The following is a 55,912-nucleotide window of genomic DNA, read 5'->3' on the forward strand; positions in this document are numbered from 1 at the left end:
ACCGAATTCCTATCAGGTTCTGACCGGTTCGGCCGGAGTTCGTGGGCTGTCGCGGGTATTGCAGACAGTATGCAATGCGCTACTTTCGGAAGGCGGTGCTCGCCCGGCACCGCCGCCCGTGAGGAGAACCCCTGTGAGCATCCCGCCCCCTCCGTCCCGCCGCCGGTTCCTGACCAACGCGCTCGGCGCCACGCTCGGCGCCAGCCTGGGAGCGGTTGTGCTGAGCTCGTGCCAGGACACCGGTACGCCGTCCGCCACCCGCTCGTCCGGTCCGTCGTCGCAGCCCAACAACGCCGCGGCGGTGGTCGAACCGCAGGTCACCACCGGCGACCAGGCCCTGCAGCGGCTGCTCGAGGGCAACGCGCGCTTCGTTGCCAACCGCAACGAGGCGATCGACGAGGGCGTCGAGCGCCGGGTTGCCGTGAGCAAGGGTCAGCAGCCGTTCGCGACCGTGATCGGGTGCGTGGACTCGCGGGTGCCGATCGAGCTGGTCTTCGACCGCGGGCTCGGCGACCTGGTCGTCGTACGGAGTGCCGGTGAGGCGCTGGACGACTCGGTGACCGGCAGTCTGGAGTTCGGGGTCGCGGAGCTGCACACGCCGTTGCTGATGGTGCTCGGGCATCAGCGCTGCGGCGCGCTCGACGCGACGATCAAGGCGATGGACAGCCATCGCACCGGCGCGCACCCGGGCGGCATCGAGTACCTGGTCGACACCTTGACCCCGGCGGTCCAGCAGGTCGCTGGACAGCCGGGGGACAGGTTGGACAACGCCGTCCGTGCGAACGTCACCCATGTGCTCGGTGAGCTCCGCAAGTCGCCGGTGCTCGCCCCGCTGGAGAAGTCCGGCAAGGTGAAGCTGGTCGGCGCCTACTACGAGCTCGACACCGGCAAGGTGATCGTGCTCTAGACGATCTGGGTCAGGTGCCCGTCGTCCACGTCGTACATGAAACCGCCGACCAGGACGTCGTCGCCGATCAGTGGGTGCTCGCGGACGGCGGCGACGTCGTGCCGCAGTGCCTCGAGCTGGTCGGGGATGATGTTGATCGTCAGGTAACCGGCCGGCAGGCCGGAGGCCTGCTCGACCTTGGCGCGCATCTGGTCCTCGGTCATCGACGCCATCGCGCAGCGGGTGTGCGGGATGACCATGATGCGGCGGACGCCGAGCAGGTGCACGCCGAGGACCAGGCCGGTCATCGTCAGCTCGGTGACGCGGCCGCCGGCGCTGCGCAGGACCTTGGCGTCACCGGGCTTGAGGCCCAGCAGCTCCAGCGGGGGGATCCGCGAGTCCATGCAGGTGACCACGCCGACACCGGCGTGGGCGATACCGTCGAAGCCGCCGTAGGAGAAGTTCTTGGCGTAGTCCGCGTTGGCCGCGAGCAGGTCCTCGAAACCGGGGACCGGCCCTTCGGCGGCGCTCATCGGGGACCACCCGGAACTACGGTGCCGGCACGCAGGATCGACATGGCGAAAGGCTCCTTTCCACAGGATTCCGGGCGGGGAGGGTCGGCGGGATCGCTGGTCACCTGGACCTGCCAGGTCCGGCCGTCGGTGTGGGCGACGGTGACGGTGTCCAGCTCCTCCGTGACGACGCTGAGCGCGTCCAGTGCAACCTCGCCAGTGAGGTTGCGGACGGCGATCTCGGCGACTTGGCCGCGCTTGGTCCAGGCGGACCGGCCACGCAGCGTTTCCACAACAGTTTCACCGCGGTCAGCGGCGTTCAGGACGGCGACGGCCGACTCGACGGTCAGCTTGCCGTGAAGGGTCCCGGCCGGCAGCACCGCCGCGGTCGGGGAGAAGCGGTGCCCGCTCAGGTGCGACGACTCCCACACCCGGCCCGGCGCCGCCTCGGCCGCACCGGCCACGATCGGCCGGCCGAGGATCGCGCAGCACTCGTCGCGCTTGCCGTTGGTGCAGACCAGCAGCACCGGCTGATCGATCGGGGACAGCTCGGGCAGCGAGGCCCGTACGGCGTCGAGGTCGCCGCGGGCCACGGCGTCGACGTCGAGCGCGTCGAGCCGCGCCGGGTCGTCGACGCGGCCGCCCAGCAGCCAGCAGCGGCCGGGGGCGCAGCTGGCGACGTACACCTGATGCGGGAGCGGTACGCCGTCCGCGTGCTTGCCGGGCCGCCGGATGGTGCCGAAGCGCAGGTCCGCCTTCTTGCACTTGGCGTCGATGCGGGCCCCGAACACGGGGTCGAGGTGACTCTGCGTCGCGACCTTGGCACCCCACGGGCCGGGCTGCTCGACGACGACCCACCCGGCGGCCACGACGGCCGTACCGGGCATCGGCTCGTTCAGTTCCCGGCAGATCGTCGAGCAGAGCCCGGGACGTTCGAGTAAGGGTGCACTCACAACCCTCAACGTTACGCGAGCCCGGCCGGGATCCCCATGACGGCCGTCACCCGTGGACAGTCCGGCGCCGTCCGAGCAGCACGACAGCCAGTACGGCGGCCGCGAACGCACAGACCGCGGCCCCGGCGAAGATCGTGTGCACTTGTGAAATCGCCGCCTCGCGGAGAGCGTCGACGAACGGACGACAGGTGCCCGGACTGGTCGGGCAGAGGTCGTTCGGCGAGGGGATGTCGGCGGCGAGCGCGTAGTACCGGCGCAGGCCGATCGCGGTCAGCGCGGAGACGCCGACGAGCATGCCGACCATGCGGGCGACCACGACCAGCGCGCTGACCAGCCCGTGCGCGTCCTGCGGGGTCGCGGCGAGCATGGCGGTGTTGACCGGGGAGAGCGCGAGGCCGAAGCCGAAACCGCAGGCCAGCAGGACGAGCGTCGCCGGGACGGTGTCGAGGGCGTTGCGGTCCCAGAAGGCCATCAGGGTGAACATCAGGCCGGCGAGCGCGAGGCCGGCGGCGGTGATCAGGCCGAGGCCGTACCGCCGAGTCAGCCAGCCGCCGACGACGGCGCCGACGGGGAGCGCGATCAGGAAGCGCAGCAGGACGAGCGCGGCGGCGAGCTGGCCGCCGCCTTGCGTCGTCCGGGCGAAGACGGGGATGTCGACGAGCGCGGCGATCAGGGCGGCGCCGACGAGGAAGCTGACGACGAGAGAGCCCCAGGCGGCCGGGTGGTGGAGGAGGCCCGCGGGGATGATCGCGCGAGCTGTACGGCGTTGCCAGAGGATGAAAAAGAGAGTGAAGAGAGCGGCTCCTACCAGCAGCCATGGGCCCGCGGGGGAGAGGACTTCTTGTTCTGGGTCTGCCGTCGCGAAGGCCAGTACGACGCCCGCCAGGGCCAGCGCGAGCAGCAGAGCGCCGACGAGGTCGATCTCGGCGAGGGCGCGGAGGTTGGTCTCGCGGAGCAGCAGGGCGAGCCAGGCCAGCAGGAGGACCGCGGTGGCGACGCCGATGGGGGTGAGCAGGCGGGAGTCGCCGGTGAAGGGGACGAAGGGGAGGCCGAGGGTGATGCCGGTGGCCAGGCGTTCGGGGGCGGTGAGGGTGAGTCCGAGGGCGACGCAGGCGAGCAGGCCGACGGCTGCGGAGATCGGTGGGCGTTGGCGGCCGCGGAGGAGGATCGCGAGAACGACGGCGACGATGAGGTTCAGCCAGAAGATCCAGCGCCAGTCAGCGACGGCGAGGACGGCGGCGCCGAGCAGCGGACCGAGGACCGAACCGAGCTCCTGGACCGCGCCGACGACACCGAGCGGGAGGCCGCGTTTGGCGGGCGGCCAGAGGTCGGCGACGAGCGCGAGCGTCGCCGGGACCAGCCCGCCGCCGCCGATTCCTTGCAGAAAGCGCCCGGTGACGACGAGGGAGAGGTCGTACGCCGCCGCGGTGATCAGCGAGCCGACGGCGAAGAGCATCAACGCGCCGACGAGCACCGGCGTCCGGCCGACGACGTCGGTGATGCGGCCGATCAGCGGGAGCACAGCGATGTAGCCGAGCAGGAAGCCGGAGACGATCGGCGCCGCCCGCTGGAGCTGATCGGCCGACAGCCCGACTCCCGACATCATGTCCGGGAGTGCGAGCACCACCACATAGGTGTCCGCTGCTGCAAAGGCAACTGCTACAGAAGCAAGGGTGAGCTTCGTCCGAGCACTTCCCACCGCAGTGGCCTCTGTCACGGCTTGGTGATCTCCACCTGTTCGCCGTACTTGTCGAGGGTGACGTCGTAGCTGCTCGTCGCGCCGTCGTAGAACGGGCCGGTGATCGTCGCCGACACCAGCTGCTTGCTGTCCTTGTCGATCTTGAAGGTGCTCGGGAAGTCCTGGTCGGCCGGTGCCTTCGGGAAGATGCCCTGCAGCGTCTTGCCCTGGACCGCGCCGGTGATCTCGGTGAGAACCTTCGCGCCGTCGCGGGTCTCGCCCTTGACGGCCGGGTCCTTCAGCGTCGGCAGGACCGCCGTGAGGCCCTTGGTCGGGTCGAGCAGGATCGCCGGGTCGGGCGCGCCCAGACCGGCCAGCTGCGACGGCGGGAGCTCGATGAACTTCGGCGTGAACGGCAGCTTGGCGTACACCTTGCCGCCGACCGCGACCACCTCGGCATCGATCGGCGACCCGGCCGCGCGCACGGTGAGCTTGCCCTTGAACGCCGGCGCGTGGGTCGCGACGCCGTCGCCGCTGGCGAGCGTCTGCGCGGTGTCCGGCAGGTCACGCCCGGTCAGCACGACGTGCACGCTGGCCGCCTCGTCGATCGTCTTCTTGGCGTCGGTCAGCAGCGCCACCGCGTCGTCGCCGGACTTGCCGTCGCCGCCGCCGTCCTTCTTGTCACTGCAGCCGGTCAGTGTGAGCACGAGCACCGCACCGACCGCGACCAGTCTCTTCATGGGCTCAGCCTGCCAGGTCCGGGGCGCAGGCGGCGATCGGCTGAGCCACCGGTACGCCGGAACCGTCGCGCCGCGGGTCGACCGGCGGCAGGTCCACCGGGGCGCCGCTGGTGGCGCTGGCCTTGACCGGCGCCGTACCGACGAAGCCGAAGAGCAGCCCGTCCTCACCCTTGAGCAGCCGCTGGCAGCGGACGCCTCCGGTCGCGCGGCCCTTGGCCGGGTACTCGCTGAACGGCGTCACCTTCACCGCGCCGACCTCCGTCCCCGGCAGCGCCGACGAGGAGCCCGCGATCGTGACGACGTGCGCCTCGCGGGCGGCGTCGACCGCGCCGAAGTACACGACCTTCGCGCCCGACGACAGCCGGATGCCGGCCATACCGCCCGCTGTCCGGCCCTGCGGGCGGACCGCCGAGGCGGGGAAGTGCAGCAGCTGGGCGTCGCTGGCGATGAAGCAGAGCTCCTCGTCGCCGGTGGCCAGCTCGACCGCGCCGACGACCTGGTCGCCGTCGGCGAGCCGGATGATCTCCCAGGAGTCGCGGTTGCTCAGGTGGTCGGGCACGATCCGCTTCACGACGCCGGTCGCCGTACCGACCGCGAGGCCGACCGACTCCGGGTCCATCGTGGTCAGCGCGAGCGCGCGCTCGCCGGCCTCGAGCTCGACGAACTCGGCGATCGGCGCGCCACCCTGCAGGTTCGGCGCGCTGGCCGTCGTCGGGACGGCCGGGAGGTCGAGCGACTCCAGCCGGATCAGCCGGCCGGCGCTGGTGACGAGACCGTACTGACCGCGGGCGGTGCTCTTGATCGCGGACACGATCGCGTCGTGCTTGGCCCGGCCGTCGGCCGCACCGAACGGCTCGACGCCGTTCGTCCGGGCCAGCAGCCCGGTCGAGCTCATCAGCACCCAGCACGGGTCGTCGGTGACCTCGAGCGGTACGGCGGCGGTCTTGGCCGCGCCGGACGACTCCAGCAGCACCGTACGCCGCGGCGTCCCGTAGGTCTTCGCGATCTCGGCGAGCTCCTCGGAGACGATCTTCTTGAGCAGTGCCGCGTCGTTGAGGATCGCGGTCAGCTTCTCGATCGTCGCCTCGAGCTCGGCCTTCTCGGTGTCCAGCTCGAGCTTGCTGAACTTGGTCAGCCGCCGCAGCGGCATGTCCAGGATGTAGTTGGTCTGGACCTCGGACAGGTCGTAGATGTCCATCAACCGCGTCCGCGCCGCGGCGGCGTCGTCGCTGGTCCGGATGATCTGGATGACCTCGTCGATGTCGAGGATCGCGACCAGCAGACCGTCGACGATGTGCAGCCGCTCCTCGGCCTTCCGCTTGCGGAACTCGCTGCGCCGCCGGGTGACCGAGTAGCGGTGCTCCAGGTAGACCTCGAGCAGCGAGCGCAGCCCGAGGGTCTGCGGCTGGCCGTCGACCAAGCAGACCGCGTTGATCGAGAACGAGTCCTCGAGCGGGGTCAGCTTGTACAGCTGCTCCAGCAGCGCCTCGGGGACGAAACCGTTCTTGACCTCGATCACCAGGCGGGTGCCGTGGCTGCGGTCGGTGAGGTCCTTGACGTCGGCGATGCCCTGCAGCTTCTTGGCCTGGACCAGCGTCTTGATCTTCTCGATCACCTTCTCCGGGCCGACCGTGTACGGCAGCTCGGTGACCACGATGCCCTTCCGGCGCGGGGTGACGTTCTCGATCCGCGCGGTGGCGCGCATCTTGAAGCTGCCGCGCCCGGCGGCGTACGCGTCCTTGATGCCTTCCAGGCCGACGATCTTGCCGCCGGTGGGCAGGTCCGGGCCGGGGATGAAGCGCATCAGGTCGTCGAGGTCGGCGTCCGGGGTCTTGATCAGGTGCCGCAGGGCCTGGATGACCTCGACCAGGTTGTGCGGGGCCATGTTGGTGGCCATGCCGACGGCGATGCCGGCCGCACCGTTGACCAGCAGGTTCGGGAAGGCGGCGGGCAGGACCGAGGGCTCTTCCTCGCGGCCGTCGTAGTTCGGCTTGAAGTCGACGACGTCCTCGTCGAGACCGTTGGTCATCGCCAGCGCGGACGGCGCCATCCGGCACTCGGTGTACCGCATCGCGGCGGGGCCGTCGTCGAGGGAGCCGAAGTTTCCGTGGCCGTCGATCAGCGGGACCCGCATCGACCACGGCTGCGCCGTCCGGACCAGGGCGTCGTAGATCGCGCCGTCACCGTGCGGGTGGTACTTACCCATCACTTCACCGACGACGCGGGCGCTCTTCACGTGCCCGCGGTCGGGACGGATGTTGTTCTCCGCCATCGAGAACAGGATCCGCCGCTGCACCGGTTTGAGGCCGTCCCGGGCGTCGGGGAGCGCGCGGGAGTAGATCACCGAGTAGGCGTACTCCAGGAAGCTGGTGCGCATCTCGTCGGAGACGTCGACGTCGAGGATGCGCTCCTCGAAGTCCTCGGGTTCGGCGGTGGTGCTGGTACGGCGTGCCATGCGGGTCTGTGCACTCCTCGGTGGTGCCGGCTGTTAGGCGCCAACCCTACGACGCCGTACCGACAACTCCCGCCAACGACCTGCCCCGAGCTGCGGCGACCCGTGCCGCCCGGATCTGCTCCGGGCGGCACGGGCGGACAGCCGATCAGTCCCGGCGGGTGATCAGATCGCCACGCCGGTGATCCGGACGGAGCCGGTCTCGTCGCCGGTGATGCGAACCGAGCCGGTCTCGTCGCCGGTGATCCGGACCGAACCGGTCTCGTCACCGGTGATGCGGACCGAGTCGGCCATGGCGACGGCCGGAGTGGCGAGCAGGCCCGCGGTCAGCAGGGCCCCGGCGATGATGCGCGTGCGCATGGGTGATCCTTCCTGTTGGCCGGTCTGCGCGGCCGGTGGAGGTTCCACCGGCCTGGACCGGTACCGACGATCGTCGGTACGCCGGGGGCCGGTACCGCGGGGTTCTCGTGAGGTTCGAAGAGTTTGTGCCAGGGATCTCCGAGTGTTAGCCGGGCGTGGTCAGGTCTTGGATCCGGACAAAGCGATGCCCTGCACGATCTGGCGCTGGGCGACGACGAACACCAGCAGCATCGGCAGCGCCGCCATCGTGGTGGCCGCCATCAGGCTGGTCCAGTCCGAGGAGTAGGCGCCCTTGAACTGGTTGACGACCAGCGGGACGGTGAAGTTCTCGTCGCTGTTCAGGAAGATCAGCGGCGAGAAGAACGAGTTCCACTGGCCGAGGAAGACGAAGATCCCGAGCGCCACCAGCGGTGTCCGCAGCAGCGGCAGCACGATCGTGGTGAAGATCCGGATCCGGCCGGCCCCGTCGATCGCGGCCGCCTCCTCCAGCTCCAGCGGCAGGCCGCGGATGTACTGGCGGAGCAGGAACACCCCGAACGCGTTGAACAGCGCGGGCGGGACGATCAGGGCCAGGTGGGTGTCGATCCAGTGCAGCTTGCCCATGATCACGTAGAGCGGGATCACGGTCAGCTGGAACGGCACCATCATGGTGGCCAGGAAGACCCCGAACAGGGCCCGGCGGCCGGGGAACCGGATCCGGGCGAAGGAGTAGGCCGCCATCGAGCAGGTGAGCAGCGTCAGCGCCGTCACCAGGGCGGCGATGTAGACGCTGTTGAAGTAGGCCCGGGCGAAGTCGGCGCCCTGCCAGGCGGTGGCGAAGTTCTCCGGCTGCCAGACCTTCGGGAACAGCTTGGGCGGCTGGGCGAAGATCTCGTCCAGCGGTTTCAGCGCCGAGAACAGCATCCACAGGAACGGGACGAACATCACCAGCGACCCGGCGACCAGGATCAGGTGCAGCGGGATCCAGGACGGGCGGAAGCGGCGAGCGGCGTCGTGCGTCGAGAGTCTCATTCGGTGTAGTGCACCCACCTCTTCTGGGCGAGGAGCTGCAGACCGGTCAGGGCCAGCAGGATCAGGAACAGGTAGATCGCGATCGCCGCGGCGAAGCCGAACCGGAACTCCCGGAACGCGACGTTGACGATGTCGTAGACGATCGTGTGGGCTCCGGCCGGCGCCGTGGTGTCGAAGAAGAAGAAGATGTAGTCGAACACCTGGAACGACCCGATGATCGAGGTCACCGACAGGAACAGGATCGTCGGCGACAGCAGCGGCACCGTGATCCGGCGCAGCTTCTGCCACTCCGAGGCGCCGTCGATGTCGGCGGCCTCCATCAGCGCCGGCGAGATGTTCTCCAGGCCGGCCACGAACATCACGATCATGTAGCCCAGCCCCTGCCAGATCGACACCAGGACGATCGCGGGGATGACGGTCTTGGGGTCCTGCAGCCAGTCCGGCGGGTTCGGGATGCCGAGCGACTTCAGCGCGGCGTTCAGCGGGCTGATCTCCGGGTTCAGCAGCCACAGCCAGATCGCGGCCACCGCGACCGACGAGGTGACCTGCGGCGCGAAGAAGAAGACCCGGTAGAACGACTTGAGCTTGTGCGCCTTCTGGATCATGAACGCGAAGAAGAAGCCGGTGAGCATCAGCCCGGGGACCTGCAGGACCGTGAACCACGCGGTGTTCAGCCAGGACTGGCGCAGCTGCGGCGTCTTCCAGACGTCGATGAAGTTCTGCAGCCCGACGAAGGTCCGGGAGCCGAACCCGTCCCAGCTGGAGAACGACAGGATCAGCGCGAAGACCAGCGGCCCGAGCATGAACACGACCAGGCCGATCAGCTGGGGGGTCAGGAACGCGTACCCCCACAGCGCCTCGGCGCGCTGCTTGCGCCGTACGGCGGCAGCGGTCGGCATGCCTCAGCTCCCGTTGTTGATGAACGTGCAGATCTTGTCGGCGAACGTCTTCGCGTTGTCGCCGGCCTTGATCGACTTGTCCATCTCGGTGCCGAGGTTGGCCCCGACCGTGGCCTTGGAGGCGATCGCCGGCGGGATCGCGTAGCCGGCCTTGGCGACGTCGGCGAACCAGCCGCCGTGCTCGGGCAGGTTGCCCTCGGTCACCACGTCGTCGAGGCCGGCGGTCGCCGGTACGGCGTTGCCGCCGCCGGACAGGCGGGCCTTCTGGCCGTCCTTGTTGACGAAGCGGGTGGCGAAGTACATCGCGGCCTCGGGGTCCTTGGCCTTGGCGTTCACACCCATCGCCGCGGTGTAGACGATCGTCGAGGCGACGCTCTTGCCGTCCTCGGACGCGAACGGCGCGATGTCGTAGCCGAACTTGAGCTTCTTCAGGTTCGGCAGGATCCAGCGACCCATCTGGCAGCTGGCCAGCTGCTGGCCGTAGAACAGCGCGTCGACGCCCTGGCCCTTGGGCAGCGTGCCGCTGTAGGTGATCTTCCCGGCCGCGAGCCCCTCCCAGATCCACTCCAGGGTCTCCATCGACTTGGCGTCCTCGTTGAAGACCGCGTTGCGGCCTTCGACGGTCTTGCCGCCGAACGCGGTCATCCAGCTGAACAGCGGGCCGAAGCCGCCCTCCAGCACCATGCCGCGCTTGCCGGTGGCCTTGATCTTGGTCAGGAAGTCGTCGAGGGCGTCGCGGTTCCAGGTGCCGTTCTCGTGCCGCTGGGCCGGGTTCTCGGTGACCCCGGCGGCGGCAGCCATGTCCTTGTTGAACCAGAACACGATCGGGTTGCAGTCGACGACCAGGCCGTACGTGCCGGGGCTGCCGTCGGCGGGCTTGCACCACTCCATCAGGTTCGGGTAGAGCGAGTCGAGCTTGAGCGGGGACTCCGGCTTGGAGGTGAAGTCGGTGAAGTCCATCAGGTTCTTGGACTGGATCAGCCGCTGCATCGCGACGTCCTGGACGTAGAAGACGTCCGGCGCGCTGCCGCCGGCCAGCTGGGTGAGCAGCTTGGCGCCGTAGTCGCCGACGACGACCTGGAAGTCGGCCTTGGTCCCGTACGCCTTCTCGTAGTCCTTCGAGATCTGCCGGAACCGCTCGGCCTCGCCGGGGTTGGCCCACGACGCCCAGGTGACGGTACCGCCCTTGCCGCCGCCGCCCTTGCCGGCGTCGGCCGAGGTGCCGCCGGCGCTGCCGTTCGCGCAGCCGCTCAGCAGCGCGCTCGAGCCGACGCCCGCGACGGCCGCGCCGGCCAGGAAGGTGCGCCGCGAGATCGGTCGTCCGCCGGCGGGGTTGGTGAAGATGGGCATGAGGAACCTCCTGGTGGATGTGGTTGCCTACGGCAACCTCAGCACCTCCTGGCGGGCAGGCCTCGTGCGCGTTTCTTCCTTCACCGGAGGCGGGAGGCTGCTGGTCGGCGACCAGCCGGGAGGGTTCGGTGTTGCCGTGGAAGGGGTCGGGGGCGGTGCTTGCCGACGATCTTGCGGCGACCCGTCACCAGTGTCAATATTAATTCGTAAATTAGTATCAATCTTTTGTTCTGTCATTCTGCCGCCGCCGACGGATGCGAGTGGCGCAGGATGAACGCGGTCGGCGCGAGCGCGGAGCCCGCGGTCAGGACCAGGCAGATCGTGCCGATACCGAGCAGCGTTCCCCAGGGGACCGTGGTCGGAACATCGGTGAGCCCTTCGCTCATCGCGTGCCGGATCAGCGCGCCGACGGTGCCGGTGATGACCGTGCCGAGGGTGAGGGCGACCGCGCCGACCAGCGTCGACTCCCACAGCACCATCCGGCGGATCTGCGCGGGCGTTGCTCCGAGCAGGCGGGACGTGACGAACTCGCGGCCGCGCTGCAGGCTGCCCATCAGGAGCGTGTTGACGATCGCGATCGCGCTGTAGAGCGCGGCCGGGCCGAGCAGCAGGATCAGGCCGAGCTGGTTGCCGTCGCGGACGCCTTGGCCCTGCTCGGCTTCCCAGGTGGTGGCCGGTACGGCGTGCGCGCCCGGGATCGTGTTGAGGGTGTTGATCAGCGCGGCGGTGTCGGTGCCGGGGGTGGGCAGGACGAAGTAGCGGGTCGGGTTCGTGGTCGGGGCGTGGGCCCGGGCGAGGTCCTGGGAGACGAGCATCGAGGCGTTGATCTCGATCGCGGTGCGGACGATCGCGACCACCCTCAGCCGGGCGGCCGCGCCGTCGGTGAACGTCACCGGGATCTCGCTGCCGACCTTGTAGCCCTCGTAGCCGGCCAGCTCCTTGCTAACGGCAACGGTGTTCGGCTGCGAGAGCGCGGTGAGATCACCAGAGAGCGCTTCCAGCCGCCGGGCCCGCGGGGCCACCGTGGTGTCGATGCCTTCGGCGTCCTCGAGATCGGCGGAGTCGCTGCTGACCCGGATCACGGTCAGCGGGATCGCGGCGTCGACCGCGGCCACGCCGGGCGTCGCGAGAACGCGCTCTCTCGCGGACCCGGACCAGGCGCCCTCCTCCGTCGGCGTGACGACGACCGGAGCGAGCAGGGTGTCGCGGATGCTCGCCGTCGAGGCGTCGGCGGCGAAGCTGAGCGTGAGCACCAACGAGCCCGCGATCGCCGAGATGGCGAGGATCGGAGCCGCGAGTGACGCCGTACGGCGGGGAGCCGCGACCACGTTGCTCTGGGCGAGAAGGCCGGAGATGTTGGTCCAGGCGACCAGCGGCATCGCGAGCAGGTGGCCCAGCAGCGGCATGATCAGCGGCGCGAGCAGCGTGAGCGCGACGACCAGCAGCATCGGCGTGAACATCGCGAGCGGAACGACGCCCTCGCCGGTGCCCGGGCGGATCAGCGCGAGCAGGACGATCGAGCCGGCCAGGACCAGCAGGCCGAAGACCACGCGGACCGGACCGATGCGTGGCGGTTCGAGCGCGGCCTCGCGGAGGGCGTCGATCGCGCCGATCCGGCCGGCGCGGCGAGCGGCCGAGCGGGCGCCGAGCATCGCGACGACCAGGCCGATCGACATCGCGATGGCCAGGGCGATCCACGGGCTGGCCGGTTCGAGCTTGACCGGCGCGAGATCGGTGTACGACGCCTTTGCGAGCAGCAGTGGGGTCGCGAGCAGGGCCAGCGCGGCGCCGGTGACGGAGGCGGCGAGCGCGACGACCAGGGCTTCGCCGAGGATCATCCGGCGGATCTGCTTCGGGGTCGCGCCGACGAGCCGGAGCAGGCCGATCTCGCGGCGGCGGGAGGCGACGGCGAAGGCGAACGTGCTGGCGATGACGAAGATCGTGATGAACCCGCTGATCGTCCCGACCATGCTGAGCACGACCTGGAGACCGGAGACGTCCTCGCCGGTCGGGTTGACGTGGACCGTGTGCGGGGCGGTGCCGTCGCCGCCGGGGAGACGGACCGGGATCGTGGTGCCGGGCGGTGCGTCGTACGCGATGGTGGCGGCGGTGGCCGTCGCGGCGAGGCCGAGGAGGAAGACGCCGACGGCCAGGGCGACGAACGAACCGGCGTACAGGGATCGGTGCCGGCTGACCGTTTGACGGCTGAGGAAGAACATCGGGACTCCAGGTCGATCGGGTCGGCGAGCGGGATCAGCGTTCGAGGTCGCTCATGGCGGCGGCGATCTGCTGGGGCGTGCCGCGGTCGAGGGAGCCGGCGACGAGGCCGTCGGACAGGAACAGCACGCGGTCGGCGTACGCGGCGGCGACCGGGTCGTGGGTGACCATGACGACGGTCTGACCGCTGCGGTCGGTTGCTGTGCGCAACAGGTCGAGGACCTGGCGGCTGGTGCTGCTGTCCAGGGCGCCGGTCGGCTCGTCGGCGAAGAAGACCGCCGGCTGGGTGATCAGCGCACGGGCGATCGCGACCCGCTGCTGCTGGCCGCCGGAGAGCTCGGCGGGCCGGCGCTTGGCCTTGTCGGCGAGTCCGACCTGCTGGAGGACGTCGTGCACGTCGGTACGCCGGGGGCGCCGGCCGGTGAGGCGGAGCGGGAGGGCGACGTTGTCGTAGACGGTGAGGCTGGGGAGCAGGTTGTAGGCCTGGAAGACGAACCCCATCTCCTGACGGCGCAGCTTGGTCAGCTCGACCTCGTTGAGGCCGTGCAGCGGGATGCCGTTCAGGACGACCGCGCCGGTGGACGGCTTGTCGAGGCCGGCGGCGCATTGCAGGAGCGTGGACTTGCCGGAGCCGGACGGGCCCATCACGGCGGTGAACGAGCCGCGCTGGAAGTGGTAGGTCACGCCGCGCAGCGCGTCGACCGAGCCGGCCTTGGACTTGTAGGTCTTGGTGATCCCGTCGAGCAGCAGAGCGGGGGGATGGGGGTGGCCCGGAGGCCCTGGCGGCTGAGCCGCCGGGCGGTGCGGGATGGGCGTCTGCTGGGGCGCGATGCTCGTCATGCTTCTAGCGAAGCGTCCGGCTGGGCTTTGTGCGCTGGCCTGTGCACGAGTTCAGAGGTAGCGCGTGAGCTACCGTGCGGCGGCCTGTTCGGGACCTAGGGTTGCCGTGTGGAGGGACCGGAGTCCGCGTGGGCGGCGTTGACGACCAAGCGGTACCTCGTGTCGTCCTGGCCCTGGCGCTCCTACGCCTACCTGCTCAGCTCGATCCCGCTGGGCATCGTCACGATCGCCGTCCTGCTCGTGTCCGTCGGCATCAGCGCGCTGCTCAGCCCGCTCGTGGTCGGCATCCTGCTGCTCACGCTCTTCCCCCTGTACGGCGTACTGATCGGCACGATCGAGCGCGGCCGTGCGCGGCTCGTGCTCCCGCGCGGCATCGCCAGCCCGCACGCGAAGATGCCGCCGAACATGACCCGCCGCGAGCGGCTCAAGTTCCGGCGCCGCGAGCAGGCGTCGCTGCGGGCGCTCGGGTACGGCGTACTGCTCGGCACGTTCGTGTGGCTGTTCAGCGCCGCGTTCGCCGGGCTGAGCGCGGCGACGCTGGTCCTCACGCTGCTGGCGCCGATGATCGCGACCGACGACAGCATGGGGATGGGCCCGTGGATCCTCGACACGACCGGTGAGGGGTTCCTGTTCCTGTTCACCTTCGGGCCGGTGTTCTACGTCGTCTCGTCGTACCTGCTCGGTGTGCTCGCTGCTGTCGAGGCGTCGCTGGCCAAGGCGCTGCTGGGCCCGCGGGAGGAGGAGCTGCGCCGCAACGTCGCTGAGCTGCGCCGCTCCCGGCTGGACCTCGTGGACGCGTTCGAGACCGAGCGGGCGCGGATCGAGCGGCACCTGCACGACGGCGTCCAGCAGCGGTTGGTGGGGCTCACCATGACGCTGGGGCTGGCGGAGCTGGACCTGCCGGAGGGCGAGAGCAAGCGGCTGGTCGTCAAGGCGCATGGGGAGGCCGAGGCTGCGCTGGCTGACCTGCGGGAGGCGGTGCGTGGCATCCACCCGCGCGTGCTCGTCGACCTGGGGCTGGAGGCCGCCGTACGGGAGGTGGCTGACCGGATGCCGATGCCGGTCTCTGTGCAGGTGGCGCTGCCGGAGCGGCTGCCGCCGCCGATCGAGGCGGCGGCGTACTTCGTGGTCAGCGAGGCGCTGGGGAACGTGGCCAAGCACGCTTCAGCAACCAACTGCCACGTCCAGGCGTGGATCAACCGCGACCGCCTGGTGGTGACTGTCACCGACGACGGCCGGGGTGGCGCTGACCCGGCGCAGGGGACCGGGCTGACCGGTCTGGTCACCCGGCTGGACGCTCTGGGCGGCACACTCGACCTGTCCAGCCCACCTGGTGGGCCCACGCGACTACGGATGGAGTGCCCGTGCCGGCTCGTCGACTGAGCATCGTGCTCGCCGAGGACTCGATGCTGCTGCGTGAGGGGCTGGCGAGCATCCTCGACCGGGCCGGGCACGAAGTGCGGGACGCGGTGGGCGACGGGGACGCGCTGGTGGCCGTCGTACGGAAGTCGCCGCCGGACGTGGTGATCACTGACGTGCGGATGCCGCCGGGGCACAGCGACGAGGGCCTGCGGGCGGCTGCGGCGATCCGGGCCGAGCTGCCGGCGATCGGGATCCTGGTGCTGTCGCAGTACGTCGCTGACGCGTACTTGTCGTCGCTGCTGGAGACGACGACGGGTGGGATCGGGTACCTGCTGAAGGACCGCGTCGGGCACGTGACGGAGTTCCTGGCGTCGCTGGACCGGGTCGCCGAGGGCGGGACGGTGGTGGACCCGGAGGTCGTGCGGCAGCTGCTGGCCCGGCGGCGGGACGACGGGCCGCTGGCCGCGCTGACGCCACGGGAGCTGGAGGTGCTCGCGCTGATGGCCGAGGGGCGGGTGAACGCGTCGATCGCCGCGGAGCTGGTGGTGAGCGAGGCGGCGGTGCGCAAGCACGTCGGGAACATCTTCGCCAAGCTGCACCTCGAGGACGGGCTCGACCGGCGGGTTTCGGCGGTGCTGACCTACCTGAGACGACAGGCATGAATTCGCCAGGTTGAGAGAAGATCGAGGTATGGCGAACTGGGCTGACGAGAGCGACATCCGCAAGATCCTGGCCGACTGCCAGACCTGGGCCGTGGTCGGCCTGTCGAACAACACCAGCCGGGCGGCGTACGGCGTGGCGCGGTTCCTGCAGCAGCACGGGAAGCGGATCGTGCCCGTCCACCCGTCGGCGGAGACCGTGCACGGGGAGCAGGGGTACGCGACGCTCGCCGAGATCCCGTTCGCGGTGGACTGCGTGGACGTCTTCGTCCGGTCCGAGCTGGCCGGTGCGGTCGCGGACGAGGCGGTGGGAATCAACGCGCGGGCGGTCTGGTTCCAGCTGGATGTGGAGGACCCGGACGCCTACACCCGGACGACGGCCGCGGGACTGACGATGGTGATGAACCGCTGCCCGGCGATCGAGTGGGGACGCCTGGGCCCGAACTGACCGTTCAGCTCAGCTCAGCGACGAGGGGTTCACATGTTCACGATCGATACGTCGGACGCGTTCGGGGCGCGGATCGCGAAGCAGTTGGCGGGGGAGCAGGTGATCTGGCTGACCACCGTCGGCAAGTCGGGGACGCCGGCGCCGAATCCGGTCTGGTTCCACTGGAACGGGCGGGAGGTGCTGGTCTTCAGCCAGGCGGGCAAGGCGAAGGTACACAACGTCGAGCGGTCGCCGCGGGTGGCGCTGCACTTCAACGCGACGTTCACGGGTGGGGATGTCGGGGTGATCTCCGGGGACGCGCGGGTTGATGCCGGTGGTGCCACGGCTGAGGAGCTCGAGGTGTACAACGCGAAGTACGCCGAGGGGCTCGCGGGGCTGGGGATGAGCACGGAGGACTTCCACCGGGACTATCCGGTGCTGATCCGGATCTCTCCGGAGAAGCTCAGAGGATTCTGACCACGCATCTTTCAGGTACCGGCCACCTGATCGGTGGCTGGTACTCGAGAGATCGGCTGACGTAGCGCCCTTCAAGTACCGGCCACCTGATCGGTGGCCGGTACTTGAGAGGTCTGGTTGCTGCTAGTTGAGGTAGCCCTCGACCGTGTCGGCGGAGCGGGACTGCGCGGTGTCGGGGTCGTCGCCGAACTCGCGCTTGGCGCGGCGCTGGCGGAGCAGGTCCCAGCACTGGTCGAGCTCGACCTCGAGGGCGCGCAGGCGGGCCTTCTCGTCGGCGTCGTCGACCTGGCCGGCGGCGTGCTTGGTGCGCAGGTCGTGCTCCTCGGCCACCAGGCCGTTGATGCGGTGGAGGATGCTGTTGTCGTCGGTCATGAGGAAACCGTACGCCCGTCCGGCAGCGCGGCGCGGGCAAGGAGCTCCGCGGTGACCAGGATGGCGATCGCCTCGGCCGCGATCAGGCCGAGCAGGACCACGAGCTGCAGCGCCGCGGCCGCGGTCGGTGACGCCCCGCCGAGCACCATCCCGACGAAGGCGCCCGGCAGCGTGACCAGCCCGACCGTCCGGGTCTGGTCGAGCGCCGGCAGCAGCGCGTCGCCCGCGGTCGGCCCGGCGACCAGCTTGAACGCGTCCGGTGGCATCAGCCCGATCGAGAGCGCGGCCTCGTACTCGCCGAAGCGCGCGCCGTACTCGTGGAGCAGCCGCCGGCCGGCCAGCGTCGTCGCGTTCATCGCGCCGCCGATGACGATCCCGCCCATCGGCAAGATCGTCTCCGGATTCCGCGGCACCACCCCCGGCAGAATCAGCAGCAGCAACACGACGCACGCGCTGCCGCCGATCGCGACCGCGCAGTACGCGAGCAGACCGGGGACCACGGCGGTCGACTGGAGCCGCCGGGTGCTGGTGATCGTCGCGACCGTCAGCATCACCAGCACGAACGCCAGCGCACCCCAGATCGTCTGCAGCGCGAACCCCACGACCGCGCCGACCAGCGCGAGCTGGAGCACGGCCCGGACCGCCGCGGTGACGATGCCCTTGTCGTGCCGCAGCTGCGCCGACCGCGAGGCCAGGACGGCGATCGCCACCAGCAGCGGCAGGACGACGAAGGCGGCCACTCCCAGGCCGGTGTCGGTGGACATCCGGTCATTCCACCACGAGTCAGGCCGGCTTGAAGTCCGCCTCGTCGTAGGTGTGCTCGCCGCCGGTGCCGGCAGCAACCTTCTCGGCCTCGTCGGTGCGCAGCTCGACGCGCCGGATCTTGCCCGAGATCGTCTTCGGCAGCTCGGCGAACTCCAGCCGCCGGATCCGCTTGTACGGCGCCAGGTGGTCGCGGCAGAACTGCAGGATCTCCCCGGCCAGCTCCCGCGACGGCTCCCGCCCGGCCGCCAGTACGACGTACGCCTTCGGCACCGCCAGCCGCACCGGGTCCGGCGACGGCACGACCGCCGCCTCGGCGACGGCCGGGTGCTCGATCAGCACCGACTCCAGCTCGAACGGCGAGATCCGGTAGTCGCTGGCCTTGAACACGTCGTCCGAGCGTCCGACGTACGTGATGTAGCCGTCCTCGTCCCGGCTGGCGACGTCGCCGGTGTGGTAGAAACCGCCGCGCATCACCTCCTCGGTGAGCGCCGCTGCGTCGCGGTACCCGCGCATCAGCGGGACCGGCGGCGGCGCGAGCTCGATGCAGATCTCGCCGTCGTCACCGACCGCGTCGGTGCTCGGGTCGACCAGGGCGATCGAGTACCCCGGCAACGGCCGGCCCATCGAACCGAGCTTCACCGGCTGGCCCGGCGGGTTGCCGATCTGCGCGGTGGTCTCGGTCTGCCCGTACCCGTCGCGGATGGTGATGTCCCAGGCGTTGCGGACCTGCTCGATCACCTCCGGGTTGAGCGGCTCGCCGGCCGAGATGCACTCCCGGATCGCCACCTCGACCGCGGACAGGTCGGCCTGGATCAGCATCCGCCAGACCGTCGGCGGCGCGCAGAACGTGGTCACGCCGTACGTCTGCAGGACCTGCAGCATCTTCTCGGCGTCGAAGCGCACGTAGTTGTAGAGGAAAACGGTCGCCCCGGCGTTCCAGGGCGCGAAGACGTTGCTCCAGGAGTGCTTCGCCCAGCCGGGCGAGGAGACGTTGAGGTGCACGTCGCCGGGCTGCAGGCCGATCCAGTACATGGTCGACAGGTGACCGACCGGGTAGCTGACCTGGGTGTGCTCGACCAGCTTGGGCTCGCTGGTCGTACCGGAGGTGAAGTAGAGCAGCAGCGAGTCGTCAGCGGCGGTGTCGACCTCGGGCACCGGGCCGTCGTACTGGCGGGTGTCCTCGTAGCTGAGCCAGCCGTCGACCGGCTCCCCGATCGCCACCCGCAGGCAGTGGTCGGCGACGCCGTCGTACCGGGTGGCGTCCGCGCTGGCCGTCACGACGACCCGTACGCCGCCACGCGTGATGCGGTCGGCCAGATCGGCGTCGGTGAGCAGGGTGGTCGCCGGGATCATCACCGCTCCGGCGCGGATGCAGCCGAGCATGACCTCCCACAGCGGCACGGTGTTGCCGAGCACGATCAGCACCCGGTCGCCGAACTGCAGCCCGTGCTCGGTGAGCCAGCCCGCGACCTGCCGCGAGCGCTCGGCCATCTCGGCGTACGTGAGCGAGTTGACCTCGCCGTCCTCCTCGACGATCGTCAGCGCCGCGACCTCGGGCTGCTCGACCGCGAGCGCGTCGAACCAGTCCCGCGCCCAGTTGAACCGGTCGAACTGCGGCCAGCTGAAGTCGCGGTACGCCGTGTCGTAGTCCTCCCGGTGCGCGACCAGGAAGTCGCGGGCGGCGCGGAAGGTCCGGGTGTTGTCCGAGGTGCTCTGTTCCTCGCTCATGGACCGCACTCTTCCCGACGTAGGTGCCCACGGCAATCCAGCCGCGCGGCGTTGGGGACTGGTCAGCTGGTGACAGCAAGGTCCAGGCGGTCGGCCAGTCCTGCTCTGGTGAACGCAGCGAGGAGTTCGTCGCGGCCTTCGGTGAAGTGGGCCCAGCTGTCGTAGTGGACCGGGACCACGCGCTGCGCGTCCAGCAGGCGGGCGGCCTCGGCGGCCTGGGTGCTGTCGAGCACGAGGGGTTCGCCGTCGAACAGGACGGGGATGCGGGGAGCTCCGGCGTAGAGGATCGCCGTGTCGATCGGCGCGAACCTGTCGGTGATCTCCTGGACAGCTGCGAGCGACGCGTTGTCGCCGCTGACGTAGACCGTCGGCAGGCCGTCGCCGGTGAGAACGAACCCGACGACCTGGCCGGTGAACTTCTCGACCTCCTCGCGCGGGCCGGGCCCGTGGATCGCCGGCACACCGGTGACGGTGACCGCGCCGTCGTTCAGCTGGACCGACTCCCAGTCGGCCAGGCCCCTGCTGCCCGTCCCCAGGCGCTCGGCGCCAGCGGGGGTGGTCAGCGTCAGCGGCACCTCGGCGAGGAAGGCGCGCCCGGAGGTGTCGAGGTTGTCGGGGTGCTGGTCGTGCGACAGCAGCACGACATCGATCGGTCCGAGCTCGGCCGGCTGCCCGGTGGACGGGGCGGTCTTGCACAGCTTCCGGTTCCCGCCGCGGTCGTAGTCGCCGGGCTCGTCGAAGGTCGGGTCGGTGAGGAACCGCACCCCGCCGTACTCGAAGACGGCGGTCGGCCCGCCGAGGGCGCGGACGGTGAACTGCTCGGTCATGACTCTTCCTCACGGATCGACGAGTTCTTGCCATGAGAACGGTAGGGGTTCCTCACGGATGACCGCAAGCCGTACCATGAGAGTCATGAGCTCGACCGTCGAGACAGTCCTGCAGTCCGCGCCTGGCGCGGAGCGGTACGTCGCGCTCGACTTCGTCAACAGCGGCTACGCCCTGCCGAACGGTCACTTCGTCGACCTGCTCGGCACCTCGGACGCGACCAACCTCTGGCTGGTCGCGCACGACCTCGCGCCGGACGGTGCCGACCTCCGGGAGATGTGCGCGGCCCAGCTGCGCTCGCTGCGTGAGCAGGTCAGAGCGTTGTTCGCGGCCCGTGTGGACGCGATCCCGGTCCTGCCGTCGGCACTGAGCGCCGTGAACGACGCCCTGCGCAAGGTGCCCACGGCCCCGATGCTGCTCTGGGACGAGAAGTCCGGGCCGTACCGCGAAGCGGCGTACCCGCTCAACGAGGTCCTCGACCACGCGTTGGCGACGATCGCGGCGAACGCGGCAGACCTTTTGGCCGGCCCGGACGGGGAGCACCTGGCCGCCTGCGAATCCCCACCGTGCAACCGGTACCTGCTCCGCCACGGTCGCCGCCAGTGGTGCTCCACCCGCTGCGGCGACCGCGTGCGCGCGGCACGGGCCTACGCCCGCCGTACGGCGAACTGAGCTACAGGTTCAGCGCCAGGACGGCGCCGGTCAGCACCAGGGGTGTCAGGATCAGTCCGCGCCACAGGAAGGACCACCACGAGATGTGGACGCCGGCCGCTTGGCAGCGGTCGCGCCAGAGCAGGGTGGCGAGGGATCCCCAGAGCGTCAGCAGGCAGCCGGTGTTGACGCCGATCAGCAGGAGCATCATCCGGTGGCCCTCGGCCGCGGCGACCGGTTCCATCGCCAGGTACGCCGGGAGGTTGTCGAAGAGGTTGGCACCGGCTGCTGCCGTGCCGGTGAGCCTCAGGTCTGATGCGAGGCCTGACGAGACGGTGCCGGCGATGTCGCCGAGCAGCTGCTCCAGCCCGTGGGCGGTGAGCGCTCCGACGACCAGGAACAGCCCGACGACCGTGACAACTAGTCGCCAGGGGACCAGGGACCAGCTGAGTGCTCCCCGGCGTCTCACGGCGAACAGGATGGTGAGAGCGACCGCTCCGATGCTGGCGGGGATGGCGACCTCGACACCGGAGACGAAGGCCGGTCCGAGCGCCAGGCAGACTCCTGCCGAGCTCCAGAAGAGGACCTTGTCGTCGACCGCTGGAGTCGCCGGTACGGCGTACTCACGCCGCAGGTCCCGGTGGAACAGCGCGGCGAGCACAGCGACGGTGATGAGGATCGCTGCGAGCGCCGGGCGCCAGCTGAGGCCCAGGTAGTCGCCCAGGCTCAGCCCGAGCTGGTCGAGGCGGTGCAGCGCCAGCAGGTTGGTCAGGTTGGACACGGGGAGCAGCAGGGACGCCGTACCGGCCAGCCAGACGGTGGTGAAGGCGAACAGCTTCGGTGGGATGTCCAGCTGCCTGGCCATCGCCAGCACGACCGGAGTGAGCAGCACCGCACAGGTGTCCAGCGACAGCACGATGGTGAGCGCAGTAGCCAGTACGACGACCAGCAGCCACAGCCGCCAGGTCTTGCCGCGCGCCAGGTGCGCCGCCTCGCGCGCTGCGACGTCGAACACCTTGGCGGAGTCGGCCAGCCCAGCGATCACCGTCACCGCGACCAGGAACACCAGCACGGAGGCGATCCGCTCCAGCACTCCCACCGCGTCGTCCAGCCCGAGCAGGCCTGAGCCCAGCACGCTCAGTCCGCCGAGCGCGCTCAGCCACCACATGCGCCAAACCCTATGCGGAGGCTTTCCATCGACCGGAACGGCGTCGTCCGGGGGACTGTGCGGTGAGTACGCTGATCGGGTGACGCCGCCGGAGGAGCCTGACACCGCCGGGCAGACCCTGGCCGGGCTGCCGCTGGCGGGACGACCGCTGTCCGGGCGGCCCGACGGATACCCCGCGGAGCTGGAGGCGGACGTCGTACTGCGCGACGGTGCGACCGCACACCTGCGGCCGATCACTCCGGAGGACGCGGACCTGCTGGTCGAGTTCTACGCGCGGGTGTCGGAGCAGTCGAAGTACTACCGCTTCTTCGCGCCGTACCCGCAGCTGTCCGACCGGGACGTGGCGCGGTTCACTCAGGTCGACTACCACGACCGGCTGGCGCTGATCGTCACCGTCGCCGACCAGATGATCGGCGTCGGCCGCTACGAGCGGACCGGGCGGCGGACGGCGGAGGTCGCGTTCCTGATCGAGGACGCGCACCAGGGCCGCGGGCTCGGGCAGCTGTTCCTGGAGCACCTGGCGCAGGCCGCCCGGGAGAACGGGATCGCCCGGTTCGTCGCCGAGGTGCTGCCGGACAACCGCAAGATGATCACCGTCTTCACCGAGGCCGGCTACACCGTCGCCCGGGAGTTCGAGGACGGCGTGATCATGGTCGAGTTCGACATCGCGCCGACCGACACCTCGTTCGGGGTGATGCAGGCCCGGGAGCAGCGCTCCGAGGCGCTGTCGATCGCGCGGCTGCTGACGCCGACCAGCGTCGCGGTGATCGGCGCCTCCCGGCGCGAGGGCACGATCGGCAACGCGCTGCTGCGCAACCTGCGCGACGGTGGCTTCCCCGGGCGGCTGTACGCCGTCAACACCGACACCAAGGCCGAGGCGATCGACGGCGTCACGGCGTACGGGACGATCCGGGACGTACCGGACACGGTCGATCTCGCGGTGGTCGCGGTGCCGGCCGAGGCGGTGGTCGACGTGGTGCTGGACTGCGCCGCGAAGGGTGTGCGCGGGCTGGTCGTGGTGTCGAGCGGGTTCGCCGAGGTCGGGGCCGAGGGGCGGCGCCGGCAGCGGCGGCTGGTCGGGCTGGCGCGCTCGTACGGGATGCGGGTGATCGGGCCGAACGCGCTGGGCGTGATCAACACCGTGCCGGGGGTGTCGCTCAACGCGACGCTGTCGCCGCTGATGCCGAGCCGGGGGCGGGTGGCGTTCTTCTGCCAGTCGGGTGCGCTGGGGGTCTCGATCCTGGCCGACATGGTCGGGCGGGGGCTCGGGCTGTCGAGTTTCGTTTCCGCAGGCAACCGAGCTGATGTCTCGGGCAACGACCTGATGCAGTACTGGTACTCCGACGAGTCGACCGAGGTCGTGCTGCTGTACCTGGAGTCGCTGGGCAACCCACGCAAGTTCAGCCGGGTCGCGCGGCGGCTGGCGCGGCGCAAGCCGGTGATCGCGCTGAAGTCCGGGCGGGCGACTCAGGGGGTGCCGCTCGGGCACACGGTCCGGCGCAGTCATTTGCCGGCGGCAACGGTCGACTCGCTGTTCCGGCAGAGCGGGCTGATCGGCGTGGACACCACCGGTGAGCTGTTCGACGTCGCGCAGCTGATCGCGCACCAGCCGCTGCCGAAGGGCCGCCGGGTCGCGATCGTGAGCAACTCCGACGCGCTGACACTGCTCGCGCTGGACACGATGGCCGGGTGTGGGCTCGATGTGGCGGGGGAGCCGCACACGCTCAGCGCTGACGCCAGCGCTGCGGACTTCGGTGAGGCGCTGGGTGCGGTCTTCGCTGATGACGAGGTGCACTCCGTTGTGGTGATCTTCACGCCGCCGGTGCAGTCGAACGTTGCCGAGGTCGCGCAGGTGCTGGCGGCGGCCGCCGCTGGGTCGGAGAAGCCGGTGGTGTCGACGTTCCTCGCGTCGCGGAGTGTGCCGGAGCAGCTTCGGGTGCCGGATGAGCACGGGGGAGCGGCTCGGGGGTCGATTCCGTCGTTCCTCAATCCGCAGTACGCCGTGGGGGCGCTGGCGAAGGCGACCCAGTACGCCGAGTGGCGGCGGCGGGCTGATGATCGGACTCCGGAGCTGCCTGGGGTTGACTCTTCGGGCGCGGAGGATTTCGTTGCGGAGTTCCTGCAGCGGCATCCGTCCGGGGCTGATCTGGACGATGCTGATCGGCAGCGGTTGCTGAGTTTCTACGACATCAGTGTGTTGCCGGCGTTCCCGGTGCTGTCGGCTGATGAGGCGGTGGCTCGGGCTGCGGATCTTGGGTTCGAGGTGATCCTCAAGGCGACGGCCGAGCAGTGGCGGATGCGGCCCGACCTGGCAGACATCTGGCGGCACATTCACGACGAGGACGACATGCGCGAGGCCTGGGCGGAGATGACGCGGACCTTCGGGGTCGCGGCGGATCCGGGGCGGGCGCAGTTCGTCGTACAGAAGATGGCGCCGCCGGGGGTGCCGGTGGTGATCTCGGCGCAGGAGGACGTTGCCTTCGGGCCGGTCGTCTCGTTCGGGCTCTCTGGCGTCGCAACTGATCTGCTGGGGGACCGGTCGTACCGGATGCCGCCGTTGACCACCGCCGACGCGGCCGAGATGGTGCGTGAGGTGCGGGCTGCGCCGTTGTTGTACGGGTACCGCGGTTCGGATCCGGTGGACATCGCGGCGATCGAGAACCTGCTGCATCGGGTGTCGCGGTTGACGCTGGAGCTGGAAGAGGTCGTGCGGCTCGACCTGCGGTCGGTGCTGGTCGCGGCCGATGGTGCGACGGTGCTGGACACGTCGATCCGGATCGCGCCCAACGAGAAGCCCCGGCAGGACACGCCGGCCCGCCGGCTCACGTGAGGGAATCGCTCGCGGCAGACGGCGCTTCCCGGGCCGACCTGCTGGCGTCGGCGTTCGGGCTCGGCGGCGCCATCGCCTTCACCCGGGTGGCCCGCGGCGCGATGGGCGCGGTGTGGCGACTGGAAACCTCTGCAGGTGTCTTCGCCGCCAAAGAAGCCTTCTGGAAGCAGCCCGTGGAATCGGCCGTGCTCGACGAGGTCGCCTTCCAACGCGCCTGTCAGGTGCGCAGCCCCCAACCGCTGACCACCCCGTCCGGCGCGTACGTCGCCGACGGCTGGCGCCTCTACGAGTGGATCGACGGCGTAGTACCTCCCCGCGACGACCTCGACACGATGGTCTGGCTCGCCGAGCAACTCGCGACGATCCACTCCCGCGCCTGGACCGACGGCCCGATGGAGACCAGCGACTTCTACCACCGCGTCGACGTCGACTGGCCCGCGCTCGCCGCGCGAGCGCCCGAGCTGGCTGGCTCGGTTCCGCGGCTCACCGAGCTGGCTGGCTCGGTTCCGCGGCTCACCGAGCTCAGCGAGCTGGTCAACGCGACGCCCCTCGGCGACTTCGTCCTTTGCCACCGCGACCTGACGCCGGACAACGTGCTGATCGGTGCCGACGGCCCCTACCTCGTCGACTGGGACAACGTCGGCCCGCTCGCCCCGACCCAGGAGCTCGGCTTCCTGCTGATCAACCACCTGACCGACGAGCCCTCCGTCCGACGGCTCTCCTCGGCGTACCGGAAGGCCGGCGGCCCCGGCGAGATCACCGGTCCCGACGGCTTCGCGACCGGGCTGGCGATCATGCTGAACTACCTGAACGTCCAGCTCAGCGCCGCACTCGACGTCACGATGTCCGACGACCACCGCGCGTTCGGCGCCGCGCAGGTCCCCGGGCTGATCCAGTCGCTGCCCGCTCCCGGCGTACTGGAGCGGGCAGCTCAGGCCGCTCGGCTGTAGATGCCGTCGGTGCGCGTCAGGTACCAGTAGTCGACCAGCTGCCGCCGCAGCGTCGCGTAGTCGGCGTGCCAGCGCTGGAGGATCTCGTTGACCTCCGGCTCGGCGTACGACCTGCCGGGCTCGAAGTCGGCGGCGAGGTGTTCGAGCACGACCTGCAGCTTCGCCGGCACCGTCGGGAAGTGCGTCAGCTTCCCGTCGCGGATGAACGCCCGCAGCACGTTGTCCCGCGCGGGATCGGCGGAGAGCGGTTCCCGCTCCGGTCTCCCCGCCCGTACGGCGTCCTTGAACGCGTCCAGGTCGGCGTGCAGCCCGTCCTGATCGGCGACCACCAGCTCGCTCTTGTTGAGCCGCTGCAGCGCCTTGCTCACCACCGCGAGCTCCAGGCCGGTCTGCTCGACCACCTGGCCCGGCGTACCGGCGCCCAGTACGACGGCGGAGTACACCCGCAGTCGCGTCGGTTCGGCGAGCAGTCCACAGAGCTGGTCGGCGTTCATGCCATCCACGCTAGTGACGGCGGCAACGGGTTTTCAGCGGCGGCGCGACGCCGGGGCGAGCGCGTCGGTGAACGACATGTTGTCCTCGGGGTGGATCGTCACGCCCGGCGGCACGATCTCGTCGATCCGGTCCAGAAGATCGCCGGAGAGCGCGATCTCGGCGGCCGGGAGCTGCGACTCCAGGTGCTCCATCGTGCGCGGGCCGATGATCGCCGAAGTCACCGCCGGGTGCCGTACGACGAACGCGATCGCGAGCTCGATCAGCGTCATCCCGGCGCTCTCGGCCAGCTTCGCGAGCGCGTCCGCGGCCGCGAGCTTGCGCTGGTTGACCTCGAGCCCGAGATCGAAGCGCGCGGGGAAGCGCCCGGCGCGACCCGACTCGGGCTGGTCGGCGTCGAGCCGGTAGCGGCCGGTCAGCCAGCCCATCGCGAGCGGGCTGTAGGTGAGCACGCCCATCCCGTGCCGCAGGGTGGTCGGCAGGACGTCGTTCTCGATCGCGCGGGCGAGGATCGAGTACGGCGGCTGCTCGGTACGGAAGCGCTCCCGGCCGCGCCGCTCGGCGACCCACTGGGCCTCGACGATCTCCGACGCCGGCACCGTCGAGGCGCCGAACGCGCGGATCTTGCCTTGGGCAACGAGGTCGGAGAGCGCGCCGAGGGTTTCGTCGATGTCGACCGTGGGGTCGAGGCGGTGGATCTGGTACAGGTCGATCCAGTCGGTGCCGAGCCGGCGCAGCGACCGCTCGACGGACTCGACGATCCAGCGCCGGGAGGTGCCGCGGTGGTTCGGGTCGTCGTCGTACGGGAGACCGACCTTGGTCGCCAGGACGACATTGTCGCGGCGGCCCTTCAGTGCTTGGCCGACGATCTCCTCGGACTCGCCGGCCGAGTAGATGTCGGCGGTGTCGACGAAGTTGATCCCCGCGTCGAGGGCGCGGTGGATGATCCGGACCGAGTCGTCGTGGTCGGGGTTGCCGGCGCCGCCGAACATCATCGCGCCGAGGCAGAGTTCGCTGACGGTGATGCCGGTGCGGCCGAGAGGGCGGTAGTCCATCTGAAGTCCTTTGCAGAAGGTATGCTCCGGAGTATGACCGGAGAGGCTATCCACTTAGACAGTAACGGACAGGCTATCCACTTACAAGAGAGCTCTGTCCCGGAGGCGCCGGCAGGTGGCGCTGAGGCGACGCCGCGTCCGGATGCCGCTCCGACGCCGCGTGCTGACGCCGTACCGCAGCAACCTGCCGACGCCGTACCGGCCCGGCGGGCCGATGCGCGCCGGAACCGGGACAAGATCCTCGGCGCGGCCCGGCAGGCGTTCAGCGAGGGCGGCGAGACCTCGATGGCCGAGATCTCCCGGCGCGCCGGCGTCGGCATGGCGACGCTCTACCGCAACTTCCCCGGCCGCCGCGAGCTCCTCGAAGCCGTCTACGCCGACGAGGTCGCCGCGCTGTGCTCCGCCGCGGCCAACGCCGAGGGGGAGACGCCGGGCGCGGTGCTGCGGACGTGGTTGCTGCACTTCGCCGCCTTCATCACCGCCAAGCGCGACGTCGCCACCGAACTCCTGACCCAGCTCGGTACCGACGAGTCCGTGATGCACGAGGGCCGGACCACCGGCCTCGCGGCCGGCCGCCCGCTCCTGCGAGCCGCCCAGCAGTCGGGCGAGGTCCGCCCCGACCTCACCCTCGAGCAGATCTTCGACCTGGTCGTCGCCGTCGCCACCATCCCCGCCGACGCCGGCTACGTCGATCCCATCCTGCGCACCGCCCTCGACGGCCTGTTCACCCCACCGCAGGCCTGACCGCCCCCGCTTCGCCGAGGTGCTATGACAGTCCCCATGCAGCCAGGCCCGCACAACGCGATCACCGACGTCCCCGGCGTACTCGTCGGCCAGGTCGAACGCACCGACCCGCCGTACCTGACCGGTACGACGGTCGTCTACTTCCCCGGTACGGCGGTCGCCGGCGTCGACGTCCGCGGCGGCGCCCCCGGCACCCGCGAGACCGACCTGCTCGACCCGGTCAACTCCAACCCCGGCGTCAACGCCATCGTCCTGTCCGGCGGCAGCGCCTACGGCCTCGACACCGCCGCAGGCGTCATGTCCTGGCTGGAGGAGCGCGGCGAGGGAGTCCGCGTAGGCCCCGGCGACCGAGACGTCGTCCCCATCGTCCCCGCCGCCGTCATCTTCGACCTGGGCCGAGGCGGCGCCTTCACCGCCCGCCCCACCGCGGACTGGGGCCGCGAAGCCATCGCCGCCGCAACCAACGGCCCAGTTGCCCAAGGCAACCACGGCGCCGGCGCGGGAGCCCGCGTAGGCGCCCTCAAAGGCGGCACCGGCACCGCCAGCGTCGTCCTCGAAGACGGCACCACAGTCGCCGCCCTGGCGATCGTCAACGCCGTCGGCTCAGCCACAACCCCCACCGGCCGCCTCCACGGCGAACCCGCAGCCCTGACCGAAGAATTCGGCACCCTGACCACCCCCACCGAACCCCCACCCACCGCCCCCACCATCCCCGGCATGAACACCGTCATCGCCGTGGTCGCCACCGACGCCCCCCTCGACAAACCAGCAGCCAAACGCCTGGCGATGATCGCCCACGACGGCCTCGCCCGGGCCATCGACCCCGTCCACACCCTCCTCGACGGCGACTCCATCTTCGGCGTCTCCACCGGAGCCGGCCCGAAGCTGACCGTCACCGACCCCACCGCCCTCGCCCGCCTGGAAGCAGTCTTCGCCGCCGGCGCCCGCTCCCTCACCCGAGCGGTAGTCCACGCCGTACTGGCCGCCGAGTCAGCCAACGCTCTCCCGAGCTACCGAGACACTTACCCGTCGGCGTTCTAGAAGTAGTCGAAGAACCGATCCCACCACGTGGAGCCTGGAGAGAGTGCGGCCGCACCGTCGTACCGGTTCCCGAGCACTTCCTCCGGCACGACGACGTACCCGAGGTCGGTCAGCGCCTGCTCGATCATCGCGACGTCCCTCCGGTCGATCGCCCCTGCCGCCCGCGCGTCCTGGACACCGAAGAAGGCCCCGGGCCGGTCGGCCGCGATCATCGCCAGCGGCCAAAACCTGCTCACCGTCACCGTGATCTGGGTGGCACTCACCGCGGCTTTCGCCGGTACGACGATCCGCCCGAACTCTGCGGTGTCCTCCATGTCCCGATCGACCTCGCACCGAGTCGAGAAGGCTGACTCGAGCTGCTCGTGCAGTGACAAGAACGTGGCGGTCGCCCGCCGGATGTCGAAGCCGGCCGGAGACTCCAGCCGCTCCGGGGCGTCGAGCCGCCGCAGCAACTCCATCGGCTCGGCATCGGATGGCAGCTTCGCTACGGTCGCCAAGGGTCCTGTCGGTCCTGCGCCGCGATCACCAGCCGACGACGACGCCGACCTGATCTCGATCAGTCGGCGGCCGTCGGGCGAGTAGACCCAGACGACGGATCGGCTCTCGAGAAGGTCCAATCCCTGATCGGTGGGCGGCGCCAGTCGGACGGACGGAACGTCGCGACTGCTCCACAGGACGATCACCTCGGTCGCGTCCGGCAGTTCGTGGGCGAGGTCGATCGCAGCCGGCGAGCCGAGGATCTGCTCACCGGGCACCTCGGACCAGTTGATCGTGGCGTCGGAGTTCCGCGGAAAGCGGGCGACGCTCTGGCCCTCGTACTCGAGGTGCTGAAGCAACGAAAGGACCTCGACCCCGGGACGGGCAGCCCACGTTCCCTGAGCTGTCAGCGTGATCAGACTGCGAGGAAGCAGGTCTGGCCGCGCGCCATAGGTGGTCACCGGGACAGGCTAAGTGGTCGAGCTGAGCGTCAGTGTCGGGTGGGCGAGGGTTTTTGGGGCGGTCGAACGGCTACGGCGGTGTACGACCTGGGGACTACGGCGGGTCGTCCTGGGGCTACCTAAAGGTGAGGGAGAGACCGGTCCGTCGGCCGATTCACACCGCAGCGCAAAGCGGGAGAGTTCGGGGTATGACTCAGAGCGGGCCTCAGATGGTGCAGATTCCTCAGCGGAGCGAGTTTCCGGCGTTGGCCGGGCGGGGGTTGGTGAAGTACTACGGGGAAGTGGTGGGGCTGGCGGGGGTTGACGTCGCGGTCAGGCCGGGGGAGGCGTTGGCGGTGATGGGGCCCAGTGGGAACGGGAAGACCACCTTGTTGCATGTGCTGGCGGGGATTTTGACGCCGGATCAGGGGGAGGTCTGGCTGGGTGGGGAGCGGGTGGATCAGCTCGGTGATGCTCAGCGGACGGTGTTGCGGCGTCGGCGGCTGGGGTTTGTGTTTCAGGACAATCAGTTGCTGGCGGAGTTGCCGGCTGATGAGAACGTGGCTTCGCCGTTGATGGTCGACGGGGTGTCGAGGAGAGAGGCCGTCACGCGGGCTCGGGCGATGTTGGCTCAGGTGGGGTTGGCCAACGAGGCGACGCGGAGGCCGGGGGAGCTCAGCGGGGGACAGGCTCAGCGGGTGGCGATTGCGCGGGCACTGGTCGGGGAGCCGCAGGCGGTGTTCGCGGATGAGCCGACGGGGGCGTTGGACGCGGCGACCGGGGCTCAGGTGATCGATCTGCTGATCGGGGCGGCGACCCACAGGGGTGCGGCGGTTGTGGTCGTGACACACGACGACGCGGTCGCGGCGCGGTGCCATCGCGTGGTGCGGATCGTGGACGGCCGGGTGAGTGAGCGATGAATCCGATGACCTCGCTCGGGTTGCGGTTCGTCCGCAGACCGGGGCCGGGCGGTCGGGCCGCGAATCTGGCCGCGTTCGGCGCCACGGCGATCGTCGCGTTGCTGATCACGTTCCTGGTCGCGGGGACGCTCGGGCTGACCGAGCGGAGCGATCGGATCGGCTGGCGGGTCAGTGACGGCGGAGACGCCGGTACGGCGGTGGGGGTCACCAAGAACGTCGACGACATGGTCGACGGGAAGCCGTTCCAGCGGCTCGATCTCGCGGTGGTCAACGAGAAGCGCAACGCCGAGTTGCCCCCGCCGCCGGGCCTCAAGCATGCCCCGAAGCCGGGTGAGGTGTTCGTCTCGCCTGCGCTCGCGAAGCTCTGGGGACCGGATCTCGCCAAGCGGTACGGCGTCGCGACACCGACCGGCACGATCTCCAGCGACGGCCTGTCCTCGCCCGACGAGCTCGTCGCGATCCGTGGTCTCGCCGAGAACGCGCCGGGGCTGCAGAAGAACAACCATCCGCACTACCTCGACACCTGGCACGGTACGTCGACCGACGAGCGGATCGCGACGCTGCTCGCACTCGTTGCCTTCGGCATCGCTCTGGTCCTCTTCCCGGTGCTCAGCCTGGTGGGTCAAGCGGCCGGTGTCGCCGCCAAGCGGCGTGAGCACCGGCTCGCGGCACTCCGCCTCGCAGGCGCGACCCGCAGCCAGGTCCTCCGACTGAGCGCGGTCGAGCAAGCAGTCCTCGGTCTGCTCGGCGCGATCGCCGGCCTGATCGGTTACACCGCGCTCAGTCCGCTGATCGCGCGCATCCCGCTCGGCGGCGGCCGCTGGTACGTCAGCGATCTCACCGTCAGCTGGTGGCTCGTCCTGGTCGTGCTCGTCGTCGTACCGCTGCTGTCGGTGCTGAGCGCGCTGATCGGTCTCGGCCGGGTCAGCATCACGCCGCTCGGTGTCGTCCGCGGTCAGACCCGCAAGGGGATCACGCCGTTCCGGCTCGGCCTGCTCGTGGTCGGCCCGGTCATCCTCGGCGTGATCGGCACCGGCGGCGCGCTGCTCCCGCTCGTGATCGGCGTCGGCTTCGGTGCGCTCGCGGTCCGCGTCGTCGGTCCGTTCGCCGTCCAGATCATCGGCCGCATCCTCGCCGGTACGGCGAAAGGCCCGGTCGCGCTGCTGGCCGGCCGGCGCTTGGTCGACGACCCGAAGGCCGCGTTCCGCCCGGTCGCCGCGCTGGTGCTGAGCGGGTTCGTCACCGGGTTCCTCGCGCTGTTCATGCCGTACGGCATCAACGGCGACGGCAAGGACGCCGCGTTCGAGTTCTACACCACTCAGGCGACCACCCAGACGGTCGCCCAGGACGCGAAGGACCGACTCGCCCGAGCCGGCCTGAAGGGCGAGGTCACCACCGGCGACCAGACCGTCGAGATCGTCGTACCGGGCAACAATCGCGAGACTGTCCGGACCGTGCTCTACGACCTTGTCCCGGGCAAGGTCCCGCTGACCGACGCCGAGAACGACCAGCACCAGGCCGGTCTCTACCTCGACATGCGCCTCGGCGTCGCGCTCCTGCTCGGGCTCGTGTTCGTCACCGGCGCCGCGTCGACCGCGGCCGGAGCCGTCGGTACGGCGCTCGACCAAGCGGGCCCGGCCAAGGCGCTCCGCAGATCCGGCGTACCGCTGAGCGTGATCGAGCGCTCGTCGAGGCTCGCGGCCGTCGTACCGGTGATCGGTGTCGGTCTGCCAGTGGTCGGGTTCGGAGCGCTCTGCGGGCTGCTGCTGAGTGGCGGGCAGGTGATCACGCAGGGCAACTGGGGAGTCCTGCTGCTGTTCGGTCAAGTCGCGGTCGGGCTGATTCTGGTCGCGCTCGCCGGAGCGGCCGGCGCGCCCGTACTGCGCAAGGCCAGCGTGGGTTAGCCGCAGCGAACGGACCGGCGCATGCAAGGATGAGGGCATGCGTGACCTGAATGCGCCGGTCCCGGAGCTCACGGACGCCTCCGCCGCTTTGCGCGAGGCGATCGACCGGTGCGGCTACTACCCCGACGTGGTGACCGACTCGTTGGCGATCGCGATCGCCAGCGAACCGATCCGGGCCTTCGTGCTGCAGCACGAGCCGACCTTCGACCGCGACGAGGTCCGCCGGCACATCACCATCCTGGCCCTCACCCCGACCCGGCTGATCGTCGGGCACACCGACGAGCACGCCGCCGACGACCTAATCCGGGCGCCGTACGCGTCAACCTCGACCGAGGCGATCCCGCTGAACCGGGTGAACGCCGTGGTCGTCAACCGCGTCGTCCCGAACCCGTCGGCCTACGCCTCCGGCAAGGCCGACCCGGCGTCGGCCTCGGCCGGCGGCGAGGTGGTGCTGACGATCGGCTGGGGCATGGTGAACCGGATCGACCTCGAGCCCGCCGTCTGTGCCGACCCGAACTGCGAGGCCGACCACGGCTACACCGGTTCGGTGGCCGCCGACGACATCTCGCTGCGGATCAGCGCGGCCGCCGACGGCCCGGCCGGGATCCAGCAGGTGCTCGACTTCGCCGCCGCACTGTCGTTCGCGACGACCCGCTAGCACCGTGAGCGACCCGACGCCGACACTGCCCGCGTACGGCGGGGGCTCGCTGGCCGACGTCCTGCCGTCGGTCGCCGGGGCGCTGTCGGTCCCGGGCGAGCAGAATCACCTCGGCCTGCCGGAGGCCCGCCGGTACGCGGTACTGCTGCTCGACGGTCTCGGCTGGAACCTGCTGCGCCGCCACCCCGAGCAAGCGCCGTACTTGAGCTCTCTCGACGCGAAGCCGCTGACGGCCGGCGTACCGTCGACGACCGCGGCGAGCCTGACCAGTCTCGGCACCGGCCTGCCGCCGGGCGCGCACGGGATCGTCGGGTACTCGTCGATCGTGCCGGAGACCGGCGCGCTGCTGAACGCGCTGGCCTGGGACGCGCCGGTCGATCCGCGGCGCTGGCAGCCGCACCCGACCGTGTTCGAGCGGGTCGCGGCCGCTGGTGTCGCGACGCGGAACGTCAGCAAGGCGCGGTTCGACAAGTCCGGGCTGACCCAGGCGGCGTTCCGGGGGAGCGCTCACCGGGGCGCTGACACGATCGAGGACCGGCTGGACGCGACCAGGTTCGCGAGCCGCGAGGGCAGTTCGTCGCTGGTGTACGTGTACGACTCGCAGCTCGACTACACCGGTCACATGCAGGGGTGCGAGTCGTGGCAGTGGGGCAAGGAGCTGACCGCCGCCGATTCGTTCGCGCAGCGGGTCAGGTCGTCGCTGCCGCGCGACGCCGTACTGGTCGTCGTCGCTGACCACGGCATGGTCGACGTCGCGCCCGAGGACCGGATCGACCTCGACGCCGACCCGACGCTGACCGACGGCGTCCGGCTGATCGGGGGCGAGTCGCGGTTTCGCCACCTGTACTGCGTACCGGGTGCCGAGCCGTACGTCGCCGACCGCTACCGCGAGCTGCTCGGCGACCGTGCGCTCGTGCTGTCCCGGTCGGAGGCGGCCGAGCGCGGCTGGTTCGGCCAGGTCGAGGACCGGGTCGCACCGCGGATCGGCGACGTCGTGGTCGCGGCGCTCGGCCCGGTCGCGCTGGTCGCGGGGACGCGCTTCCCGCAGGAGGCCGGCCTGATCGGCGTCCACGGTTCGCTCACGGAGGACGAGATGGCCATTCCGCTGCTGATCGACGCGGGCTAGAAGACCTCGGCGCGCGCCGGTACTTGTTGGGTACGAGCAGTGCTCGGCATGCTGTCCAAGTCTGGTGAGGCGCGTGAGTCAGGTGGCCCCGTCGTCCGGGGCTAGAAGCTCCAGACGTTCCAGAAGAACGTCGAGGTCGCGTCCCGCCCGTCGCCGTCCTGGGCGCGGATCGTCACCTTGTAGCGCCCGGCGCCGGACGTCAGCACGCCGGTGATCCAGCCGCGCTCGGGGTCGATCTTCAGGCCCGGCGGCAAGCCGGTCGCGGTGTAGCCGATCTCGCCCTTGCTGCTCATCCCCTTGATCAGCAGCGGTACGGCGGGCAGCCCGCCGATGCCGAGCTGCTCACCGGGCTTGGTGATCGTCACGCCGGACGACGGCGTCTTGGTCGCCGCGCCGACGGCCTCGGCCGCGTCGACCAGGCCCTCGCCGTAGTACGAGTTGTTGTCCTCCGAGCCGGTGCACTCGCCGCCGGAAGTGGCCGGGCAGGTGAGGTCGTTGGCCTGGGCGGTCAGCCGGTCGCGGACCTGCTCGGGGTTGAGCTTGGGGTTGACGCTGCGCAGCAGCGCGACGACGCCGGCGACGTGCGGCGAGGCCATCGACGTACCGTCCATCGTCTGGTAGCCGCCGCCCGGGACCGTTGAGTAGACGTCCTCGCCAGGCGCCGCGACGGTGATCTTGCCGGTGCCGAAGTTGGAGAAGCTCGACTTCACGCTGCCGCCGTCGACCGAGGCGACCACGACCATGTTCGGCAGCTCGGTGGGCAGGCTCAGGCAGTCGTTGGTGATCGTCCGCTGGCCCGGGGTCGAGTCGTTCGGGCTGGTGTCGTCGCTGGACTTCTCGGCCAGGTTGTACTTCTCGTTGCCGGCCGCGGCGACGTTGACGACGCCCTTGCTGTCGGCGTACGCGACCGAACGGCGGACCGCCTCGGCGATCGCGTCCTGGTCGGGGTCGCTCGGGCAGGTGAACAGCCACGGGTCGGTGTAGTAGCTGTTGTTGGTCACCGAGACGCCCTTGTCGGCCGCGAAGACGAACGCGCAGACCGTGTTCTCCGGGAAGAACAGCTGGTTGCCGGCCTCGGCGACCCGGATCGACGACACCCGTACGCCGGGAGCGACGCCGACCATGCCCTTGCCGTCCTTGGCCGCGGCGATCGAGCCGGCCACGTGGGTGCCGTGCTCGCCGACCGGCCGCCAGGCGCCGGGCCGGGTGTCGGCCTTGCCGTACGCGCAGGACGCCGACCTGGACGCGTCGAAGTTCGGCTTCAGGTCCGGGTGCTGGTCGTCGACCCCGGTGTCGAGCACGCCGACGGTGATCGACTTCGAGCCCGGGTTCACCGCCCAGGCCTGGTCGGCCCCGATCTGCTGCATGTCCGGCCGCGGGATCTCCGGCGTCTCGTCGGGGTTCTCGGCCGGGGCCGGCGGGATCGGCGGGTTCGCCGCGTCGGCCGGCAGGTCCGACGTCCGGGTCGCGCCGACCTTCTGGACGCCGCTCACGCCGCGCACCTTGGTGGCGAAGTCGGCGGCCGCGGAGTGCACGACCAGGACGCCGATCGCGTCGTACGCCGCGTAGACGGTGCCGCCGTTGCTCGTGATCGCGGACGTCACGGCCGCGGTCTGCTTCGGGGCGGTGATCACGAAGTACGCGCGCAGCCCCGCCTCGGCCCGGACCGGTACGGCGGCGGCCGGAGCCGCGGCGGTGGTCAGCACCAGGGCGAACGACAGGGCGAACAGCAGAGCTTTGCGCACGACCAAGTAGAACCTGACAAAGGTGCAGAACAAAAGCCGACGCCCCCCGGCGTTACTGACCCGCAAGCGACTTTGGCAGGATGGGCGCCCGTGGCTGAGCTGCTCTACTTCACCGGGACCATGGACTGCGGCAAGTCCACCCTCGCGCTGCAGATGGATCACAACCATCGGGCCCGCGGCCGGCTGGGGCGGATCTTCACCAGCCACGACCGGGCCGGCGACAACGTGCTGTCGTCGCGGCTCGGCCTGGCCGCCGAGGCGATCGAGGTCCGGCCGGACTTCGACTTCTGGGACTACGTCGTCGGCGAGCTGACCCACGGCGGCCGGATCGACTACGCGGTCTGCGACGAGGCGCAGTTCTACCAGCCCGAGCAGGTCGAGCAGCTGGCCCGGATGGTCGACGAGCTGCAGATCGACGTCTTCTGCTTCGGCATCCTGACCGACTTCCGGGCGACGCTGTTCCCCGGTTCGGCGCGGCTGGTCGAGCTCGCCGACCGGATGGAGCTGCTCCAGGTCGAGGCGCTGTGCTGGTGCGGCGAGCGGGCCACCCACAACGCGCGGACGGTCGGCGGCGAGATGGTCACCGAGGGCGAGCAGCTGGTGGTTGGCGACATCGAGCAGGACGACCGCGAGGTCGCGTACGAAGTACTCTGCCGTCGGCACCACCGGCGCCGGCTGACCACCGCCCGGGCCCGGGCCACGCTGTCTCCCGAGGTACTCCCGTTCGGAGGTTCCGCATCATGAGCCCGTTGATCACCGCTGCCGAGCTGCGCGCCGCGACCGGTGTGGTCGTGCTGGACGCGACCTGGAACCTGATGGGCCCGCCCGGCCGGGAGGCGTACGACGCCGGGCACGTGCCGGGGGCGTACTTCGTGGACCTGGACACCGAGCTGGCCGGGCCGCCCGGTGCCGGCGGCCGGCACCCGTTGCCTTCCGCAAGCGTCGTCGAGGCGCTGCTGCGACGGACCGGGATCGACGGGGACTCGGTGGTGGTCGTGTACGACGCCGCGAACTCGATGGCGGCGGCGGCGCGGGCGCGGTTCGTGCTGCGGTACTTCGGGGTGGAGAACGTGCGGGTGCTGGACGGTGGGCTCGCGGCGTGGAAGGCGGCCGGGGGAGAGGTCAGCGTGGAGGCGAGCGAGAGCCCGGCGGTGAGCGAGGGCGCGGCGGCGGAGCCTGCCGTCGGGGGCGCCGGCTCCTTCACGCCCACCCCGGGGAACGTACCGGTGCTGGATGCCGAGGGCGCGGCGCGGGTTGCTGCGGAGGGTGTGCTGCTGGATGCTCGGGCGCCTGAGCGGTTTGCCGGCGAGGTCGAGCCGATGGACAAGGTGGCCGGGCACATCCCGGGTGCGGTGAACGCTCCGACCACCGGGAACGTCTCCGAGGACGGGCGGTTCCTGCCGGCCGGCGAGCTGCAGGAGCGGTTCGCGAAGCTCGGCGCGGACGGGTCGCAGCCTGTCGCGGCGTACTGCGGGTCGGGTGTGACCGCGGCGCACGAGGCGCTGGCGCTGGAGATCGCCGGCGTGGACGCACCGGTGTACGTCGGGTCGTGGTCGGAGTGGATCACCGACCCGGACCGGCCGGTCGCGACCGGGCGGGACTGACGCCTTTCGACCAGGGTGGTAACCCTGAAGTGACCTGTTGACTTCGTTCCGCTCCGGTCCCAGGCTCGTGAGCAATCGATTTCCCGCCCCAGGTCGAGGAGCTCATGATGGATCGCAGGACGTTCTTGAAAACCGCCGCCGGAGCCGGCGCGCTGGCCGCGGCGCCAGGCGCTGCCTGGGCCGCACCGAGCAGCGCGAACGGCGTACAGGCTGTGCTGACCAACAAGGTCGCGGACCTGACCGGCTCCGGGTTGACCGACCGCTTCCGGATGGCCGCGACGGATCTCGGCATCCCCGCCCGCACGCCCGACGGCCGGATGCTGTTCATGTTCGGCGATACCTTCGAGCAGGCGCGGGTCGGCGGCGGCTGGTGGCGGTCGCCGGTCGCGCTCTGGTCGACGACGACCGACCTGAACTCCGGCGTGAAGTGGTCCGGTGCGGTCGGCGGCGCGGCCGCGCAGCAGCTGTGGGACTACCCGCACGACAACCCGACGTTCTCCACCGTGCTGCCGTCCGACGTGATCACGATCGGCGGGTCGATGTACCTGCACGCGATGGTGAACAAGGGCCTCGGCAACGTGGTCTGGACCGAGATCTGGCGCAGCGACAACTCCGGCGCGAGCTGGTACCACACCGGCGCGAAGTTCGACCCCAACATCGACGGTGGCCTGTTCCAGTGCATCACCTGGGGTGAGGGCAACGACGGCTACGTCTACGTGTACTCGACCGGATTCCAGCGCAACAAGCCGATCATCCTCAAGCGGGTCCGCAGCAACCAGATCGCGAACCCGGCGGCGTACGAGCCGTGGGGTTTCCGCGATGGCGTGTGGGCCTGGGGCAACCCGGCGACGCCGATCCTGACCGGGAGCTTCGGCGAGCTGTGCCTGCGGCCGCTCGGCGGGAAGTGGGTGCTGACCTGGTTCAACGCCGGTGACTACCGGATCGACGGGATCATCATGGACACGCCCACGTCGAACCTGTTCACGGCGTACCGGCAGACGCTGATCTACGGCGGCGCGTGGGGTCAGGAGAACGACAACCACGTTGCGCAGCTGTACGGCGGCTACATCATCCCCGGCTCGACGCTGAGCGACCTGCATCTCTCGGTGAGCCAGTGGAACACGTCGGCCGGCTGGCCGTACCGGGTCATGCAGTTCCGCGTCCGCGGCTTCGGCTAGAGGTCGAGCACCATCGTGTCGGAGCCGCCGTTGCGGCCGACGGCCCGGAAACCGAGCGACCGGTAGAGCCCGGCCGCCCGGTTCTCGGGCTCGACACTCAAACTGACCTGCCTGTACGACGCCTCGCGCGCGGCGCTGATCAGCTCGCTCATCAGCGCCCGCCCGACGCCTCGGCCGCGGCTCTCCGGATCCACGCCGATGCTGAACTCCGGGACGCCGTCCCCGACGTACCCGTAGCCCGGCCGGTCCGCGGTCAGCAAGCGCGCCCACGCGGCCCCGACCGGGCGGCCGTCGAGCTCGGCGACGACGCCGAGGTCACCCGGCCGCATCCATCCGTCGACGTACCGCCAGGCGTGGTCCTCGGCGCGCAGCTGCTCGAGCGTGAACCGCCCGGCGCCGTCCCAGTTGAACGCCTCCAGCAGCATCGCGGTCAGCAGGTCGAGGTCCTCGGCGGTCGCCGGTCGGAGCAGCATGAACCGATGATGTCCGACGCCGTGCCCGATCGTCAGCCGGTTTTGCACCGGGGAGGGCCGAGCGGTCCACCAGCCTGCTCGGACCTCCCCGGCAGCTCTCAGTACGGCAGCGCGACGTAGTCCACGTGCTGGCCGGCGTTCGGGTCGCCCGCGACCTCGCGCGGGACGTCGCGGACGATCAGGCCGGCCTCGGACGCGGCGGTCAGCGCGGCCTGGTCGTACCGGGTCTTGCCCCAGATGTCGACCATGTACTTGCGGGTCTTCAGGTAGTCGACGTACCGGGCCATGTGGGCGTCGTCGAGACCGAGCGCGGCGAACAGCGCGATCCGGTCGCCGTCCTTGCTCGCGACCCGCCACTTCGGGTACTTGTCGTGCTCGTGCGGGAGCGGGGCCTTCGACTTCGGGAAGCGCAGCAGGGTGCCGTTGCCGCTGTGGGTCGTGCGGAGGCTCCAGACCGCGACGTCGCCGACGCGGGTGCGCACGTACACGTTGTTGCCGACGTTCAGGTCGGGGGTGTTGTGCGACTGGTGCCGCAGGTTCAGGCCGCCGGTGTGGCGGTAGTGGTCCTGCAGGTAGATGCCGAACCGCAGGATCGTGTAGCGGCCGTTCCAGTCCGGGGCGTTCGGGTCGACCCGGTCCGCGTTGTCCTTGTGGAAACCACGCTGCACGCCGTTCACCGTGAACGCGCTGTCACCGGTGTAGACGATCTTGTCCTCGCCGAGGATCTGCCGGGCGATCTTCACGAAGTTGCCGTCGGTCAGCACCTCGCGCAGCCGCGGGTTGGCCAGCAGGTCGCCCCCGAAGCTCTTCCGCGACCAGTGCGCGGCCTCGCGGAGCCGCTGGACGTCGCTCGGGGAGTAGACCCCGCGCACGATCGTCCAGCCGTTCTCCCAGAACCCGTTCACGTCGACCTCGTTCACCGCGGACATGGCCCATCCTTCCGATCCGCCCGGCCCGGCGGCCTGGCTCTTACTCGCCACGATGCGAGCCGGCGCCGAAAGGTTGCGAGCTCGCGCGGTTATCGTGCGAAGCGTGGAGTTCGCCGACGTGGTCCGCCGCCGGAAGATGGTCCGCTCGTTCACCGACGAGCCGGTCGACCCTGACGTCGTACGGCGGGTGCTCGACGTCGCGCGCCGCGGCCCGAGCGCGGGGTACAGCCAGGGTGTCGAGTTCGTCGTGGTCACCGACCCGGAGACCCGCGCGGCGATCGCCGAGCCGGGCCGGGAGATGTTCGAGCAGCTGCAGCGGCCGGACTTCGTCGCGCAGGCGCAGGTGCACGTGGTGATCTGCGTGAGCCCGGAGATCTACAAGGGCCGGTACCGCGAGGCCGACAAGCAGCAGGTGGTCTCCGAGATCGACGAGGACGCGCTGTGGGTGGTGCCGTTCTGGTACACCGACGCGGGCGCCGCGATGACGCTGCTGCTGCTCGCGGCCGTCGACGAGGGGATCGGCGCGGCGTTCGTCGGCGGGCTCGAGGCGGACGACCTGCGCACGCTGCTCGGCATCCCGGCGGAGTACATCCCGGTCGGGATCGCGCTGCTCGGCCACGAGGCGCCGGACGCGAAGACGTGGGGCGACGTCGCGTCCGCGGGAAGGCGGCCGCGACGTCGGTACGACGAGGTCGTGCACCAGGAGCGCTGGTAGTCCGGCCCGGAAGCGCTGCTGGTCCGCGAGCGGTCCGCGCGCAGAAGCGCTGGACGTCCGGGGGCGATCCGCGCCGGCGATCAGCGCGGACCGTTCCCGGACCTCACCCGATCCGGTAGGCGCGGATCGTGGTCTGCTCCACGCTGTTGCCCTCGGCATCGATCGCGGAGGCGCGGAGCGAGACGAAGCCCTCCTTCGGGTGGCTCAGGGACACCTGCCAGCCCGCTCCGGCCTTGGTCAGGCTCGCCTGCTGCCAGTGCGCGCCGTCGTCGTACGAGACCTCGACGGAGCGCAGCGTCGCCTTGCCGCCGGTCGATCCGGGCTGGCGATCGACACGGACCGGAACGATGAAGCTGCGCCCGCCTGGAGCGTTGCCGGACAGGTCGAGCTTCGGGTCGAAGCCGACGGTGAGCAACGGCAGCGGCGTGGGCGTCGCGGTCGAGGCGGACCGGAAGGTCCATTCGGCGCTGATCTTCGTCCCGAGCGGCCAGTCCGGGTGCGTGCGTGTCACCTCCGAGCTGAGTCGGTACGCCGTACGCCCGGCCGGCACCTCGAACATCCCGACGCCCGGGACGTCGCTGGCCCCGATCGTCGTGCTCCCGGTGGACAGCGTGGTCTTCCCGTGGTCGCCGAAGCTGAAGTCGTCGGGCTCCGGCAGGCCGGTGTGCCCGGCGGAGTCCGAGAACAGCGGCAGGAGCACGTCGACGACGTTGCCGTCGCGCACCGCGAGGTGCGTCCCGGGGCCGGACAGCGGGAAGGCGAAGCCCGGACCGAAGACCGGCTTGGTCCACTCCTCGGTGAGCTTCTCGCCGCGCCGGTAGGAGTGGTTCACGACGCCTTGGTAGCCCTGCTGGACGCCGTCGCCGGCCGGTGGTGCGACGCGCAGCGAGGAGGTCCACTTGATCGGGCCAGGTGAGAAGTACTCCGTCCTCCGCGTCGGCAGGTTGACGGCCGACGACCACAGCAGCTCGCTGAGCTCCCACCGGCCCGAGGTGCTGGTGAAGTCGCGGTAGCCGGTCCAGCCGTCGCCAGGCGCGGAGTAGCTCGCCTGCACGGTCGCCAGGTCGCTGTTGCGCGGCCGGTACGCCGGGTCGCGCGGGATGCTGCCCTCGTACGGAACCGCCAGCTCGTACCGGTACGGGCTACCGGCGTTGCCGTCGATCGTGACCGTCGCGGAGGTGAGGGCCGCGAGGCGTCCCGCGGTAGCGTCGTCGGCGTACATCACCGGGAGAGACGACGCGTCGGCCTCGGAGAGCGCGATCGGCTCCGACACGCGGTAGAACGCGGCCACCGCACCGGCGGCTCGCAGCTGCCGCAACCGGTCCCGGAAGCTGTCCTCCTCGCCGGCCGACAGTGTGAACAGCGCCAGCTTGCCCTTCAGCCCGTGCGCGGCGATCTCGTCCGGGCCGGCATGGCCGACGTCGACGACACCGAGCTGCCGGCGGCCGACGAGCTGCGGACCGCCCGGAACCCAGTCGACCGGGACCTCGAAGGCGTTGGGCGCCTTGACGCTCAGCCGGACGAGCGGCCGCTCCAGCTGGGGCCTGGTGTAGAAGACGAAGTCGGGGTTCGGCCGCTTCGTCGGTACGGCGTACTCCTCCTTGCGGATCGGACGCACGAAGCCCGCGCGCACGGCGCCGTGCTCGTAGAGCATGCCGGTCATCCCGCTCACGACGCGAGCGTCCTTGGCGTCCACCTGAAGGCTGACGCGCCGACCTTGCCGGGCGTCGATCGCGAGCACGGTGTCGCGGCGCAGCGCGAGCTCCGGCTCGGCGGCGCTGGTCAGTGAGGACTCGACCCGGCCGGGGACCGGGGTCGCCACGTTGCTGAAGACGGCGTACCGGCCCGCCGGCAGGCGGAGCTTGTCACCGGCGCGGACCGGGTAGTAGCTCCCCTTGGGGTCGTCGAGGCTCTGCACCACCGAGAGCCCGCTCTCCGGCTTCACCGTGGCGCCGGTGCGGTCCTTCATGCTCACGGTGAGGTCGTAGCTCTCGGGTTCCTTGGTGACGCCGACCGGCGTCTGGACCACCGTGCGATCGCCGGTGGCGACCAGACGGCCGCCGTAGGTGCCGGGTGTCGCGTCGCCCGGGGTGAGTGTCACCGTGGCGCTCGCCTGACCGCCGGCCGGGACGGTGACCTTGTTCGGGCTGACCGTGAACAGCCCGGCGGCGTTCCCCGTCGCGTCGCGGACGTCGAGCGTCAGGTCGAGAGCGAGGGGAGCGCTCCCCGCGTTGCGGTAGATGATCTGCTGGGTCCGGGGCTCGGGGGTGCTGCTGGACCACCGGACGGTGGCGAAGCTCAGGCTCGCCGGAGAGCTGGTGACCTGCTGAGTCGTCGCGCGGGCGAGGTCGAGGCGCCCGGCGCCTTGTCCGTAGACGCCGGCGTCGACCGGGTGGGCGCCGTTCATCAGCGCGGTCTTGAGCTGGGCGGCCTTCCAGTCCGGATGCTGCTGGGCCAGGATCGCGGCGCCACCGGTGACGTGCGGAGTGGCCATCGAGGTCCCTGACAGCCGCGCATAGTGCTCGTCGACGGCACGGTCGTCGAGCGTTCCCGCGGCGCGGGCCGCGACGATGTCGACGCCGGGCGCGGCCAGGTCGGGCTTGAGGGCGAAGTCGCCGATCCGCGGGCCGACCGAGGAGTCCTCGGCGAGGGCGTCCTGCTTGCTGACCGAGGCGACGGCCAGGGCCGCGTCGGCGGTGGCCGGGGAGGAGACCCGGCCGTCCGGGCCATCGTTGCCTGCAGCAACTACGAACAGGGCGCCGGTCTGGGCGGTGAGGCGGTTGATCTCCTCCGACAGTGGATCGGTGCCGTCGGTGGGGCCGCCGCCGAGGCTCAGGTTCACCACCCGGGCGCCGCTGGTGGCGGCCCACTGCATGCCGGCGATGATCGCGTCGTACGGGCAGCCGTCGGGGTCGCAGACCTTGCCGATCAGCAGGTCGGCCTGCTTGGCGACGCCGACGTACCGGCCGTTGGAGGCGGTGCCGCGGCCCGCGATCGTGGACGCGACGTGCGTGCCGTGGCCGGTCTCGTCCTTCATGCCGGCCGGGTCGCCGGGGATGAAGTCCTTGGTGTCCTTCACGACTCCGGTGAGGTCGGGATGCGTGGCGTCGTACCCGCTGTCCAGGACCGCGACCTTCACGCCGGCGCCGGTGAACCCGGCCTGCCAGGCGGCCGGGGCGCCGACCTGCGGGACGCTGACGTCGAGGCTGGGTTTCGCGCGTCCGTTGAGCCAGATCTTGGTCGCGCCACCGGTCAGCGCGGCCTGGTCCGGGGTGGTGAGTTTGTCGTACGTCGCCGTCGACTTGGCGGCGGTCACAGCGGTGAGCTTGGCCGCCGGGAGTTGGCGGGTGATGCGGCCGACGGGCGCGGACTTCCGGGCGGCGCCGGACGACTGGATCAGGAGGGGCAGCTCTTTGGTGTGCTCGTCGTCGAGTTTCTGCCGGATCAGGCCGGTGACGTCGAACAGCGCCTTGTCGAGGGCGCCGGAGCGGACCAGCGGGAGCGCTTCCGCGGGGATCACGGTGACGCCGTCGGGGCCGGAGTGCCGGAAGAACCCGGCCGTCGCGGCGCCGGTACGGCGTACGGGGTGGATCTGGACGTCACCCTGGGAGGTGACGGTGACCTTGTCGCCGGTGATGAGGGTGACTGTCGAGGAGCGGGGCTGAGGCTGCGCGGCGCTGGGCTGGGTGGCGGACGAGGGCGCGGACAGGAATCCTGTCGCGAGCACTCCGAGCGCTGCCACCGGGGCGGCCAACCAGTACTTCTTCTGTGCCATGCATGGTATTGCCCGTAGGGGGTGTCCGCGTTCACACCGCGGCTCGGACGGCGTGGACGAAGGCGGCGATCGCTGGGTGCTTGGCGGCGCCTTTGCGGTAGGCGGCGCTCGTTCTGCGGCGGACCGTCAGCGGGACCAGGGTGACGCCGGGTGGTGGTGAACCGGCGGCGAGTTGCGGGACGAGGGAGACGCCTTGCCCGGCGGCGACGAGCGCGAGGACGGCGTCGAAGTCGTCGGCGGTGTGGCGGATGCGTGGGGTGTAGCCGGCGGCCTGGCAGACGTGCACGGTGACGGCGCGGCAGGCGGTGCCGGGCGACCCGGCGATCCAGACGGCATCGCGAGCGCTGGCCACCGCGGCCCCGGGTGCCGCGCCAGGTTCGTGGGGAACTGCTGTTGGCGTCGCCAGGTAGACCGTCTCGTCGACGAGAGGGACTGTCTCGACCGTCTCCAGAGCGGGGTCCGGGAGCACGTCGTAGTCGTTGACCAAGGCAACGTCCAGGTGGGACTTGAGGAGCTGTTGCGGGGCTTGGGCGGGGTCGAGCTCGGTGACAGTGAGGTCGAGGCGCGGGTGGTCGCGGGCGAGGCGGACCAGAGTGCTCGGCAGGAGCGCGCGGACGGCGGTGGGGAAGGCGCCGATGCGGAGCGGGCCGGTGAGATCGGGGGCGGCGAGGTCGGCTTCGGCCTGCTCGAGGGTGGTGAGGATCTTCTCCGCGTGCTCGACCAGGCGCACGCCGGCGGGGGTGAGACGGACGCGGCGGCCGGTGCGTTCGAGCAGCGGGGTGCCGGCTTCGCGTTCCAGGGCGGTGAGTTGCTGGGAGACCGCGGACGCCGTGTAGGTGTGGGCTTCGGCGACGGCGGTGATGGTGCCGAGGTGGGCGAGATCGCGGAGCAGGCGCAGGCGGCGGACGTCGAGCATAAGGCCAGCTTAAGCCGAGGCGTAGAAAGCTGAACTGGACCTTACGCATGGGCGCGGCCGAGGGTGGTGAATATGAAGCTGACTGGTGTGCTGGTGCCGTTGATCACTCCGTTCGATCGCGACGGGGGAGTTGCGGTGGAGGCGTTGGAGGGGCTGGCCGAGCGGGTGCTGGACGAGGGGGCGAGCGGGATCGTCGCGCTGGGGACGACGGGGGAGCCGGGTAGCTTGACGGCGGACGAGCGGCGGCTGGTGGTGGAGACGATCGGGCGGGTGTGCGCGGCGCGGAGCGCGACGCTGGTTGTCGGAGGCAACGACCCGGAGTTGGTCGCGAGGGCCGCAGAGGCAGTGGGTGCAGCGGGGACAGCGGGGGCGCGCGGTGTGGCGGCGCTGACCCTCGTACCGCCGTTCGTGCGGCCCGGTGAGGCTGGCGTGCTGGAGTACTTCCGGCGCCTGGAGAGTCCGGTGCCGGTGATCGTCTACCACGTGCCGTACCGGACCGGGCAGTCGCTGAGCGCCGCGACCCTGCGCGGGATCGCCGAGCTGCCGAACGTCGCCGGGATCAAGTATGCCGCCGGCGGGATCGACGACGAGACGATGCTGTTCCTGAGCGGTGGTCTGCCGGAGGGGTTCTCCGTACTGGGTGGCGATGATCCGTTCATCGTGCCGATGCTCGCGCTGGGTGCGCACGGCGGGATCCTCGCCTCGGCTCATCTGGAGACGCGGAAGTTCGTTGGGCTCGTCGAGGCTTGGCGTCGCGGTGACGTGACGACTGGGCGGCGGCTGGGACTCGAGCTGGTGCGCCTCTCCAAGGCTTTGTTCGCCGAGCCGAACCCGACGGTGATCAAAGCCGTCCTGCGCGCCCGCGGCGAGATCCCGACACCGGACGTCCGGCTGCCGCTCCTCGCCGCCGCTCGCACCTCCACCGAACGGGCCGTCGCGGCGAGCCTGCTGGCGGCGGAGGAGCCCGCTGTCCGCCTGACCTCCGCGCTGGCCGAAAATGAAGTGAGCGTGTCCGCGATCTGAGGAGCTGACTGTGGGCCAGTACGTCGAAGCCGGGGGAGTGCTGACCTGGTTCGAGGTCGCGGGTGAAGGCGAGCCTGTCATCCTCCTGCACGGCGGCGGCGTCGCCGGTGACACCTGGGTCGCACAGATCGACGCGCTCGCGCAGCACTACACCGTGATCGTCCCCGACCGCCGCGGCCACGGCCGCACCCCTGACGTCGACGGCCCGGTCTCGATGGAGCTGTACGCCGCCGATCTGGCCGCGTTCGTCGAGCGGCTCGAGATCGGGCCGGCGCGGATCGTCGGCTGGAGCGACGGTGGCAAGGTCGGCGCCTGGTTCGCGCTCGCGCACCCGGAGCTGGTCCGCAAGCTGGTGCTGATCGGCGCCGAGCTCACGACGGCCGGTCAGACGCCCGCGGCCGCGCAGATGATGACCGACGCGGGCCTGGAAGAGCTGGCGGCGGCGCTGCGCGCGCAGTACGAGCCGCTGGCGCCGGACGGCCCGGGTCACTTCGACGTGGTGTTCGCGAAGTGGGCTCAGATGTGGCGCACGATCCCGGACCTCGGGCTCAACGAGCTGAGCGACAAGCTCACGATGCCGGTACTCGTGATGCAGGGCGACGACGACGGCGTCCGGATCGAGCACAGCCTGGAGATCGCGAAGGCGCTGCCGCAGGCGCAGCTGGCCGTCGTACCGGGGGCTTCGCACGGGTTGCCGCTGGAGAAGCCGGGCATCGTCAACCAGCTGCTGATCGACTTCCTGGCCGACCAGCAGACCCTCAAGTTCATGCCGATGGGCGCCCTCGACAGCTGATCCACCCCGAATCCCAACCGTGACCGGATCAGGCGTTGATAAAGTAACACGCATGGTTTAACTTACTCGGAATTGGACCTGATGTGGCCCAGCCCACACCCCCTGAGGAGTTCCGATGACGAGAACGGCAAGGTACGTCGCGGCCTGCGCCTCCGTGGCTCTGCTGCTGACGGCGGCAGCCTGCGCGGACGGTACGACGCCGGCCGCGGACAGCGGTGGCGCGATCGACCAGAACGCCCCGGTGACGATCACCGTCGGCAACAAGCCCAAGCCGGACAAGCCGGCCGACGTCGCGTCGTTCGAGCGCAAGATCAAGGCGTTCACGGACAAGAACCCGAACATCACGATCAACGCCACCGAGACCGAGTGGGACGCGCAGACCTTCCAGGCCCAGGTGGCCGGCGGGTCGCTGCCGACCGTGATGAGCATCAGCTTCACCGAGCCGCTGAACATGATCCCGAACAAGCAGCTGCCGGACATCACCGACGAGCTGAAGCTGGTCGACCTGACCAAGGACCTGAACCCGCAGACGCTGAAGCTCGTCCAGGACGCAGGAGGCCGGATCTACGGCGTACCGTTCGAGGCCTTCTCGGTCGGGCTGGCCTACAACCGGGCCCTGTTCAAGCAGGCCGGTCTGGACCCGGACAAGCCGCCGACGAGCTGGGACGAGGTCCGTCAGTACGCCAAGCAGATCCACGACAAGACCGGCAAGGCCGGCTACGCGCAGCTGACCAAGGACAACACCGGCGGCTGGATGCTGACCACGATGACCTACAGCATGGGCGGCACCGTCCAGTCCGACGACGGCAAGAAGAGCACCTTCAACGACGCGCCGACCAAGAAGGCGCTGCAGCTGCTCAAGGACATGCGCTGGACCGACAACACGATGGGCAGCAACTTCCTGTACAACCAGGAGGAGATCCGGCAGGACTTCGCGGCCGGCAAGATCGGCATGGTCATGCAGGCCTCGGACGCCTACGACATGTGCGTGAAGAACTTCGGCATGAAGCCGGCCGACTACGGCCACGGCGCGCTGCCGCAGGACGGCGGCCCGCACGGCACGCTGACCGGTGGCTCGATCAAGATGATCAACCCGAAGGCGTCCAAGAACGAGATCGTCGCGGCGCTGAAGTGGATCAAGGCCACCGAGTTCGACAAGTACACCGACGAGCAGCTCGCCGTCGAGGACGCCAAGACCGCGATCGCCGACAAGGGCTTCGTCGGCCGGCCGGGTGTGACGCCGCTGAGCCAGGAGACCTACGACCAGTACAACAAGTGGCGCGAGCCGTACAACAACGTCCCGGTCGCCCAGTTCGCGGGCTACATCGAGTCGACCAAGTCGCTCAAGCTGCTGCCGGAGCCGTCGAACAAGGGCCAGGAGGTCTACGCCCTGCTCGACCCGGTCGTGCAGCAGGTGCTCACCAAGAAGGACGCGGACATCGACAAACTGCTGACCGACGCCGCCTCGAAGATCGACGCCCGTCTGGCCCGGTAACCCATGTCCCTGTCACTGCGATCCAACGCCCAGTCCCGCCGGAGTCTGCTGACCTGGTACCGCTCCGGCGGGCTGAGCGCCATCGTCTTCGCACTGCCCCTGGTGCTGGTCTTCCTGTACTTCTCCTGGGGCCCGATCGTGCGCGGCCTGGTGCTCAGCTTCCAGAAGAACAACCTGGTCACCACCCCGGAGTGGGTCGGGTGGTCGAACTTCAGCTACGTCCTGACCGACCCGCAGCTGCCGCAGGCCACGCTGAACACCCTGTACTTCGCGGCGCTGGCCCTGGTCTTCGGATTCCCGGTGCCGCTGTTCCTGGCGGTGTTCATCAGTGAGCTGCGCAGCACCGGCTGGCTCTACAACGTGCTGTCCTACCTGCCGGCGGTCGTCCCGCCGGTGGCCGCGATCCTGCTCTGGAAGTTCTTCTACGACCCGAGCGGGACCGGCGTCTTCAACACGATCCTCGGCTGGTTCGGCATCGATCCGCTGTCCTGGCTGAACTCCCCGAGCCTGGCGATGCCGGCGATCGTGCTGGAGGCGACCTGGGCCGGCGCGGGCGCGACCGCGATCATCTACCTGGCCGCGCTCACCGGCGTACGGACCGAGCTGTACGAGGCCGCCGAGCTCGACGGGGCCGGGATCTGGTCGCGGGTCTGGCACGTCACGCTGCCGCAGATCCGCGGAATCATCCTGATCATGATGCTGCTGCAGCTGATCGGGACGTTCCAGGTCTTCACCGAGCCGTTCCTGTTCACCGGTGGCGGCCCGGACAACGCGACCACCACGATCCTGCTGCTGATCTACCGCTACGCGTTCATCAACGGCGACTTCGGAGCCGCCACCGCGCTGAGCGTGCTGCTGGCCGGGGTGCTGTGCGTGCTGTCGGTCGTGTACCACTTCCTCACCCGCCGTTGGAGCACCACATGAGCCACGAACGCGGCATCATCTCCGTCGCGGACCGCAAGCGGACGCTGATCCGCTTCGGCCTGCCGACCGTCCAGGTCCTGCTGTTCGTCGGGGTCGTCATCGCCGGCGTCGGTCCGCTGCTGTGGCTGCTCAAGTCCGGGCTGTCGACCAGCCAGGACATCCTGCAGGGCCCGATGGAGCTGTGGCCGAGCGGGATCCAGTGGGCGAACGTGCCGAACGCCTGGACGAAGGTCCAGATCGGCTCGTACCTCGGCAACACCGCGATCATCGCGATCGGCTCGCTGCTGTCCACCCTGTTCGTCTGTACGACGGGCGCCTTCGTGCTCAGCGTGCTGCGCCCGAAGTGGGGCCCGGTCGTCACCGGCGCCGTACTGGCCACGCTGTTCCTGCCCGGTGTCATCTCGCTGGTCCCGCTCTACCTGACCATCCTCAAGATGCCGGTGCTCGGGGTGAACCTGCAGAACACCTTCTGGGCGGTCTGGCTGCCGCAGGCCGCGGGCGCGTTCAACATCCTGGTGATGAAGCGCTACTTCGACGCGATCCCGCGGGAGCTGATCGAGGCGGCCCGGATCGACGGCGCCAGCAACGTGCGGCTGTTCACCGCGCTGATCGTGCCGCTGTCCAAGCCGATTCTCGGCGTCGTCGCGCTGCTGACGGTGATCGGGTCCTGGAAGGACTATCTGTGGCCGCTGCTGGTGCTGCCCGACCCGCGGCTGCAGCCGATCTCGGTCGCGCTGCCGAGGGTGCAGGAGACCACTGAGATCTCCCTGCAGATGAGTGCATTGTTCCTGGCCGTTCTGGTACCGGTGGTGCTGTTCCTGGTGTTCCAGAAACAGTTCCTGAGAGGGGTCGGGATGTCCGGAGGGATCAAGGAATGAGCTCACCGCTGAACGGGCGCCGGGTGCTGGTGACGGGCGCGGCCGGAAGGATCGGGTCCGTCACCACCCGGCACCTGACCGAGCTGGGCGCGCTCGTCACCGCGCTCACGATCGTCGACGACCCGGAGCTGAAGGCCGACCGGGTCGTGATCGGCGACACGCGGTCGGAGGACGACGTCGCCGACGCGCTGGCCGGGGTGGACCTGGTCGTCCACCTGGCCGCGCTGGCGCACCGCGACTCCGGTACGCCGTACGACGTCTACACCGGCAACGTGGTGTCCACCTTCAACGTGCTCGCCCAGGCGGGCGCGCTGGGGATCAAGCGGGCCGTCGTCGCGAGCAGCATCAACGCGTACGGCGTACCGATGAACCATCACGACGTGCGGCCGGCGTACTACCCGCTGGACGAGAAGATCCCGGCCGACGTCGACGACTGGTACTCGCTGTCCAAGCAGAACGACGAGAACACCGCCCGGATGGCCTGGCGGCACTGGGACATCGACGTGGTGTCGCTGCGGTTCCCGCACGTGAACAACGCCGAGGTGCTGCGCCGGCAGGCCGACGGGTTCCGGACCAACCCGTCCGCCGGGGTGCGGGAAGGCTGGAGCTACCTCGACACCCGCGACGCGGCGTACGCGATCGAGCTCGGGCTGACCGCCGCGCTCACCGGGCAGCACACGCTGTTCGTCGCGGCCGGGACGACGAACGCGCCGTTCGCGACCGACGACCTGCTCGACGCGTTCGCGCCGGGCGTGCCGCGGCTGCGCCGGTTCGCCGGGCGTGAGGTGCCGATCGACCTGACCGCCGCCCGGACCGTGCTCGGCTTCCAGGCCCGGCACGAGCTGGACCTTCCGACCGACCGACTGGAGACCTGAATGCCGCAGGAGACGCCCGCCACCTTCGCCCAGCCCTGGCCGGTCCGCGACGACGTCAGGATCCGGTCCGTTCGCGCGATCGTGACGGCACCGCAGGGCATCCCGCTCGTGGTGGTCCGGATCGACACCACCGAGCCGGGCCTGTACGGACTGGGCTGCGCGACGTTCACGCAGCGCTGGAAGGCGGTCCAGACGTTCGTCGACGAGCACCTCGCGCGGCTGCTGGTCGGGCGCTACCCGGGTGACATCGGCGACCTGACTCGGCTGGCCGGGTTCTCGGGTTACTGGCGCGGTGGGCCGGTGACGAACAACGCGATCTCCGGGATCGATCAAGCGCTGTGGGACATCGCCGGGAAGCGCGCTGGGATGCCGGTGTACGAGCTGCTCGGCGGCAAGGTCCGCGCGGCGGCCGACACCTACATCCATGCCAGCGGCATCAACATCGACCAGTGTCTGGAGCACGCCAAGGAGCTGGTCGCGCAGGGGTGGCGGCACATCCGGCTGCAGGTCTCGACGCCGGGTGGTGGCGGGTACGGCGCGCCGAGGCTCGCGACGCTGTACCCGGACTCGCCGTACCACAACGGTTGGTCGGCGCGGGACTACCTGCGCACGACCCCGGACCTGTTCGCGGCGGCTCGGCAATCGTTGCCGGACAACATCGAGCTGCTGCACGACACGCACTCGCGGCTGACGCCGAAGGAGGCGGTGCTGCTGGCGCGGGCGCTGGAGCCGTACCGGTTGTTCTTCCTGGAAGACGTGCTGGCGCCGGAGCACTGGGACCGGCTGCCGGAGGTGCGGGCGGCTTCGCCGGTGCCGCTGGCCGTCGGTGAGTTGACGACTTCGATGGGCGACGCCGTACGGCTGGTGCGTGACGGTGGAGTGGACTTCATCCGGTCGCACGTGTCGGACATCGGTGGGTTGACGCCGGCGCGGAAACTGGCTGATCTGGCCGAGCTGTGCGGGGTGAAGACGGCTTGGCACGGGCCTGGCGACACTTCGCCGATCGGTGCGGCGGCGAATGTTGCTTTGGACGTCAGTTCGGTGGCCTTCGGGATTCAGGAAGGGCACATTTACAACGACGCGACGTACGAGGTCTTTCCGGGGACGCTGCGGATCAAGGACGGGTGGCTGACACCGAACGAGGCGCCCGGGTGGGGGATCGAGATCGACGAGGCGGCCGCGGCGCGGTACCCGGCGGAGCTGTCCGGGCACGACGAGTGGGCAGCGGGTGTGCGGCGGATCGACGGGGCGCTGGAAGCGCCGTGAAGTTCTCAGTGTTCACCGCGTCGACGCCGGAGTGGACGCCTGCGGAGGCGGCCAAGATCCTGGCCGCGCAGGGGTGGGACGGCATCGAGTGGCGGATCACCGACCAGGAGTCATCGGGCAGTGGGTTCTGGTCGGGGAATCGGGCGACCTGGCCGTTGACCGGGCTCGAGGACAGCCTGGAGGAGATCGCGGCCGTCACTGCCGGCGCCGGGCTGGAGTTCTCCGCGCTCGGTGGGTACGTGCCGCCGACGCGGCGGGCCGATGCCGAACGGATGCTCGCGGCAACGGCCGCGCTCGGCGCCGGGCGGGTCCGGATCGCCGGCCTGGCTGTCGAGCCGGGGCAGACGTACCGGGAAGCGTTCGCGGCCTGCCGGGAGCACTGGGTGTGGGTCGAGGAGACCGCGCGGCGGTACGGCGTACAGGCGTTGGTCGAGCTGCACCACGAGACGCTGACACCGAGCGCGTCGGCGGCCCGGCGGCTGCTCGACGGGCTCGACCCGGCGTACGTCGGTGTGATCCACGACGTGGGCAACCTGGTGATCGAGGGCTGGGAGGACCACGGGGTCGACCTGCTCGGCGAGTACCTCGCGCACGTGCACGTGAAGAACTGCGCGTGGCACCTGGCCGCCGTGGAAAGCGACGGGACGCTGCGCTGGGAGCCGAAATGGGTACCGCTGCGCGAAGGCCGGGCGTCGCTGCCGGAATTGTTCACCCAGCTCGCGGCGGTCGGTTACGACGGGTGGGTCACCGTCGAGGATTTCTCCACCGTGCTGCCATTGGCGGAAAGGACCGCGAACAATCTCGAATACCTCACCGCCGTCGCACGAGCGGCGGGGTACGATCTGCGCTGATCGAGTGGGTCCGGGTAGAAAGAATTCGACACCGGCGGGGAAAAAAGTGACACAGGAGGTGGGCGATGGTCACGCCTGACAGCGACTCGGCGGTACTGGACGAACCGACCCGTTCGGGCGCGAACCAGTACGACCTGGGGTCCTTCAACGAGGCCGTGATCATCGAGACGATCCGGGTGGCCGGCATCATCAGCCGCACCGAGATCTCCCGGCGGACCGGGCTGACCCAGCAGTCGGTGTCACGGATCCTGCGCGTGCTGCTGCAGCAGGGGCTGCTCGTCGAGGAGGCGCAGGAACGCGCCGAACGCCTCGGCAAACCCCGTACGCCGGTGCGGCTGCGCTCCAACGCCGCGCACGCCGTCGGGATCCACATCGACCCCGAGCTGCTCACCGTCGCCGTCGTCGACCTCGACGGCACCATCGTGCGCCGCGAGACCGTCGACCTGGCCGCCGACCTCGAGGGCCAGCGGCTCGTCGACCTGGTCGCGGCGACCGTGACGGCCGCGATCAGCATCAGCCAGGTCGACACCGCGTCGCTGCTCGGCGTCGGCGTCGCCGTACCGGGGCCGATCAACGCCGACGGGACACTGCTCGACCTCCCGCTGCAGCCGGCCTGGCGCGGGCTGGAGATCCGGCAGCTGCTGCAGCAGAAGCTGAACCACCCGGTGCTCGTCGAGAAGGACGGGTCGGCGGCCGCGATCGGCGAGCGCTGGATCGGGCGGTCGGCGCGGGCGCGCGACTTCGCGTATCTCTACCTCGGGACCGGCGTCGGGTCCGGGCTGATCCTGAACGGGTCGATCTACCGCGGGCTGACCGCGAACGCCGGCGAGTTCGGGCAGCTGGCGGCGCTGCGGATGGGGGAGTGGGACGGCGAGGGCGGGCCGCGGATGATGGCCGAGTGCAACCCGACCGCGTCGCTGCCGGTGATCGCGTCCGGGTTCGGATATGTCGAGACCGACCCGTCCGCGACCGACGAGGCGAAACGCTACAAAGCGGTCTGCAAAGCCGCCGCCGACGGTGACGAGGCGGCCCGCAAAGCGGTCACCCAGGTGGCCGGGGTGATTGCCCAGGGTGCGGTCGGGCTGGTCGACCTGCTGGATATCGACCTGATCGTTCTCGGCGGGCCGGCGTACGAAAAGGAAATCGCCGCGACACTGATTTCGGAAATCGACCGCGCGGTGAATTCGTTCCCGATCGCGAAAGGCACCCGGACGGTCGCCGTCGAGGAGTCGATGCTGCAGACCGACGCCGCCGCGGTCGGGGCGGCGTCGACGATCTTCCACGACGCGTTCACCCCGCGGGTCGGTGGCTCCAGCCAGGCGCGCCGGCTGCCGAAGTAGGGTGCGCGAGTGGATTCCGCTGCCCTCACCGTTCCCCTGACCGCTACCGTCGTACTCCGGGTGGTGCGGCCCGGCGACGCCGCGTCCTTCGTCGAGGCCCAGGACCGATGCCGCGAGCAACTGGGCCCGTGGGAGCCTGCGCGGGCGGAGTCCTGGTACGACG

Annotated in this window: 52 protein-coding genes (1 of these 52 only partly in view); 28 read left to right on the top strand and 24 right to left on the bottom strand. The window is 70.3% G+C overall.

Annotated features, from left to right (window positions below):
• The first annotated feature begins 133 nt into the window (after window positions 1-133).
• Complete coding sequence (locus ACZ6Z4_RS09940) at window positions 134-907, top strand: carbonic anhydrase (RefSeq protein WP_465560827.1); 774 nt, start codon at window positions 134-136, stop codon at window positions 905-907.
• Here the strand turns inward: ACZ6Z4_RS09940 and ACZ6Z4_RS09945 are convergent.
• From ACZ6Z4_RS09945 to ACZ6Z4_RS09995, 11 genes are all read right to left on the bottom strand, one after another.
• Window positions 904-1,419 carry a beta-class carbonic anhydrase gene (locus ACZ6Z4_RS09945; RefSeq protein ID WP_363676916.1) on the bottom strand — a complete coding sequence of 172 codons (516 nt, stop codon included), beginning with the start codon at window positions 1,417-1,419 and terminating at the stop codon, window positions 904-906. The genes ACZ6Z4_RS09940 and ACZ6Z4_RS09945 overlap by 4 nt on opposite strands.
• Window positions 1,416-2,351, bottom strand: a complete 936-nt coding sequence (locus ACZ6Z4_RS09950; protein ID WP_465560830.1) for a sucrase ferredoxin — start codon at window positions 2,349-2,351, stop codon at window positions 1,416-1,418. The genes ACZ6Z4_RS09945 and ACZ6Z4_RS09950 overlap by 4 nt, the downstream gene beginning before the upstream one ends.
• Before the next feature lie 46 nt (window positions 2,352-2,397).
• Entirely contained in the window at window positions 2,398-4,068 is a 1,671-nt protein-coding gene (locus ACZ6Z4_RS09955) for an MFS transporter (protein WP_465560833.1), read from the bottom strand.
• Window positions 4,065-4,769 carry an LppX_LprAFG lipoprotein gene (locus ACZ6Z4_RS09960; protein ID WP_465560836.1) on the bottom strand — a complete coding sequence of 235 codons (705 nt, stop codon included), beginning with the start codon at window positions 4,767-4,769 and terminating at the stop codon, window positions 4,065-4,067. Before ACZ6Z4_RS09960 ends, ACZ6Z4_RS09955 begins: the two co-directional genes overlap by 4 nt.
• A 4-nt stretch (window positions 4,770-4,773) precedes the next feature.
• The gene (locus ACZ6Z4_RS09965) at window positions 4,774-7,224 is read right to left on the bottom strand and encodes a DNA gyrase/topoisomerase IV subunit A (protein WP_465560841.1); all 2,451 of its coding nucleotides are present in this window, start codon (window positions 7,222-7,224) and stop codon (window positions 4,774-4,776) included.
• A 162-nt stretch (window positions 7,225-7,386) separates the two neighbouring features.
• Entirely contained in the window at window positions 7,387-7,581 is a 195-nt protein-coding gene (locus ACZ6Z4_RS09970) for a hypothetical protein (protein WP_465560845.1), read from the bottom strand.
• 159 nt (window positions 7,582-7,740) lie between these two features.
• Entirely contained in the window at window positions 7,741-8,592 is an 852-nt protein-coding gene (locus tag ACZ6Z4_RS09975; RefSeq protein WP_363676910.1) for a carbohydrate ABC transporter permease, read from the bottom strand.
• Complete coding sequence (locus tag ACZ6Z4_RS09980; protein ID WP_363676909.1) at window positions 8,589-9,491, bottom strand: carbohydrate ABC transporter permease; 903 nt, start codon at window positions 9,489-9,491, stop codon at window positions 8,589-8,591. The genes ACZ6Z4_RS09975 and ACZ6Z4_RS09980 overlap by 4 nt, the downstream gene beginning before the upstream one ends.
• A gap of 3 nt (window positions 9,492-9,494) precedes the next feature.
• The gene (locus tag ACZ6Z4_RS09985) at window positions 9,495-10,841 is read right to left on the bottom strand and encodes a type 2 periplasmic-binding domain-containing protein (protein ID WP_465560850.1); all 1,347 of its coding nucleotides are present in this window, start codon (window positions 10,839-10,841) and stop codon (window positions 9,495-9,497) included.
• 233 nt (window positions 10,842-11,074) lie between these two features.
• Window positions 11,075-13,060, bottom strand: coding sequence for an FtsX-like permease family protein (locus tag ACZ6Z4_RS09990; protein WP_465560853.1), 1,986 nt, complete (start codon window positions 13,058-13,060; stop codon window positions 11,075-11,077).
• Window positions 13,061-13,094: 34 nt separating this feature from the next.
• Window positions 13,095-13,898: an ABC transporter ATP-binding protein gene (locus tag ACZ6Z4_RS09995; RefSeq protein WP_465560857.1), complete on the bottom strand. Its 804-nt coding sequence runs from the start codon at window positions 13,896-13,898 to the stop codon at window positions 13,095-13,097.
• A gap of 108 nt (window positions 13,899-14,006) precedes the next feature.
• Between ACZ6Z4_RS09995 and ACZ6Z4_RS10000 the strand changes: the two genes are divergently transcribed.
• Genes ACZ6Z4_RS10000 through ACZ6Z4_RS10015 form a run of 4 tightly spaced genes read left to right on the top strand, consistent with a single transcriptional unit; the run spans window position 14,007 to window position 16,823 of the window.
• A complete protein-coding gene (locus ACZ6Z4_RS10000) occupies window positions 14,007-15,281 on the top strand; it encodes a sensor histidine kinase (protein ID WP_465560862.1) in 1,275 nt (424 codons plus the stop codon).
• Window positions 15,263-15,922, top strand: coding sequence for a response regulator transcription factor (locus tag ACZ6Z4_RS10005; protein WP_363676904.1), 660 nt, complete (start codon window positions 15,263-15,265; stop codon window positions 15,920-15,922). The genes ACZ6Z4_RS10000 and ACZ6Z4_RS10005 overlap by 19 nt, the downstream gene beginning before the upstream one ends.
• A gap of 28 nt (window positions 15,923-15,950) precedes the next feature.
• A complete protein-coding gene (locus ACZ6Z4_RS10010; protein ID WP_465560865.1) occupies window positions 15,951-16,367 on the top strand; it encodes a CoA-binding protein in 417 nt (138 codons plus the stop codon).
• A gap of 33 nt (window positions 16,368-16,400) precedes the next feature.
• The gene (locus tag ACZ6Z4_RS10015; protein ID WP_465560868.1) at window positions 16,401-16,823 is read left to right on the top strand and encodes a TIGR03667 family PPOX class F420-dependent oxidoreductase; all 423 of its coding nucleotides are present in this window, start codon (window positions 16,401-16,403) and stop codon (window positions 16,821-16,823) included.
• Between the two features lie 123 nt (window positions 16,824-16,946).
• Here the strand turns inward: ACZ6Z4_RS10015 and ACZ6Z4_RS10020 are convergent, their stop codons facing one another.
• From ACZ6Z4_RS10020 to ACZ6Z4_RS10035, 4 genes are all read right to left on the bottom strand, one after another.
• Entirely contained in the window at window positions 16,947-17,195 is a 249-nt protein-coding gene (locus tag ACZ6Z4_RS10020; RefSeq protein WP_465560871.1) for a DUF2630 family protein, read from the bottom strand.
• On the bottom strand, window positions 17,192-17,959 hold the full coding sequence (locus ACZ6Z4_RS10025; protein ID WP_465560874.1) for an ABC transporter permease: 768 nt from the start codon (window positions 17,957-17,959) through the stop codon (window positions 17,192-17,194). Before ACZ6Z4_RS10025 ends, ACZ6Z4_RS10020 begins: the two co-directional genes overlap by 4 nt.
• Window positions 17,960-17,978: 19 nt before the next feature.
• Complete coding sequence (locus ACZ6Z4_RS10030; protein ID WP_465560878.1) at window positions 17,979-19,688, bottom strand: AMP-binding protein; 1,710 nt, start codon at window positions 19,686-19,688, stop codon at window positions 17,979-17,981.
• 62 nt (window positions 19,689-19,750) lie between these two features.
• On the bottom strand, window positions 19,751-20,515 hold the full coding sequence (locus ACZ6Z4_RS10035; RefSeq protein ID WP_465560881.1) for an MBL fold metallo-hydrolase: 765 nt from the start codon (window positions 20,513-20,515) through the stop codon (window positions 19,751-19,753).
• Window positions 20,516-20,600: 85 nt separating this feature from the next.
• Between ACZ6Z4_RS10035 and ACZ6Z4_RS10040 the strand changes: the two genes are divergently transcribed.
• Window positions 20,601-21,185, top strand: coding sequence for a CGNR zinc finger domain-containing protein (locus ACZ6Z4_RS10040; protein WP_465560884.1), 585 nt, complete (start codon window positions 20,601-20,603; stop codon window positions 21,183-21,185).
• A gap of 1 nt (window position 21,186) precedes the next feature.
• Here ACZ6Z4_RS10040 and ACZ6Z4_RS10045 read toward each other — a convergent pair whose 3' ends face one another.
• Window positions 21,187-22,332: an ArsB/NhaD family transporter gene (locus ACZ6Z4_RS10045; protein ID WP_465560887.1), complete on the bottom strand. Its 1,146-nt coding sequence runs from the start codon at window positions 22,330-22,332 to the stop codon at window positions 21,187-21,189.
• Between the two features lie 79 nt (window positions 22,333-22,411).
• On the opposite strand from ACZ6Z4_RS10045, the gene ACZ6Z4_RS10050 reads away from it, so the two are divergent.
• On the top strand, window positions 22,412-25,162 hold the full coding sequence (locus tag ACZ6Z4_RS10050) for a bifunctional acetate--CoA ligase family protein/GNAT family N-acetyltransferase (protein WP_465560890.1): 2,751 nt from the start codon (window positions 22,412-22,414) through the stop codon (window positions 25,160-25,162).
• Window positions 25,159-26,112 (top strand): phosphotransferase enzyme family protein, encoded by a 954-nt coding sequence (locus tag ACZ6Z4_RS10055; RefSeq protein WP_465560893.1) that lies wholly within the window; start codon window positions 25,159-25,161, stop codon window positions 26,110-26,112. The genes ACZ6Z4_RS10050 and ACZ6Z4_RS10055 overlap by 4 nt, the downstream gene beginning before the upstream one ends.
• Here ACZ6Z4_RS10055 and ACZ6Z4_RS10060 read toward each other — a convergent pair.
• The gene (locus ACZ6Z4_RS10060) at window positions 26,094-26,606 is read right to left on the bottom strand and encodes a DUF2087 domain-containing protein (RefSeq protein WP_465560896.1); all 513 of its coding nucleotides are present in this window, start codon (window positions 26,604-26,606) and stop codon (window positions 26,094-26,096) included. The two genes, ACZ6Z4_RS10055 and ACZ6Z4_RS10060, sit on opposite strands and share 19 nt — an antisense overlap.
• A gap of 33 nt (window positions 26,607-26,639) precedes the next feature.
• Complete coding sequence (locus ACZ6Z4_RS10065; protein WP_465560899.1) at window positions 26,640-27,659, bottom strand: aldo/keto reductase; 1,020 nt, start codon at window positions 27,657-27,659, stop codon at window positions 26,640-26,642.
• A 33-nt stretch (window positions 27,660-27,692) separates the two neighbouring features.
• Between ACZ6Z4_RS10065 and ACZ6Z4_RS10070 the strand changes: the two genes are divergently transcribed.
• Both ACZ6Z4_RS10070 and ACZ6Z4_RS10075 read left to right on the top strand, forming a co-directional pair.
• On the top strand, window positions 27,693-28,403 hold the full coding sequence (locus tag ACZ6Z4_RS10070; RefSeq protein WP_465560902.1) for a TetR/AcrR family transcriptional regulator: 711 nt from the start codon (window positions 27,693-27,695) through the stop codon (window positions 28,401-28,403).
• 24 nt (window positions 28,404-28,427) lie between these two features.
• Window positions 28,428-29,444, top strand: coding sequence for a P1 family peptidase (locus ACZ6Z4_RS10075; RefSeq protein ID WP_465560905.1), 1,017 nt, complete (start codon window positions 28,428-28,430; stop codon window positions 29,442-29,444).
• Here ACZ6Z4_RS10075 and ACZ6Z4_RS10080 read toward each other — a convergent pair.
• Entirely contained in the window at window positions 29,441-30,280 is an 840-nt protein-coding gene (locus tag ACZ6Z4_RS10080; RefSeq protein ID WP_465560908.1) for a hypothetical protein, read from the bottom strand. The genes ACZ6Z4_RS10075 and ACZ6Z4_RS10080 overlap by 4 nt on opposite strands.
• A 365-nt stretch (window positions 30,281-30,645) precedes the next feature.
• Between ACZ6Z4_RS10080 and ACZ6Z4_RS10085 the strand changes: the two genes are divergently transcribed.
• From ACZ6Z4_RS10085 to ACZ6Z4_RS10100, 4 genes are read left to right on the top strand one after another with little or no spacing between them, the layout of a single operon-like run.
• The gene (locus tag ACZ6Z4_RS10085; protein ID WP_465563740.1) at window positions 30,646-31,281 is read left to right on the top strand and encodes an ABC transporter ATP-binding protein; all 636 of its coding nucleotides are present in this window, start codon (window positions 30,646-30,648) and stop codon (window positions 31,279-31,281) included.
• Entirely contained in the window at window positions 31,278-33,185 is a 1,908-nt protein-coding gene (locus tag ACZ6Z4_RS10090) for an FtsX-like permease family protein (protein ID WP_465560911.1), read from the top strand. The genes ACZ6Z4_RS10085 and ACZ6Z4_RS10090 overlap by 4 nt, the downstream gene beginning before the upstream one ends.
• A gap of 37 nt (window positions 33,186-33,222) precedes the next feature.
• Window positions 33,223-33,843 (top strand): DUF5998 family protein, encoded by a 621-nt coding sequence (locus ACZ6Z4_RS10095; RefSeq protein WP_465560914.1) that lies wholly within the window; start codon window positions 33,223-33,225, stop codon window positions 33,841-33,843.
• A gap of 4 nt (window positions 33,844-33,847) precedes the next feature.
• Window positions 33,848-34,969, top strand: a complete 1,122-nt coding sequence (locus ACZ6Z4_RS10100) for an alkaline phosphatase family protein (protein WP_465560917.1) — start codon at window positions 33,848-33,850, stop codon at window positions 34,967-34,969.
• 101 nt (window positions 34,970-35,070) lie between these two features.
• On the opposite strand, the gene ACZ6Z4_RS10105 is transcribed toward ACZ6Z4_RS10100, so the two are convergent.
• Complete coding sequence (locus ACZ6Z4_RS10105; protein ID WP_465560922.1) at window positions 35,071-36,714, bottom strand: S8 family peptidase; 1,644 nt, start codon at window positions 36,712-36,714, stop codon at window positions 35,071-35,073.
• 90 nt (window positions 36,715-36,804) lie between these two features.
• Here ACZ6Z4_RS10105 and ACZ6Z4_RS10110 point away from each other — a divergent pair, with 90 nt between their 5' ends.
• The 3 genes from ACZ6Z4_RS10110 to ACZ6Z4_RS10120 all read left to right on the top strand — a co-directional run bounded on the left by ACZ6Z4_RS10110 (window position 36,805) and on the right by ACZ6Z4_RS10120 (window position 39,496).
• Entirely contained in the window at window positions 36,805-37,458 is a 654-nt protein-coding gene (locus ACZ6Z4_RS10110; protein WP_363676884.1) for a thymidine kinase, read from the top strand.
• Window positions 37,455-38,318, top strand: coding sequence for a sulfurtransferase (locus ACZ6Z4_RS10115; protein ID WP_465560926.1), 864 nt, complete (start codon window positions 37,455-37,457; stop codon window positions 38,316-38,318). Before ACZ6Z4_RS10110 ends, ACZ6Z4_RS10115 begins: the two co-directional genes overlap by 4 nt.
• A 107-nt stretch (window positions 38,319-38,425) precedes the next feature.
• Entirely contained in the window at window positions 38,426-39,496 is a 1,071-nt protein-coding gene (locus ACZ6Z4_RS10120; RefSeq protein WP_465560931.1) for a DUF4185 domain-containing protein, read from the top strand.
• Here ACZ6Z4_RS10120 and ACZ6Z4_RS10125 read toward each other — a convergent pair.
• Window positions 39,493-39,969, bottom strand: a complete 477-nt coding sequence (locus tag ACZ6Z4_RS10125) for a GNAT family N-acetyltransferase (protein WP_465560935.1) — start codon at window positions 39,967-39,969, stop codon at window positions 39,493-39,495. The two genes, ACZ6Z4_RS10120 and ACZ6Z4_RS10125, sit on opposite strands and share 4 nt — an antisense overlap.
• A 98-nt stretch (window positions 39,970-40,067) precedes the next feature.
• The gene (locus ACZ6Z4_RS10130) at window positions 40,068-40,898 is read right to left on the bottom strand and encodes a phytanoyl-CoA dioxygenase family protein (RefSeq protein ID WP_465560938.1); all 831 of its coding nucleotides are present in this window, start codon (window positions 40,896-40,898) and stop codon (window positions 40,068-40,070) included.
• Between the two features lie 103 nt (window positions 40,899-41,001).
• Here ACZ6Z4_RS10130 and ACZ6Z4_RS10135 point away from each other — a divergent pair, with 103 nt between their 5' ends.
• Window positions 41,002-41,613: a nitroreductase family protein gene (locus ACZ6Z4_RS10135; protein ID WP_465560941.1), complete on the top strand. Its 612-nt coding sequence runs from the start codon at window positions 41,002-41,004 to the stop codon at window positions 41,611-41,613.
• A 103-nt stretch (window positions 41,614-41,716) separates the two neighbouring features.
• On the opposite strand, the gene ACZ6Z4_RS10140 is transcribed toward ACZ6Z4_RS10135, so the two are convergent.
• Window positions 41,717-45,388, bottom strand: coding sequence for a S8 family peptidase (locus ACZ6Z4_RS10140; protein ID WP_465560944.1), 3,672 nt, complete (start codon window positions 45,386-45,388; stop codon window positions 41,717-41,719).
• Between the two features lie 31 nt (window positions 45,389-45,419).
• A complete protein-coding gene (locus ACZ6Z4_RS10145; RefSeq protein ID WP_465560948.1) occupies window positions 45,420-46,304 on the bottom strand; it encodes a LysR family transcriptional regulator in 885 nt (294 codons plus the stop codon).
• Window positions 46,305-46,376: 72 nt separating this feature from the next.
• On the opposite strand from ACZ6Z4_RS10145, the gene ACZ6Z4_RS10150 reads away from it, so the two are divergent.
• From ACZ6Z4_RS10150 to ACZ6Z4_RS10195, 10 genes are all read left to right on the top strand, one after another.
• Complete coding sequence (locus ACZ6Z4_RS10150; RefSeq protein WP_465560950.1) at window positions 46,377-47,327, top strand: dihydrodipicolinate synthase family protein; 951 nt, start codon at window positions 46,377-46,379, stop codon at window positions 47,325-47,327.
• 10 nt (window positions 47,328-47,337) lie between these two features.
• Window positions 47,338-48,120: an alpha/beta fold hydrolase gene (locus ACZ6Z4_RS10155; RefSeq protein WP_465560953.1), complete on the top strand. Its 783-nt coding sequence runs from the start codon at window positions 47,338-47,340 to the stop codon at window positions 48,118-48,120.
• A gap of 115 nt (window positions 48,121-48,235) precedes the next feature.
• Complete coding sequence (locus ACZ6Z4_RS10160) at window positions 48,236-49,615, top strand: ABC transporter substrate-binding protein (RefSeq protein ID WP_465560956.1); 1,380 nt, start codon at window positions 48,236-48,238, stop codon at window positions 49,613-49,615.
• 3 nt (window positions 49,616-49,618) lie between these two features.
• Entirely contained in the window at window positions 49,619-50,539 is a 921-nt protein-coding gene (locus ACZ6Z4_RS10165) for a carbohydrate ABC transporter permease (RefSeq protein ID WP_465560958.1), read from the top strand.
• A complete protein-coding gene (locus ACZ6Z4_RS10170; RefSeq protein WP_465560960.1) occupies window positions 50,536-51,417 on the top strand; it encodes a carbohydrate ABC transporter permease in 882 nt (293 codons plus the stop codon). Before ACZ6Z4_RS10165 ends, ACZ6Z4_RS10170 begins: the two co-directional genes overlap by 4 nt.
• Window positions 51,414-52,292, top strand: a complete 879-nt coding sequence (locus ACZ6Z4_RS10175) for an NAD-dependent epimerase/dehydratase family protein (protein ID WP_465560962.1) — start codon at window positions 51,414-51,416, stop codon at window positions 52,290-52,292. The genes ACZ6Z4_RS10170 and ACZ6Z4_RS10175 overlap by 4 nt, the downstream gene beginning before the upstream one ends.
• The gene (locus ACZ6Z4_RS10180) at window positions 52,293-53,558 is read left to right on the top strand and encodes an enolase C-terminal domain-like protein (RefSeq protein ID WP_465560965.1); all 1,266 of its coding nucleotides are present in this window, start codon (window positions 52,293-52,295) and stop codon (window positions 53,556-53,558) included. It abuts the gene before it with no gap.
• Entirely contained in the window at window positions 53,555-54,409 is an 855-nt protein-coding gene (locus ACZ6Z4_RS10185) for a sugar phosphate isomerase/epimerase family protein (RefSeq protein WP_465560967.1), read from the top strand. The genes ACZ6Z4_RS10180 and ACZ6Z4_RS10185 overlap by 4 nt, the downstream gene beginning before the upstream one ends.
• A gap of 65 nt (window positions 54,410-54,474) precedes the next feature.
• Window positions 54,475-55,749: an ROK family transcriptional regulator gene (locus tag ACZ6Z4_RS10190; RefSeq protein WP_465560970.1), complete on the top strand. Its 1,275-nt coding sequence runs from the start codon at window positions 54,475-54,477 to the stop codon at window positions 55,747-55,749.
• A gap of 9 nt (window positions 55,750-55,758) precedes the next feature.
• On the top strand, window positions 55,759-55,912 hold the 5' end (the start) of the coding sequence (locus ACZ6Z4_RS10195; protein ID WP_465560974.1) for a GNAT family N-acetyltransferase. Its footprint extends 413 nt past the window's final position; 154 of the gene's 567 nt are visible here — the first part of the coding sequence; the start codon lies at window positions 55,759-55,761; its stop codon lies beyond the right edge, outside the window.

Source organism: Kribbella sp. NPDC104740 (assembly GCF_055583505.1).

What these genes read in the sequence shown, in the direction of transcription:
- ACZ6Z4_RS10040 (WP_465560884.1), top strand. Translation starts at nt 20,601, where the DNA reads ATGAGCTCGACCGTCGAGACAGTCCTGCAGTCCGCGCCTGGCGCGGAG.
- ACZ6Z4_RS10060 (WP_465560896.1), bottom strand. Translation starts at nt 26,606, where the DNA reads ATGAACGCCGACCAGCTCTGTGGACTGCTCGCCGAACCGACGCGACTG.
- ACZ6Z4_RS09965 (WP_465560841.1), bottom strand. Translation starts at nt 7,224, where the DNA reads ATGGCACGCCGTACCAGCACCACCGCCGAACCCGAGGACTTCGAGGAG.
- ACZ6Z4_RS10010 (WP_465560865.1), top strand. Translation starts at nt 15,951, where the DNA reads ATGGCGAACTGGGCTGACGAGAGCGACATCCGCAAGATCCTGGCCGAC.
- ACZ6Z4_RS10145 (WP_465560948.1), bottom strand. Translation starts at nt 46,304, where the DNA reads ATGCTCGACGTCCGCCGCCTGCGCCTGCTCCGCGATCTCGCCCACCTC.
- ACZ6Z4_RS10125 (WP_465560935.1), bottom strand. Translation starts at nt 39,969, where the DNA reads ATGCTGCTCCGACCGGCGACCGCCGAGGACCTCGACCTGCTGACCGCG.
- ACZ6Z4_RS10115 (WP_465560926.1), top strand. Translation starts at nt 37,455, where the DNA reads ATGAGCCCGTTGATCACCGCTGCCGAGCTGCGCGCCGCGACCGGTGTG.
- ACZ6Z4_RS10035 (WP_465560881.1), bottom strand. Translation starts at nt 20,515, where the DNA reads ATGACCGAGCAGTTCACCGTCCGCGCCCTCGGCGGGCCGACCGCCGTC.
- ACZ6Z4_RS09970 (WP_465560845.1), bottom strand. Translation starts at nt 7,581, where the DNA reads ATGCGCACGCGCATCATCGCCGGGGCCCTGCTGACCGCGGGCCTGCTC.
- ACZ6Z4_RS09945 (WP_363676916.1), bottom strand. Translation starts at nt 1,419, where the DNA reads ATGAGCGCCGCCGAAGGGCCGGTCCCCGGTTTCGAGGACCTGCTCGCG.
- ACZ6Z4_RS09960 (WP_465560836.1), bottom strand. Translation starts at nt 4,769, where the DNA reads ATGAAGAGACTGGTCGCGGTCGGTGCGGTGCTCGTGCTCACACTGACC.
- ACZ6Z4_RS09990 (WP_465560853.1), bottom strand. Translation starts at nt 13,060, where the DNA reads ATGTTCTTCCTCAGCCGTCAAACGGTCAGCCGGCACCGATCCCTGTAC.
- ACZ6Z4_RS10150 (WP_465560950.1), top strand. Translation starts at nt 46,377, where the DNA reads ATGAAGCTGACTGGTGTGCTGGTGCCGTTGATCACTCCGTTCGATCGC.
- ACZ6Z4_RS10190 (WP_465560970.1), top strand. Translation starts at nt 54,475, where the DNA reads ATGGTCACGCCTGACAGCGACTCGGCGGTACTGGACGAACCGACCCGT.
- ACZ6Z4_RS10065 (WP_465560899.1), bottom strand. Translation starts at nt 27,659, where the DNA reads ATGGACTACCGCCCTCTCGGCCGCACCGGCATCACCGTCAGCGAACTC.
- ACZ6Z4_RS10140 (WP_465560944.1), bottom strand. Translation starts at nt 45,388, where the DNA reads ATGGCACAGAAGAAGTACTGGTTGGCCGCCCCGGTGGCAGCGCTCGGA.
- ACZ6Z4_RS09975 (WP_363676910.1), bottom strand. Translation starts at nt 8,592, where the DNA reads ATGAGACTCTCGACGCACGACGCCGCTCGCCGCTTCCGCCCGTCCTGG.
- ACZ6Z4_RS10120 (WP_465560931.1), top strand. Translation starts at nt 38,426, where the DNA reads ATGGATCGCAGGACGTTCTTGAAAACCGCCGCCGGAGCCGGCGCGCTG.
- ACZ6Z4_RS10020 (WP_465560871.1), bottom strand. Translation starts at nt 17,195, where the DNA reads ATGACCGACGACAACAGCATCCTCCACCGCATCAACGGCCTGGTGGCC.
- ACZ6Z4_RS10130 (WP_465560938.1), bottom strand. Translation starts at nt 40,898, where the DNA reads ATGTCCGCGGTGAACGAGGTCGACGTGAACGGGTTCTGGGAGAACGGC.
- ACZ6Z4_RS09995 (WP_465560857.1), bottom strand. Translation starts at nt 13,898, where the DNA reads ATGACGAGCATCGCGCCCCAGCAGACGCCCATCCCGCACCGCCCGGCG.
- ACZ6Z4_RS10015 (WP_465560868.1), top strand. Translation starts at nt 16,401, where the DNA reads ATGTTCACGATCGATACGTCGGACGCGTTCGGGGCGCGGATCGCGAAG.
- ACZ6Z4_RS10095 (WP_465560914.1), top strand. Translation starts at nt 33,223, where the DNA reads ATGCGTGACCTGAATGCGCCGGTCCCGGAGCTCACGGACGCCTCCGCC.
- ACZ6Z4_RS10160 (WP_465560956.1), top strand. Translation starts at nt 48,236, where the DNA reads ATGACGAGAACGGCAAGGTACGTCGCGGCCTGCGCCTCCGTGGCTCTG.
- ACZ6Z4_RS10045 (WP_465560887.1), bottom strand. Translation starts at nt 22,332, where the DNA reads ATGTGGTGGCTGAGCGCGCTCGGCGGACTGAGCGTGCTGGGCTCAGGC.
- ACZ6Z4_RS10165 (WP_465560958.1), top strand. Translation starts at nt 49,619, where the DNA reads ATGTCCCTGTCACTGCGATCCAACGCCCAGTCCCGCCGGAGTCTGCTG.
- ACZ6Z4_RS10170 (WP_465560960.1), top strand. Translation starts at nt 50,536, where the DNA reads ATGAGCCACGAACGCGGCATCATCTCCGTCGCGGACCGCAAGCGGACG.
- ACZ6Z4_RS10180 (WP_465560965.1), top strand. Translation starts at nt 52,293, where the DNA reads ATGCCGCAGGAGACGCCCGCCACCTTCGCCCAGCCCTGGCCGGTCCGC.
- ACZ6Z4_RS10025 (WP_465560874.1), bottom strand. Translation starts at nt 17,959, where the DNA reads ATGTCCACCGACACCGGCCTGGGAGTGGCCGCCTTCGTCGTCCTGCCG.
- ACZ6Z4_RS10075 (WP_465560905.1), top strand. Translation starts at nt 28,428, where the DNA reads ATGACAGTCCCCATGCAGCCAGGCCCGCACAACGCGATCACCGACGTC.
- ACZ6Z4_RS09985 (WP_465560850.1), bottom strand. Translation starts at nt 10,841, where the DNA reads ATGCCCATCTTCACCAACCCCGCCGGCGGACGACCGATCTCGCGGCGC.
- ACZ6Z4_RS09980 (WP_363676909.1), bottom strand. Translation starts at nt 9,491, where the DNA reads ATGCCGACCGCTGCCGCCGTACGGCGCAAGCAGCGCGCCGAGGCGCTG.
- ACZ6Z4_RS10030 (WP_465560878.1), bottom strand. Translation starts at nt 19,688, where the DNA reads ATGAGCGAGGAACAGAGCACCTCGGACAACACCCGGACCTTCCGCGCC.
- ACZ6Z4_RS10070 (WP_465560902.1), top strand. Translation starts at nt 27,693, where the DNA reads ATGACCGGAGAGGCTATCCACTTAGACAGTAACGGACAGGCTATCCAC.
- ACZ6Z4_RS10175 (WP_465560962.1), top strand. Translation starts at nt 51,414, where the DNA reads ATGAGCTCACCGCTGAACGGGCGCCGGGTGCTGGTGACGGGCGCGGCC.
- ACZ6Z4_RS10090 (WP_465560911.1), top strand. Translation starts at nt 31,278, where the DNA reads ATGAATCCGATGACCTCGCTCGGGTTGCGGTTCGTCCGCAGACCGGGG.